Origin of the sequence: Dactylosporangium sp. NPDC006015 (genome assembly GCF_040614215.1) — a bacterium.
Classification (GTDB): domain Bacteria; phylum Actinomycetota; class Actinomycetes; order Mycobacteriales; family Micromonosporaceae; genus Dactylosporangium; species Dactylosporangium maewongense.
Map to the genome: position 1 here is coordinate 111,366 of NZ_JBEXUD010000015.1, position 54,876 is coordinate 166,241.

Sequence of the window (54,876 nt, forward strand, 5' to 3'; positions counted from 1 at the left end):
TCACACAGGAACCGCAGCACCACCACGATCCGTTGCCGCTCCGGCAGCCGGCGCAGCGCGTCGTGGACCAGCAGCCGCTCGTCGACCTGCCCGATCGCCGCCTCGACGGCGTGGTCGGGCGGCGTGTCCCGCAGGAACACCCGCGTCCACGGCCGGCGCTGATCGCTCAGGCACGCCCGGACCACCATCGAGTGCACGTACGCGTCGAGGTTGTCCACCTCGCCGCGCCGCGCCCAGCGCCGGTAGAGCGTCGTCAGCGCGTTCTGCACCGCGTCCTCGGCGCGGTCCCGGTCGCCCAGGACCAGCCACGCGACCCGGTGCAGGCGAGGCAGATGCGCCCGTACGTACTCGACGTACTCGTGCTCCTCGTCGACCCGCACCCGCGTCGTCCCCTCCGGTGGCCGCTGTTCCACCCCGGTAGACGCAAGCGGGCACGGCTGGGGTTTAGCCGACGGGGATCATAGTCCGGGCAGTGTCTGCTGATCGTCGTCGTAGACGGGCCAGCCGTCCGCGTCCCGGCGGACCCCTTCCGTCAGGCGGTGCGCCTGCCGGGTGCCGGCGTCGACGAGGTGCTCGACCGCCGCGCCGCGCATGACGAGCGCGTCGGCGACGAGCATGCGGTGGCAGTGCCACCACAGCGTCTCGGCGCACAGCACGGCCGGCAGCTCGGTCGCGGCCCGGGCGACGAGATCGTCGACGGCGGTGCGGAACGCCGGCGTGTCCATGTGGTCGGCGTACGCGGCGAACGCGGCGACGCGCAGGGCGGTGTGCCGGGAGCCCGGGCTGGAGCGCCGCCGGCCGCCGAGGGTCTCGCCCTGCCAGGTGTACCGCAGCCCGGCGCCGGTCACCGCCTCGGCGAGGGCCTCCCGCCCGTACTGCGGGTGCCGCCGGGACCCCGGGAACCTGCGCACGTCGACGAGCGTGCGCACGCCGGCCGCGACGAGGATGTCGAGCAGCGCCTCGACCGGCCGCGCGCCGTGCCCGACCGTCCAGACCCGTACTCCCCCGCCGTCCACCGGACGAACGCTACCCCGGCTCCGGACAGCGCAGCCCCGGCAGGCACGGCTTCAGAACGGGCGACCTCGGAACGGGCGACCTCAGGTTGGGCGGCCTCAGGACAAGCGGGCTTCAGGAGGAGGCGGCGGCGAAGGTGCCGTAGTGGACGACCTCGTCGAACGGGCGGCGGGCGGGGTTGCGGATCAGCTGGAGCGGCCGGTCGGCGGGGTAGCCGACGCCGATCAGATAGGCGACGGTGTGGGTGTCGGGCACGCCGAGGATCTCGCGGGCCTTCTCCTGGTCGCCGACCCCCGCGTGACCGGTGCCGATGCCCAGGTCCGCGGCGGCAAGGAGGATGGCGTAGGTCGCCTGGCCGAGGTCGTACCGGTCGGTGAGGCGGGTCCGCTCGTCCGGGGCTTCCGGCAGCACCAGGGCGATCGCGGCCGCCGCGTCGGCGACGTGCTGCGCGCCGGGCCAGACGGTCGCGAGCCTGGTCAGCTGTTCGCGGTCGGTGACGACGACGAAGTCCCAGTGCTGCCGGTTGGACGCGGACGGCGCCCGCCAGCCCGCCTCGACGATGCGCCGCAGGTCTTCCGCCCGCACCGGGTCCGGCCTGTACTTGCGGACGTTGCGCCGCGACCGCACCGCATCCCACGTCTCCATCGTCACAGCTCCATGCTGGTCAGGGCGCGCAGCCGCAGCTCCGACGCCATCTCGGCCCACACCGCCGCGTCAGGCACGGCGGGCGGGCAGGGCTCCGCCGGGAGACTTTCCGCTGAAGCCACGCCGAAACCGATCAGACGGTGGCCGAGCCGGATCACCCGGTTCGCGAGGTGGGTGACTACCGCGTGCCCCGTGAGCTGTCCTGCGAGTGCCATACGGGTCAGCGTAGCGAATCTCCTATCCAAACGATAGGATTACTTCCGTGGGGTTCCATGAGGTGGGGATCGTCGGTGCGGGGGTGCACGGCCTCAGCGCCGCGTATCACCTGGCCCGGCGGGGCGTGTCGACGGTCGTGTTCGAGCGCGGCACGCGGGCCGCTGGCCCGACCGGCCGGGCCAGCGGGGTGGTGCGGTCCTACTACACCAACCGGTTCCTGGCCGAGGTCGCCCGCGACAGCACGGCCGTGCTCGCCGACTTCGCCGACCAGGTCGGCGGCGAGAGCGGCTATGTGCGCACCGGCGGGCTGTACCTGCACGGCCCCGACGACCTCGCGGACGTCCTCCGCACCGGCGGCGACCACGAGATCCTGACCGACGACCTCGCGGCGCGCTTCAGCTACCTGAACCTCGACGGGACCGCGATCGGCGTGTGGGAGGAGCGCGCGGGGTACGCCGACCCGTACCGCACCGCTCTCGGGTACGCCGCCGCGGCCGTGCGACACGGCGCGACGCTGCTGGAGCACGCCGCCGTGCGGGTCGTCGACGAAGGCCCGCGGTCCGTCCGGGTCGCGCTCGCCGATCGGAGCCGGCACGAGGTCGGCCGGCTGCTCGTCGCGGCCGGTCCGTGGACCGGGCCGCTGCTTGCGCAGGTCGGCGTCACGCTGCCGCTGACCGCCGAGCGCCACGTCGTCGCCGGGCTGGCGCACCCGCCGGAGGCCGCCCCGCACGCGGTGCCGTACGTGCTGATCGACGTCCAGCACGGGTACTACTCCCGGCCGGCCGGCGCGCACCGCTTCCTGCTCGGCCCGCTCGCCCCGACCGCCGCCACCGACCCCGACGACTACTCCCCCGACGTGACCGGCGCCGAGTTCGCGTGGCTCGCCGCCCGCGCGGCGCGGCGGGCGCCGGTGCGGGCCCGGGCGGCGGCGGACCGCAGCTGGGCGTCCCTGTACGACGTCAGCCCCGACTGGCAGCCGGTCACCGGCCGGGTCACCGATCGCGTCCACGTCGACGCCGGCACCAGCGGGCACGGCTTCAAGCTCGCACCCGTGTGGGGCGACCACGTGGCCAGGCTGCTCACCGGCGACGCCGACCCGCGGCTCGAGCAGTTCTCACCCGACCGCTTCGCCGCCGGGTCGGCCCTCGCCGCCGGCTTCGGCGCCGCGCGCATCCTGGGCTGAGGCCGCCTCTGGTGCCGGCCGGCCGGCGGGTGCCGTCCTGCGGCACGTCTCGGCCTTTCCAGTGCCGTGACCGGCGTCGATGACGGTCGGGCCCGGCCGTTCGCTGAACTGATGGTCGGCGATCCGCTACCGTCGGAGACGGGCCGTGTCCATCGCGGTCGACCCCGACGGCGGGTCCCGCGTGACGTGGCCTACCGGACGTCGCGACTCGGTCGCACAATGTCAGGAGCAGCACGGTACGCCGCACGGCGAAGTCGGATCTGTCGGAAGCGCACGGAAAGCCACGGTTCGTGCGCAGCTCCTGGGGGTACCACAGCTGCGCGACGACACAGGGAGGAGCCCGGCAGATGAGCACACCACGGAGGCGAATCCCGCCGGCGACGTCGTGGAGCTGACCATCGCCCTGTCGTCCAGGGACGACGAGGACCTCGTCGAGCTGACGGGCATCCTCGACTACGCGTCGGTGCCGTACCTGCGGCACGTCGTGTTCGAGCTGCTGGACGACCACCGGCGCCAGATCGTCGTGGGTGTGTCCGGGCTCCGCCTGCTGGATGCCGCCTCGATCAAGCTGTTCCTGTACCTGCAGAGCCGCGCCGAGCAGCTCGGCGGCGACCTGCGGCTCGCGGAGGCCGGCGGCACCGTCCTGGCCACCCTCGAGGTCACCGGCGTCGCCAAGCAGCTGGGCGTCTACGACGAGCTGGCCTGGCCGGTACACCGGCGGCAACGGGAACCCGTCGACCTCGGCGGCATGCGCGTCGGTCATGGCGAGTGGCCGGCGAACGCGACCGAGCTGCTGATGCGGCTGCACGAGCTGGACCCCACCGACCCCGTCCGGCGCAGGGCCCGCGACGACGTCATCGAGCTGTGCCTGCCCGCCGCCCACCGTCTCGCGCGGCGCTACAGCGGCGGCGGCAGCCCGACCGCCGACCTGACGCAGGTCGCGGCGCTGGGCCTGGTCAAGGCCGTCGACGGCTTCAACCCCGCGCACGGGGTGGAGTTCGGCGCGTACGCGACGCCGACGGTCCTCGGCGAGATCAAGCGGTACTTCCGGGACCGCTCGAACGGCATCCGGATGCCCCGGCGGCTCCAGGAGCTGCGACTGTCGGTCAACAGGGTCAGCGACCAGCTGACCCAGTTGTGCGGGCACTGGCCGACCGTCGCCGACCTCGCCGCGCACCTCGGCGCCGACGAGGAGGAGATCGTCGAGATGATCGGCGCGTGCAACGGTCACCAGCCGCTGTCGCTGGACCTGCCCTCCGCCGGCATCGAGGACGACACGACGCTGATGGACATCGTCGGCGCCGAGGACCCGGCGTATGACCTGGTCGAGCACCGGGAGTCGCTGCGGGTGCTGGTGGCGCAGCTGCCGGAGCGCGAGCAGCGGATCCTGAGCCTGCGCTTCTACGGCAACCTGCCGCAGGGGCAGATCGCCGCGCTGGTCGGCCTGTCGCAGATGCACGTGTCGCGCCTGCTGCGCCAGTCCCTGTCGACCCTGCACCGCCGCCTGACCGAATAGTCCGCTACCCGCCGAGCGTGCACCACACGATCTTGCCGTCGGGGGTCGGGGTGGCGCCCCACGCGGTCGTGAACGCCTCGACGATCACCAGCCCGCGACCGCCGCTACCGGCCTCGGTCCCGGCCGCGCCGCCGAGGCGGGGCATCGCCGGGGAGTGGTCGCGCACCGCCAGGTGCAGCCGGCGCCGGTGCACCGACGCCAGTGCCGTGCGCGGACCCACACCGTGCTCCAGCGCGTTGACCACGAGCTCCATGACGACCAGCTCGGCGTGCTCGGCCAGCGCGCTCAGCCCCTCCCGCGCGCACAGCATCCGCACCACGTCCCGGGCGCCGGAGAGGGCATCCGGCCCCTCGGGGATCTCCCACCGCACCTGCACCGGCCGGCTCCGGCCCGCGGCGAGGGCCTCCGCCGCCGCCCGGTCCGCGGCGAGCGGCACGTGCCGGCCGATCGCGAGGTCCTCGAGCTCCCGGGCGAGCGCCGGCGACGCGGAGTGGTGCACGAGGTCGGCGCCCGGCCACGCGGCCGCCGCCCGGGCGAGCGGCACGAACGCGGTCAGCGCGATCGGCTCGGTGCCGGTGACGCCGGCCAGGTCGATGAGGACGGCGTCCGGCTCGGCGGCGAGCGTGCCCAGCACGCTGCGCCGCAGCTCCGGTGTGGTGTGCGGGTCGATGCGGCCCTTCACCGTCACATGTGCCAGCGGTGGCGAGAGCTCGACGCGGCAGACGAAAGCGGCGGTCGGCACCGACCCACTGTACGACCGCACGGGCGGCTGCGGCGAAGGACGCGGCGCCATCAACATCGGCGGATGGTGCGATGATGCGGGCGTGACGGACGGCGGTGGGTACCTGCTCGACAACCAGCAGCCGGAGGCGGGCGCCCGCTTCACCGCCCTGGAGGCGCTGTTCGACCCGTCCACGTTCCGCCACATCGACGCCCTGGGCATCCGGGCCGGCTGGCGGTGCTGGGAGGTCGGCGCCGGCGGCACGAGCGTGCCGGCCTGGTCCTCGTCCACGTCCCGCAGCGCGCCAGCGCTCTCGCCGCGATGATGGCGTCGGTACGGCCCGGCGGCTGGCTCCTGATCGAGGAGGCGGACCCGTCGTTGCAGCCCCTCGTCTGCCCCGACGAGCACGCCCCGCCGCAGCGCCTCGCGAACAAGCTCAAGCACGACTTCCGCACGCTCATGGCCGCCCGCGGCGTCGACCTCGCCTACGGGCGCACCCTGCCGCGCCTGCTGCGCGAGGCGGGCCTCGTCGACGTCGCCGCCGACGCGTACTTCCCCGTCACCGGGCCCGCCTGCGCCGCTCTGGAGCACGCCACCACCCGCCAGATCCGCGCGTCCCTGACCAGGGCCGGCCTCGCCACCGACGCCGAGATCGACCAGCACCTCGCCAACATCGAGGCCGGCCTCCTCGACCTCGCCACCTCCCCCATGATCTCCGCCTGGGGCCGCGTCCCGTCGTGACGCGGCCCCGAGACAAGCACAGGACAGGCACGGTCACGGCTGGAACCGCCAGGTCTGGTTGGACTGGCTGGTGCCGCAGAACCAGATGATCAGCTGTGTGCCGTTCGCGGTCCCCCAGGCGTCCGCGTCCAGGCACTTGCCCGACTGCGGGGTTGCGTAGGTTGCCGTTCACGAGCTGCCACAGCTGGCCGCCGGCGGTGTCGCAGGTCCACAGCTGCACCTTGGTGCCCTCGGCCGTGCCGTTGCCGGTGATGTCCAGACACTTGCCGGTGCGCGCGTTGACCAGCTGCTGCCCGCGCCAGGTCCAGCGGACCTCCGGTCCGCTGTGGCAGTCCCACAGCTGGATCTTCGTGCCGTCGGTGTCGCGGCCGCCGGAGACGTCGACGCAGCGGTTCGAGCCCGCTCCGACGATCATCTGGCCGGTGCCCGGCGGCGGTTTACGCAAACCCATCACGAGCACGCCCTTCCTGGCGGGGTCAGGTCGCATTCAAGGTAATGAGTACCCTCGGGAGAGCGGGACCGGTTTCGAAGGGCGGTCCGACGCTGCCCGAGGAGGTCAGCGACGGACGTGGACGGTCGCTCGTCAGGCGGTGAAGCAGATGACGAGGGCGTAGACCATGACGCTCAAGACGACGAACAGCATGGCGGCCCTGCCGATGTCGACCGACGTGTGGTGCCCGGCATACACCCGCTGGAGCGCCCTGAAGCAGGCGTACGCCGCCCACAGCGCCCAGACGAAGAGCATGACGATGATGAATTTCTGCGTCGCGTCGATGTTGACCGCTCCCTGATTGTTCGGCCGGGATCCTGCCGTCCAGGGTGACCAGGTGCGAGTGCAGGACGCATGCATTCCGTCGGCAGCGCCCCGCTGCGGCGGTGGACGTGAAGTCCTGCCGGTCAGTGGGAGCGGAGCAGGCGGCCCGCGCCGGGGAGCTGGTCGGGGAGGCCGTGGGAGCGCAGGGCGTGCCAGAGGGTGGCGGCGTTGATGGCGATGACCGGCTTGCCGAGCTCCTCCTCCAGGGTGTCGGCGAGGGCGACGAACGACAGGTTGGTGCCGACCTGCACGATCGCGTCGACGTCCGGGGCGTCGAGCTCGGCGACGACGGCGCGGAGGCGTGCGGAGGGGACGCGGGCGATGTCCGTCGCGGTCGGGCAGCGCAGGCCCGTGATGGCGGCGACGTCGAACCCCGCCTCGGTGAAGAACCGGCCGACTTCGCGGTCGGCGATCGGCTGGTACGGCGAGAACACCGCGATCCGGTGGCAGCCGAGCTCCCGCAGGGCGGCGCGGCACGAGCCGGCGCCGGTGGTGACCGGGAGGCCGGTGCGGGCACGCAGGCGGTCCTCGAACGCGGCGTTGCCCTCCACGCCGCCCCAGAACGTCTCGGCGGACATGCCCATGACCATGCGGTCGGGCTCGGCGGTGAGGGCGTCGCGCACGGCGGTGTCGATGGAAGCGCGGATCTGGACCAGCAGCGCCTCGAAGCCGGCGTCGTCGCCCATCGCGGGGTTCGGGATGTGCATGGAGCCGGCGCGGAACGCCACCCCCGGCACCCGGGCGCTCCAGTAGTCGTGCTCGACGACGGTGTTGGTGCTGGGGACGATGATGCCGAAGACGGCGCGCGGCCCGACGGCGTTGGTCATGCGCTCAACTCCTGACAGACGACGGAGACCATGCGGTGTGCCCGCGCGCGGGCGGCGGGGCGGTCCAGCAGCAGCGCGTCGAGCAGGAGCGGCGAGACGATCGCGGCGACCGCGTCCTCGCGGTCCTTCACCGGGGCGCCCGCGGCGCGCAGCACGGTGTGGAACGGCGCCAGGAGGTCGGTGACGTACCGCTGGCGCAGCGGCACCGCCGCCGGGTCGGAGGCGGCGGCAACGACGAGGGCCTGCAGGAACGCGCCGACGGGCCGGTCGCGGAGCCGGTCGCACAGCTGGTCGACGGCGGCGTGCAGGTCCTGCGCCGGCTCGCCGGTCGGCGCGCCGGGCGGCAGCGGCGCGACGTCGATCAGCGCGGCGAGCACCGCGCCGGGCGTGGGCCAGTGCCGGTAGATGGTCGACCGGGACACGCCGGTGACCTGGTGCAGCCGCTGCGCGGTCAGCGCCGCCGCACCCTCGGCCAGCAGCAGCTCCAGGGCCGCGGTCAGCACGACGGTCTCGGTGTCGGAGGTGGGGCCGGCGGGTCGGCCAGGTCGGGTCACGAGCGTTGACGGTACACCTTGTACGCGAAACTATTAAGCGATACATTCCGCACCGGAAACTGCTGCCGAGCCTGGAGGCACCCATGCGCCCGCACGTGGAGATCGTCGACGAGCGTGACCTGATCTGGCACCTCGCCGAGTTCCAGCACGCCACCGGCACCGCCGAGCAGCGCAACCTCAGCTACGACGAGGAGGACGGGTCGGCCTCGCTGAAGGTCCGCTTCACCGGCGACTGGTCGCGGCCGGCCGGCGTACACGACGCGGACACCGAATGGTTCGTGCTGTCCGGCGAGGTCGTCATCGGCGACACCGTCCTCGGGCCGGAGGGCTACTGGACCGCGCCCGCCGGTGTGTGGACCCCGCCGGTCAAGGCGGCGGCCGGCACGGAGATCCTGCTGTTCCGCGAGTACGGCGACTGGCACTTCCACCCTGAGACCAAGGACCGTGAAACCGTGCGGCCCGACCAGAAGCTCGTCGTGCTCGACAGCGCCCGGATGCCGTGGATCGACGTCAAGGACGGCTCCCCGATGCGCTTCGACCTCGGCGGCACGCCGGTGCCGGGCCTGTTCATCAAGCTGCTGCACCGCGACGAGAAGACCGGCTTCTACACCCGGCTCATCAAGGCCAAGCCCGGCTGGCGGGAGGTGCCGCTCGCACACCACCCGTGCTCCGAGGAGGCGTACTGCCTCGACGGCGGCTTCGACTACAACTTCGGCAAGATGTGGCCCGGCACGTACTTCTGGCGCCCGCCGCTGATCCGCCACGGCGACTTCACCGCCGACGCCGAGGCCGGCTGCACGTGGATCGTGCGCTCCGACGCGGACCTCGTCGACTGGTATACCGACAACGCCCGCGTGCAGATGCACGGCGACGCCACCAACTGGGGCGAGGGCTTCCCGCACAGCGCCGCGCCGCGGTTCATCGAGCCGGTCCGCTCCCGCAGCATCGGCCGCTGGAGCGACCCCACGCACCAGTGACGCAGCCGACACCCGCTCCCGCGGCGGTGCGTATGTATGGTGATGAGTGCAGCTGGTTCGGCCGGTCCCCCGGGACCGGCCGTGGCAACAGGGAATCCGGTGCGAATCCGGGACTGCCCCGCAGCGGTGAGTGGGAACGACCGCCGTCATTGAGCACTGGGCCGCGAGGCCTGGGAAGCGACGGCCAGTAGGCGACCCTGGACGACATCCAGGGTCACGCCCGCGAGTCCGAAGACCTGCCAGCGCACCGCGCGCCGCCCGGCGTGCGGTGGTCGGAGGCCGCGCGGGACGGCCGACGCCATCGACCGGCCCACGCGGCGCGCCGCCGCGCGGCCGGTGGCGTCCCCCCGTGCCAGTCCGGCCGTCGTGACTGTGCACCGAGGGGACACATGAGCACCACATTCGGGCTGAGCACCGTGCTCGGCTACCCGCGCATCGGCGGGAACCGCGAGCTGAAGCGGGCCGTCGAGGCCTACTGGGCCGGCACCATCGACGAGGACACCCTGGAGCGCACGGCGGCGACGCTGCGCGCCGACGTGTGGCAGACGCTGCGCAACGCCCGCCTCGCGGCGATCCCGTCGAACACGTTCTCCTACTACGACCACGTCCTCGACACCGCCGTCGCGGTCGGGGCGACACCCACGCGGTTCACCGCGCTCGGGCTGTCGAAGCTCGACACGTACTTCGCCATGGCCCGCGGCGTGGACGCCGAGCCGGCGCTCGAACTGACGAAGTGGTTCGGCACCAACTACCACTACCTGGTGCCCGAGATCGGACCCGACACCGTCTTCGCCGCCGACCCGGCCAAGGCGCTGCGGGAGCACGCCGAGGCCCGCGCCCTGGGCCTCGAGACCCGGCCGGTGCTGGTCGGACCGGCCACGTTCCTGCTGCTGGCCAAGGGCGACGACCCGTTCGCCCGGCTCGACGACCTGGTCGGCGTCTACGCCGAGATCCTCGCCGCCCTCGCGGATGCGGGTGTCTCGTGGGTGCAGCTGGACGAGCCCGCCTACGCCACCGACCGCGGCCCGGACGAGATCGACGCGCTGCGCCGCGCCTACTCCCGGCTCGGCGCGCTCAGGGCCCGGCCGAAACTCTTCGTCGCCACGTACTTCGGCGAGATCGGCGACGCCCTGCCGGCCCTGCTGGACACGCCGGTCGAGGCGATCGGCCTCGATCTCGTCGCCGGCCCCGGCAACCTCGACCGGCTCGCGGCCGCCGGACCCCTGGGCGGCAGGACGATCGTCGCGGGGCTCGTCGACGGCCACAACGTCTGGCGCACCGACCTGCGCGCCGCGGTCGCCGCCGGGGCGGTCGTCGCCGGCCTGGCCGACCACGTGGCGGTGTCCACGTCCTGCTCGCTGCTGCACGTGCCGGTGGACCTGTCCGTCGAGACCCGCCTCGACCCGGGCCTGCACGAGCGGCTCGCGTTCGCGCGGCAGAAGGTCGACGAGGTCGTGCTCCTCGGCCGCGCGCTGCGCGACGGCACGGCCCACCTGCCCGCGCCGCTGCCCCCGCCCCCGGCGGCGTGGCGGCACGACGAGGTGCGCGCCCGGCTCGCCGCCCTCACCGCCGCCGACCGGCGGCGCGGCGACTCCACCGCCCGCGCCGCCCGCCAGCAGGAACTGCTCGGGCTGCCCGACCTGCCGACGACCACGATCGGCTCGTTTCCGCAGACCGCCGAGCTGCGCGGGGCCCGCGCCGCGCTGGCCGCCGGCACCCTCGACGACGAGGGCTACACCGCGCTGATGCGGGCCGAGGTCCGGCGGGTCGTCCGGCTGCAGGAGGACCTCGGCCTGGACGTGCTCGTGCACGGCGAGCCGGAGCGCAACGACATGGTGCAGTACTTCGCCGAGCAGCTGTCCGGGTTCGCCGCCACCGAGCACGGCTGGGTGCAGTCGTACGGCTCCCGCTGCGTCCGCCCGCCGATCCTGCACGGCGACGTGGCCCGCAGGGCGCCGATGACGGTCGGGTGGGCCACGTTCGCCCAGTCGCTGACCACCCGGCCCGTCAAGGGGATGCTCACCGGCCCGGTCACCGTCCTCGCATGGTCGTTCGTCCGCACTGACCAGCCGCTCGCCGCCACCGCCGACCAGGTCGCGCTCGCCCTGCGCGACGAGTGCCGGGACCTCGAGGCCGCCGGGATCCGGGTGATCCAGGTGGACGAGCCGGCGCTGCGCGAGACGCTGCCGCTGCGCCGGGCGGCGCAGGGGGCGTACCTGGACTGGGCGGTCGGCGCGTTCCGGCTCGCGACCAGCGGCGTCGCCGACGACACGCAGATCCACACCCACCTGTGCTACTCCGAGTTCGGCGACGTCATCACCGCGATCGACGCCCTCGACGCCGACGTCACCAGCATCGAGGCGTCCCGGTCGAAGATGGAGGTCCTCGGCGACCTCGCCGCCGCCGGGTACCGGCGCGGCGTCGGACCCGGGGTGTGGGACATCCACTCGCCGCGGGTGCCGTCGCGCGAGGAGATGGCCGAGGCACTGCGCCACGCGGTCGCGGCCGTCCCGGCCCGGCGGCTGTGGGTCAACCCCGACTGCGGCCTGAAGACCCGCGGCTACGCCGAGGTCGAGGCGTCCCTGCGGCATCTCGTCGCGGCCGCCGCCGAGGTCCGCGCCGGCTGATCTCTGGAGCCGTGGCACGTGCCGGCGCCTCACGTCGGGGTCGGCACGTGCCGTTGGCGTTTGCGGCCTGTGTACAGCGAAGCCCGGCGCGCTGCACGCCTGTCGTCCCCGGTTGGCGTCAGCACATGTTGACGATTTCCGCGTCGTCAGCTTATGCTGACGGTATGACCGTGATCGACGAGCTCGGTCGCGCCGCGCACGACAGCGACCACGACGTCGCACTGCGGGCCGTCGCCCGCCTGCGCCGCCTGACCGAGCAGCTGGAGGCCGAGCGGGTCGCCGCCGCCCGCCGGGACGGATGGTCGTGGCAGGACATCGCGCTGCGGCTCGGCGTCACCAAGCAGACCGTGCACCGCAAGCACCGCGGCACCGGCGACGACTGATGCGCCGCTGCCACCGTCGACCGCGAACGCCGGTCGCCGCCACTGATCGCCATCACCGATCGCATCGTCGTCGCGAGGAGGACTGATGTTCCGCGGTAGCCATCCCGACCTGTGCCGGACCGTGGGCTGCGCCGTGCTGCGGGCCCGCGAGCTCGGCCACCCCCGCACCGGCAGCGAGCACCTGCTGCTCGCGCTCACCACCGGCACCGACGAGGTCGCCGCGGTGCTCGCCCGGCACGGCGCGACCGAGCCCGCGATCCTCGACGCCGCGTGCCGGGCCGCGCCGCTGGGCGCCGGCGTCGCCGACGACCGCCAGGTCCTCGCGTCGCTCGGGCTCGACATCGACCGGCTCCTCGAGGGTGTCACCCCGACGGCCCTCGACCGGGTCACCTGGCGGGAGCCGCTGCTGCCCCTCGGCGCCGCGAAGGCGCGGCGGTGGTCCGCGCAGAAGCGGCCGCCGATGGGGCTCGACGCGCAGGCGGCCTTCGAGGCGTCGCTCCGGCTCGCCCTCGCCCGCCGCGAGCGGGACCACCGCACGGAGCATCTCGCGTTCGCGCTCACCGCGCTCGACCCCGGCGCCGCCTGGACGCTCGACACCGCCGGCGTGGACATCGCCGGGCTCCTCGCCGACCTCGGCCGGTCCTTCCCGCCGCCGCGGCGCAACCTGATCCTCCGCGCGGACCGCCGCCTGTGGCACCGTTCGCGCCACAACGACCTCGTCGCCCGGTACCAGCGAACCACCGGCCGCACGGCCACCTCACCCGGCGCCCTCCCCGCCGTCATTGCCGGCCAAACGATGTAACGACACGGTCCGGCCTCACTGCTTACAGGGTGAGGGCGGTGGCGGGTGGCCGGATGACGTTTGGGCAAATTGCCCCCTACGGGGAGGGGTTTCACTATGTCGATGCGCAAGGGCGCCAACCTGCCGGTACAGGCGCCGGCGGTCCGCGCGGTCGTGGGATGGCGGTCCGGCGCCGGCGTGCCCGACGCCGGCGGTTCGGCGCTGCTGCTGGTCAACGGCAAGGTCCGGGACGACAACGACTTCGTGTTCTACAACCAGCCGGCGCACCCGGCCGGGGCGGTCCGGCACGAGGGGAAGGCGACCGCGGGGAACCAGGTCACCGACACGGTGTTCGTGGACCTGGGCCGGGTGGAGCCGTCGATCGTCGCACCTGCGGCTCCCGCCGCGCCGGTGCGGTTGACGAAGGTGACACTGACCAGGCAGGCGCCGACGGTGTCGCTCACCAAGCAGGGCGGCCGGTCCGGGTCGCTGCGGGTCAACCTCAACTGGAGCATGCGCTCCCTCGGCAAGCGCGGCCTCTTCGGCAAGCAGAAGACCGCCCACCCGCCCGACCTGGACCTCGACCTGTGCTGCCTGTACGAACACGTCGACGGCCGCAAGGGCATCGTCCACCCGATCGGCGGCAGCTTCGGCGCGCTGGACCGCCCGCCGTACATCATGCTCAACGGCGACGACCGCACCGGCGCCAACGAGGCGGGCGAGAACCTCGTCATCAACCTCGACCACACCGACAAGTTCCGCCGGATTCTCATCTTCGCGAGCATCTACGCCGGCGCCACCTCGTTCGCCGGCTTCGACGCCGTCGCCACCCTCTTCCCCCAGCACGGCGCCCCGATCGAGATGCGCCTCGACGAGTGCACCGTCATGGCGCGGGCCGCCGCCCTGTTCCTCATCGAGAACATCAACGGCGAACTCGTCGTCCGCCGCGAGTCCCGCTACATCGTCCAGGCCCCCGGCCAGTACCGAAACGACGCCGTCGACGCCGCCTACAACTGGGGCATCAAGTGGGTGACCGTCCCGGGCAAGAGCTGACCACCCCGCCCCGCGACGACCGTCCGCAGCCGCCGCCGCAGCCGCCGCGAGCTCCCAGGCAACGCCGCCAGCCGCAGCACCTCGGCCTCGGTGAGCTCGTGCCGGCCCGCCAGCGTCAACGCCGCCACGTACGGCCGGACCTCCGCCGCCTCGAGCAGCCTTGCGACATGGTGCAGGACGCGCAGCAGCACGCCACGGTCGGCATTGGGATGCCCGGCGACAACGCGCAGCAGATCGTTGAACTGCCACCAGTCGTAGTCGCCGTCCAGCACGCGCACCAGCGTGCCGGCAGCGGCCTGCGGTCGCCGCGCCACCGCCATCCGGACGAACGAATACCCGCTACCCGCGAGCGCGTCGAGCCCGGCTTGGTCGAGCCGGAGGTCCTGCGCCGCCCGGAGGTAGTCCGCCGGAGACCGCGCCCCGGCGGGCAGCAGCGACTCGAGCTTCACCCAGCCATCGTCCCACCACGCCGTTGCGGAAGGCATGACCGCCGCTGGCTGCGGGGTCAATCGAAGCGGCACCGAGTCGGTCGTGACAGGCGTGGCACCGCCGGCTGCGGGGGTCAGCCGAAGCGACGCCGAGTCGGTCGCAGCAGGCGTGGCCGCCGCTGGCTGCGGGGTCAATCGAAGCGCTGCCAAGCCGCCGCGGCAGGCATGGCCGTCGCTGGCTGCGGGATCAACCGAAGCGGCGCCGAGCTCGGCGCGGCAGGCGTCCGCCGATGGCGTGAGTCGTTACGCGTCGGGTTCGGGTAATGCGCGGCGCAGGGCGTCGGCCGGGGTCAGGGTGCGGCCTTCGGCGTAGGCGTCGTCGAAGGCCGGGCGTCCCAGCGTGGTCGCGAGGTCGCGGTGCAGGTCCTCGTCGGCCGGCTTCGACGGGCGTAGGTGGGGGCCGGACGACTCGCGCTGGCGATACGCGGCGCCGAGCAGGATGGCGGCGGGCCGGGGCTGGTCCTGCGCGGCGGCGAGTGCGGCGAGTGCCTCGAGGGACTGCACGAGCACCACCGACTGGCCGGCGACCAGGACCGCCTCGGCGCAGCCCCGCAGCAGCTCGCCGGCGCGGGGCAGGTCGCCGGTGCGCCTGGCGTGCTCGCCGAGGACGAACAGCGCCCGTCCCGCGCAGCGGCGGTCGCCGAGCCTGCGCAGCGCCGGCAGCACGTCGTGCATGAGGTCGGCGGCGCGAGCGGTGGAGCCGCGGACGAACGCCCACTGGGCGAGGCCGACGTCGGCGTGGACGATGTCGGCCTCGCTGCCGGCGGCCTCGGCCATCGCCCGGCTCTGCGTCAGCCAGGCGTGGATGTCGTCGTCGGCGACGCCGGCCGCCATGGCCCGCTGCGCCATCATGAACAGGGTGTTGGCCGCATACACGTGGTCGCCGGCGTGGCGGAACAGGGTGACGCTGTCGCGGCCCCACTGCAGGGCCTCGCTCAGTGCCCGCGATGCCAGCACGAGACCTTGCATCGTGAGCGCCCGGTCCCACCCCCGGTCCTCGGGGAAACCGTCGAGGGCCTCGCGCAGCGCGGGGTGGCTCAGCTCCGGCCGGATCCAGGTCGAGCACATGCCGACCGCGCGGGCGGCGGTCGCCCGTGTCAGCGGGTCGTGGCCGGTGGCGAGCCGCCGCGCCCGCTCGGCGAGGTCGAAGGCGGTGCCGGCGTCGCTGGGGTGCAGCACGGCGCTGGCCGCGGCGAGCCCGGCGACCGCCGCCGGTGTCGCGGGCGGCTTGCCGGCGGCCAGGGTCCGCTGGATCCACTCCTGCGCCTCGCGGCGCTGCCCGGCCAGGTCCCAGAACCGTTCCAGGGCCGCGATCCAGCGCCAGGCCGACTCGGTGTCGCCGGTGTCCACACTGTACGAGAACGCGGCGCGCACATTCGGCTGCTCCGTCGAGACGCGCAGGAACCACGCCCGCTGCTCGGCGTGCCTGAGCCCCTCGGCGGCGCGCTCGCCGAAGGCGAGGAAGTGCGCGGCGTGGCGGCGGCGCGCGCCGGGTTCGGCGTCGCCGGCGCAGAGGCGCTCCGCGGCATAGGACCGGATCGTCTCCAGCAGCCGATACCGGCGCGGCTGCCCGCCGGCAGTGGACACGAGCGACTTGTCGACGAGCGCCGGCAGCACTCTGACCGCCGCCCGCGCGTCGCCGTGGACCGCCTGCACGGCGTCGAAGTCGAAGTCGGCGGGGAACGCGCCGAGCCGGTCGAACAGGGCGCGCTCGTCGGCGTCGAGCAGCTCGTAGCTCCAGTCGATGGCGCTGCGCAGGGTCCGGTGCCGCGGACCGGCGGTGCGGGCACCCGCGGAGAGCAGGTCGAAGCGCTGGTCGAGGTGCTCGACGAGCTCGGCCGGCCCGAACGTGCGCAGCCGCGACGCGGCCAGCTCGATCGCGAGCGGCAGGCCGTCGACCCGCCGGCAGAGGGCGGCGACGGCGGGGGCGACGCCGTCGGTCAGGGCGAACCCCGGCGCGGCGGTCGCGGCCCGGTCCACGAACAGCCGCACCGCCGCGCTGCCCGCGATGTCCGCCGCGTCCGGGGAGGCCGGCACATCGAGGGGGTCCACCTGGTAGGTGACCTCGCCGGGCACGCCGAGGGGCTCGCGGCTGGTGGCGAGGACTCGCAACGGCCCGCCGGCGCGCAGCAGCGTGGCGACGACGTCGGCGGCGGCCGCCACGACGTGCTCACAGTTGTCGACGAGCAGCAGACCCGGCAGGCCGGCGGCGGCGTCGCCGAGGATGTCGGTCAGGGACCAGCCCGGCTCCGGCACGACACCCAACGCCCGCGCGACGACGTCACCGACAAGATCCGGGGTGACCGGCGCCAGGTCCGCGAGCCACACCGCACCACCCACGCCACCCGCGCCACCCGCACCACCCGCGCGACCCGCGCCACCCGCGCCACCCGCACCGCCCACGCCACCCGCACCGCCCACGCCAGCCGCGCCGCCCACGCCGCCCGCGTCGGCCGTGACGCCCGTGGCGACACGGAACGCCAGCCGGGTCTTGCCGACCCCACCCGGCCCGGTCAGCGTGACGAGCCGGTGCTCGCGCAGCAGCACCCCGACCTCGCCGGCCTCCCGGTCCCGGCCGACGAGGCTGGTCAGCGGCGCGGGCAGGGCCGGCGTGGAGCGGGCCGGACGGCGCAGCGCGGCACCGGCCTCGACCAGCGCCGCCCGGTCGGCGACGCCGAGCTTGCGCAGCAGCGCCGCGACGTGGCTCTCCACGGTCCGCACCGACAGGTGCAGCCGCTCGGCGATCTCCCGGTTGCGCAGCCGCTCCCCGACCGCGCGCAGCACCTCCGCCTCGCGATCGGTGACGCCGGCCGCCCGGCCCTGCCCCTCGACGCTCATGCCCGCATTCTCCCCGGCAGGTCTGACAAAAACTCCGTAGGAGGTTCCGTGCAACGTACGGATGACCCGGCGGGGCCCATCGGCGAAGCTGATGCGGTCAGTACACCACCGGACAGGAGCAGCATGGACACCGCAGGCTTTCTCGCGACCCCCGAGCCGACCGCCGAGGCGCAGCGCCTATTCGACGACGACGTCGCCGAGCTCGGGTACGTGATGAACAACTCGCGCCTGTGGGCGTACCAGCCGGAGACGCTGTCGGGGCTGTTCGAGCTGCTCCGGAACGCGAACGCCGGCGACCGGCTCAGCCTGCGGCAGCGCGGCATCCTCGTCACCGCCTGCGCGTCGGCGTTCGGCGACTCGTACTGCGCGCTCGCCTGGGGCGGCAAGCTGGCCGGGCTCAGCGAACCGGAGACCGCCGCCGGGGTGCTCACCGGCAGCGACGCCGGCCTGAGCTCCGAGGAGCGGGCGATGGCCGGCTGGGCCCGCAAGGTCGCCCGCGACCCGAACGGCACCACCGAGGCGGACGTCCAGGTGCTGCGCGACGCCGGCTTCAGCGACCCGCAGATCTTCACGATGACGGTGTTCGTGGCGCTGCGGCTGGCGTTCTCGACGGTCAACGACGCGCTCGGCGCCCGCCCGGACCAGGCGCTGCACGCCTCGACCCCGGCCGCCGTGCGCGACGCGGTGACCTTCGGCCGTCCCGTCGCCTCGTAACGGGCGCAGTCATGGCCTCGACGCGCGACGACTCCAGCCGCAACGGCGTGGACGTCACCGCCCTCTCCGCCACCGCCGACGCGGTCCGGGGCAACCCGGCCGCGGCCGCGTTCCAGTTCCGGGCCCACAACGAGTGGATCAGCGGCACCCACAACCGCGGCACGATCCACGACTACTCCGGCGGCGGCGAGGAGCGCACGCACGAGCGCACGTTCCAGTTCGACGCCGACCACCCGGCCGTCCTCGCCGGCCGCGACAACGGCCCGGCCGGCCCGGAGCTCGTCCTGCACGCGCTCGCGTCCTGCCTCACCGCCGGCCTGGCGACCGCCGCCGCGGCCCGCGGCATCCGCCTCACCGAGGTCCGCTCGACCGTCACCGGCGACCTCGACCTCAACGGCGTCCTCGGCCTCGACCCGGCCGTCCGCAACGGCTTCGGCCAGATCACCGTCCGCTTCACCGTCACGGGCGACGCCCCCGCCGACCAGCTGCGCGACCTGGTCGAGCACTCCCGGGCCCGCTCGGCCGTCCTCGACGTCCTCACCAACGTGGTCCCGGTCACGATCGAGGTCGCAACCGTTTGAACCGGCCAACGCGTCCACTCAGCCACAGAGGCCCCACACCGACAGGAACCCCCCACATGTGCGCATCACCGTTGGTCCCGGACGCGACGCCCCGCCACTGGGCAGGCCCGTCCTGACGCCGGTAAGGACATAAGCTCTGCGGCGTGTACTTCGTGCGCCGGTGGCGGGACGAGTCGCCGCTCAGCAAGCAGGTGATCAGGGTCGCGGACGCGACGGTGCTGGAGTGGTTCCGGCGCGGCTGGGACCAGGAGGACCCGGACGGCTGGGTCGGCGACGAGCTCGACGGCGGGGTCTACGGGCTCGAGTCCATCTTCGCGGAGGCGCGGGAGCTGCACCTGCCCCGCCCCGACACAATCGACGAGCTCCGCGGGCTGCTCGACGAGCACCTCTGGGTCGAGGGCGACGACGACGGCACCTTCATCCGGCTCGACGAGCACACGTTGCGGGTGCGCACCGACGACGACGAGGTCGACCTGGCCTACTACTTCATCGAGGACGTGGCCGCGGCGCCGGACCGGGTCGCGTTCCTGCTGTGGGACGGGTGGCCGCTGCCCGCGGGAGCGTCGGACGGGGCCTTCGACCACGACGTGCCGGTGCAGACCGTGCGGCCCGCGGGTGCCGGACCGGACTGCGTCTACTCGGTCCGCACCTGCTGGCAGCACCCTGGCACCGGGACGAACCTTGACCTGGCGGGCGCGGTGGCGTTCCCCGGGCTGACGCTGCCGGAGCTCGCCGGGCACCTGCGCGACGCCGCCGATCCGGAGGCACTGGGCTGGCCGCACGACGCGCGGCTGCTGCGCGCCCTCGTCGGGCCGCAGGACGGCGACATCGGGCCGGCGATGGAGCGGTTCGCGCGGCTCGGCGGCTACGACCCCGAGCCGGCCGGGATCGACACCGTGGCGGAGCACGACCTGATCCACCAGCGGGTGCTCAAGGACCTGACGGCCGAGCCGCTCGCCGGGACGCGGGTCAGCCTGGAGCCGCACATCGCGCAGGTCGCCCGGCACATCGACAGCTTCTTCGGCTTCGACCAGTGGTTCGTCTTCGACACCCGCTGGGCGGCGGCGCACCCCGACCTGGCCCGCTCGCTGCTGCGGTACGCCGCCCACTGGGACCCGTTCGACGGATGAAGTCGGATAGCGACGGATAGCGACGGATAAAGGCGGCGGTCAGGCGACCCAGGAGGGCACGATCTGGGCGAGCCTGGCCGGGTCGGTCAGCGTCGAGATCCTGGTGACGACGCCGCTGGTGACGGTGAAGGCCATGACCGTCACCGGGCGGCCGCCGACCGTGACCAGGACGCCGGGAACGCCGTCGATGAGCGCGGGATGGACCACGGCGTCGGGGCGGGCGAACGTCGTGGCCTGGGTGGCGACGGCGGTAGCGCCGCGGATGAGAGTGCCGGCCGCGCGCAGCTCGATGTCGGGGGCGAGGACGGTCAGGAGCGCGGCGACGTCGCCCCGCCCGGCGGCGGCGAGGAACGCGTCGATGACCTGACGGGCGGCGGCCTGGTCGGCGGCTGAGGGGCGGCCGAGACGCACGCGGGACCGGGCGCGGCTGGCGAGCATCTTCGTGGCGGCGGTGCTGCGCCCGAGGACGCCGGCGATCGCGTCGAACGGCACCTCGAACACGTCGTGCAGCACGAACGACACCCGCTCCGCCGGCGTGAGCGCGTCCATCACGACGTACAGCGCGAGACCCACCGACTCGGCGAGCAGCACTTCCCGCGAGGGGTCCGCGTCGTCGGAGAGGGAGCCGACGAGCAGCTCCAGCGGCTCTTCGCCGCGCCGGCCACGGACCCGCAACGTGTCCAGGCAGATCCGCGAGGTGACCGTGGTGAGCCAGCCGCGCAGGTCGTCGATGCCTTCGGACCCGGTCCGGGCCAGCCGCAACCACGCCTCCTGCACGGCGTCGTCCGCGTCGGCGTGGCTGCCGAGGATGCGGTACGCGACGGCGTGCAGATACGGACGGTGAGCATCGAACTCGTCGGTCACGGCGTTCCCCCAATGCGGTGTCACCATCACGACGTCCACGGGACCGCAAAGGTAACGCGTTACCTTCCGGCCGCGGCGGACGTCGCAATGGCATGACGACACCACGAATCCAGAACACCGCGACCCAGCCCGACATCACCGCCGCGATCCAGCACCTGTACAAGCAGGTGTACGCGGGAGGCGTACCGCGGCAGACGCTCGAACTGGTGCACCTGCGGGCGAGCCAGATCAACGGCTGCAGCGCCTGCGTGGACGCCGGGGGTGTGAGCGGCGCCAAGGCCGGCATCGGCACCGACAAGCTGCTCGCCGTCGCCGCCTGGTACGAGCACCCGACGTTCGACGACGCCGAACGGGCCGCGCTCGCGCTCACCGAGGCCGCGACCCGGCTCGCCGACCGGCCGGGCGCGGTCACCGACGAGATCTGGGCCGAGGCCGCGAAGCACTACGACGAGCGGCAGCTGGGCGCGCTCGTGCTGATGGTCGCGGTCACGAACTTCTTCAACCGCATCAACACCACCCTTCGGGTGCCCGCGGGCACCCGTTGGGAGTGACGGCGGGTCACACGTCGCGCGACGGCTCCGGCTCGGGCTGCTGCTCGTGCCGGGGCCCGGCGACCAGCTCGCCGGCGACCGCCTCGGCGTCCTCGATGTCGGCCTCGACCTGCGGCTGGCTGACCCACAGGGCGCGCATCTGCTGCTGCATGAACGAGGTGAGGCGCGACCGGTACTCGTGGTCGAAGCGCTCCAGGGCCTCGATCTGCTGCTGCAGGGCCTGCCGCTTGGCGGTCAGGCCACCGACGACGTCCTCGTAGATCTGCTCGGCGCGCTGCTTGATCTCGTGGGCGCTGGCGCGGGCCTGCTGGATGATCTTGTCCGAGCGGTCCTGCGCCTCGGCCAGGACGTCGGAGGCGTTCTGCTCCGTCTCGGCGGCGAACTGCTCCGCCGACTGGGCGATGCTGTCGGCCTGCGCCCGCGCGTCGGCGATGATCTTCTCGGCCTCGGCGCGCAGCGCGTCGGCGCGCGCCTGGGCCTTCTGCACGATCTGCCCGGCCTCGGCGTGGGCGCCGGCGCGGATCTGCTCCGCCTCGCGCTTCGCGCCGTCGAGGTGCTCCTCGGCGGTGCGCTGCGCCATCGTCAGCACCTGCAGCGCCTGGTGCTGGGCGTTGATGGAGTTCATGTCGGGGCGGGGCGCCTGCTGCTCCGCGGTGTTGTTCAGCTGCGCGTGACCGTTCGCGAGCCGATCGTCAAACGGTCGCATCCCGTGCTGCGTCATGGTCCCTGCCCTCCTCGATGGCGATTCCGCACTCCGGCCGCGAACCGGCCGCGAGCGGGGGCGGGTGCAGAATGCCACGCGGACAGTACCCGAGATGCCGCCGGAAGTCAGCACCCGCGGCTACCGACGGTTGCCGCCGCCTCCGGTACCGTTGACCCGATCATCGGGGAGTGTGCATGCGGTATCTCGCGCTCGGCGCGCTCGAGGTCCTGGCCGCCGACGGGGAGCGCCTCGACCTCGGCAGCCAGCGGCAGCGCACGGTGCTGGCCGCGTTGCTGCTGGACGCCGACAAGGCCGTGCGGCTCGAGCGGCTCGTCGAGGCGCTCTACGGCGAGGAGCCGCCGTCGACGGCACGGGTGCAGGTGCAGATCTGCGTGTCAGCGCTGCGGCGCCTGCTCGCTACGCACGGTGACCCTGACGCGATCGTGACGCAGGCACAGGGGTACCGGCTGCGCATCGGCGACGGCGAGCTGGACCTGTGGCGGTTCGAGGAGGAGCTGCGCCAGGCGCGGCAGGCACGCTCCGTGAACCGCGCCACAGAGGCCGTCGCGGGCTACCGGGCGGCGGCGGCGCTGTGGCGCGGCCCCGCGTTCGACGGCATCGACAGCCGGCTCATCCAGTCCGCCGCGGCGCGGCTCACCGACCGCAGATACACCGCGGTCGAGGAGTGCGTGGAGCTGGAGCTCGGCCTCGGCCGGCACCGGGAGCTGGTCGACGAGCTCGCGAGCCAGGTCGCGGAGCAGCCGCTGCGCACGAGGCTGCGCGGGCAGCTGATGCTGGCGCTGCACCGGTCAGGGCGCGCTCCGGAGGCCCTCGAGACGTATCGGGCGGCCCGGCGGTACTTCGCCGACGAGCTGGGCCTGGAGCCCGGGGAGGAGCTGCGCCGGCTCGAGCACGCGATCCTGACCGACGACCCGCGGCTGGCCCTGCCGGAGCGGGCGGCGGTCGCGCCGGCACCGGCGGCGCCGCACCTGCTGCCGACGGACATCGCCGACTTCACCGGCCGCAGCACCCAGCTCGACGCGATCGAGCGGCAGCTGACCCTCGCCGCGCAGGACGCGTCCCGCTTCGCGGTGCCGGTCGTGGTGATGCCCGGCAAGCCCGGCGTCGGCAAGACCACCCTCGCGGTGCACGCCGCGCACCGGCTCGCCGCCCGCTACCCCGACGGCCAGCTCTTCGCCGACCTGCACGGCCGGCACAGCGAGCAGGTCAGCGCGATGCAGGTGCTCGAACGGTTCCTGCGGGCGCTGGGCGTGCCCGGCACGCAGATCCCGACGACGCTGGACGAGTGCGCGGAGCGCTACCGCGCGCTGCTGTCCAACCGGCGGATGCTCGTCGTGCTCGACAACGCCAGCAGCGAGAGCCAGGTCCGCCCGCTGGTGCCGGGCTCGTCGCGGTCGGCGGTGATGGTCACCAGCCGCGGGCGGCTCGCCGGGCTGCCGGGCGCGGTGCACGTGGACATCGACGTGTTCGACGCCGCCCACTCGGTGCAACTGCTGTCCCGGGTCGTCGGCGCCGACCGGATCGAGGCCGAGTCGGACTCGACGGCCGAGCTCGCCGAGCTGTGCGGGCACCTGCCGCTGGCGCTGCGGATCGCCGGCGCCCGGCTCGCCGCCCGTCCACATTGGAGCGTGGACCAGCTGCTGCGCCGGCTCGCGGTCGAGACCCGCCGCCTCGACGAGCTCGCGCACAGCGGGATGGGCGTGCGGGCCAGCATCGCCCTCACGTACGACCATCTCGGCCGCGACGCCCAGCGGCTGCTGCGCCTGCTGACGGTCCCGGACGTCCCGCACTTCTCCGGGTGGACCGCGGCGGCGCTGCTCGACATGCCGCTGCCGGACGCGCAGGACCTCCTCGACGAGCTCGCCGACGCGCAGCTGGTCGAGACCGGCGGGTCGAGCCGCGGGGAGGCCACACAGTACCGGCTGCACGACCTGATCCGGGTCTTCGCCCGCGAGCGGCTCACCCCGGACGACGGCGAGACCGGGGCACTGGAGCGCTACCTGGGTGCGCTGCTGTTCCTCGCCGGTGAGGCGCACATCGCCATGTACGGCGGCGACTTCCTACGGGTGCGCTCGCCCGCGTCGCTGTTCCCGCTGCCGGTGCGGACCAGCCCGCCGCTGGAATGGTTCGAGCGCGAACGTCCGGTCATCGTCGCGGCGGTGCGGCACGCGGCCCGGGCCGGTCTCGTCGAGCACGGCTGGGGGCTGGCGATGACCGCGGTCACCCTGTTCGAGTCCCGCAACTACCTCGGCGACTGGCGCGAGACGCACCGGGTCGCCCTGGAGGCGGCCACCGCGGCCGGCGACGTGCGGGGGCAGGCGGCGATGCGGTACTCGGTCGGCTCGCTGCTCATGTTCGAGCAGCGCTTCGACGACGCCCTGGAGTCCTTCGACACGGCCTGTGCGCTGTTCGACCAGGTCGGCCACGACCAGGGGGTGGCGCTGGTCGAGGGCCACGTCGCCTTCATCGACCGGGTCTTCGGCCGGCAGGACGAGGCCACCGACCGCTACACGCGGGCCCTCGACACGTTCCGCCGGATCGGGGATCCGGCCGCCGCCGCATACGTGCTGCACGGCCTCGCCCACATCAAGCTCGAGCTCGGCGACATCGAGGCCGCCCGGGCGATCCTGCCGGAGGCCCTCGACGACACCCGCCGCGCCGGCAGCCGCCGGGTCGAGGCGCAGGTGCTGTACCGGCTCGGCCAGCTGCACCTGCAGGCCGGGGAGCCGCAGGCCGCGGCGTACGTCTTCGCGCAGACCCTCACCGTCGTGCGGTCGCTCGGCGACGGGGTCGGCGAGGCGTACGCGCTGCACGGCACCGGCCAGGCGGCCGTCCGGATGGGCGACCTCGCCGGCGCCGGTGCGGCGCTGCGGGAGGCGCTCCGGCTGGCGCGGGAGGCCGGCGACCGCATCGTGGAGGCGCGGGTGCTGGTGGCGCGCGCCGAGCTGGCGACGGCGGCCGGCGACCCCGGGCTCGCCGCGGCCGAGCTGCGGGCGGCGCTGGAGCTGCTGCGGGTCGTCCGGTCACCCCGGCTGGAGGCGCAGGTGCGGTCCCGGCTGGCGGAGCTCGACGCGGGATAAGCGCGCGATGCCGCCCCGATAAGCGGCGCCCGCAGCATCGGATCGTCGAGGTCGGACGGTTCGATTCGAGGGAGATCGCCGTGTACGCCATCCGGATCAGCGGGCTCGTCAAGCGGCACGTCGTCGCGGGGTTCGACCTGTCGGTGCCACCCGGCGCGCTGGTCGCGGTGCTCGGCCCGCCCGGCGCCGGCAAGTCCGCACTGGTCGAGATCGTCCTCGGCCTGACCGGCCCGGACGCCGGCGAGGTGAGCATCCACGGCCGGGCGCCGCGCGACGCGGTCCGCGCCGGGCGGGTCGGCGCGATGCTGCAGCACGGCACCCTGCTCGACGACTGCGGCGTGCACGAGACGGTCGCGATGATCGCCGCGCTGCACCGGTCCTCCAGGCCTGTAACCGAGGCGCTGGACCTCGCCGGCGTGCGGGCCCTCGCCGGGCGCCGCTGCGGGACGCTGTCCCCCGGCGAGCGGCGGCAGGTCCGGTACGCGCTGGCGCTCGCCGGCTGCCCGGACGTCGTGGTGCTCGACGAGCCGCCCGCGTTCGAGGGCTTCCACGAGTCGCTGCGCGTCCTCGGCCGGCGCGGCACGGCCGTCCTGGTCACCGCCCGGTCCCTGCCCGATGCCGTCTTCGACCGGGTCGTCGCGCTGCCGGCCGCCGCGATCGCGTAGGGGGACCGCATGCTCGGATATCTCGCGCTGGAGACCCGGCGGGCCCTGCGCTGCCGCCGCTACCTGCTGCTGGCCGTCGCGCTGCCGGCGGTGCTGTTCCTCGGCTACCGGCTGGCCGTGCCGTTCGACGGCGACGCCTACCTGGTGCCGACCCTGGCCGCGCTCGGCGCGTACATCGCCGCGACCCTGCCGACCGCGCGGATCGCGCTGGAGCGCGCCGGCGGCTGGCAGCGGCAGCTCAGCCTCACGCCGCTGACCCCGGGTGCGTACCTGACCGCGAAGGCGCTCACCGCGGTGCTGGTGTCGGCCACGCCGATCGCGGTGGTGTGCCTGCTCGCCCGGTTCGTCGACCAGGTCGACCTGGCCGCGGGCGCGTGGACCCGGATCGTCGCCGGGATCTGGCTGGCGACGCTGCCGTTCGCCCTGCTGGGGCTGGTGCTCGGCCAGCTCGTCGCGGCCCGCGACCAGCCCGTCGTCGCCGGCGGGGCGCTCACCGTCGGCGCGCTGCTCGGCGGGCTGCTCGTGCCCCTGGCGCTGTTCCCGGGCTGGCTGGTCGACGTGGCGAAGGCGCTGCCGACGTACTGGCTCGGCGAGGTCGCGCGGAGCACCGTCGACCAGCACACCGACGCCCGCGACGCCGCCATGGTCCTCGCCGCCTGGACCGTCGAGGCCGCCGCGGTCCTCGCCGTGCACCAGTGGCGGACCCGGCGCCGGCGTCCGTGAGCGGCGACAGCGTGACGACAGCGGTCGGACCGCGCCGCCCGGTCGGCTTCCCGATGACGGGATCAGCCGCGGAGCCAGTCGCGGAGGCGGGACATGGCGTTCCTGGGTTGCGGGGGTGGCGGGGGCAGGGAGCGGCGCAGCTCCTCCTCGGTCGCGGGGCGGGCGTCGAGGACGGCCTGGCGCAGCAGGGCCTTGTCGACCCTGAGGCCGCCCATGGCGTACACGTGGACGTGGCCGCGCGCGATCACGTAGCCGTGCGTGTCGTCGGTGCGGCGGTAGAGCAGGCCGCCGGGCTCCGCGGTGCAGGTGGCCGCGCCGCAGGTGTTCTCCGACAGGTCGGCGAAGACGTCGATCACGACGCTCTGCGGTGAGGCGGCGGGGTCGGCGGGTTCGAGCCGGACGCCGGGCGGGATGCCCTGCTTGCGTGGGATGTAGCCGGGCGACGACGCGAAGAAGACGCCCTCCTCGCCCTCGGAGCTGAGCGCGGTCAGCTCCGCCGGGGACGCCGGGTGGACCGTCGCGGCGGCGGCGCGCAGCACCTGGCGGTCCACGACGAGCGGGCCGGCCACCACGACGAGCGACTGGCCGGAGGTGACCTGGTAGCCGTGCTCCGCGACGCCGCGGCGGTAGACCCAGCCGTCCGGCTCGGCAGTGCACTCGGCGATCCGGAGGCTCGAGTCGTACGCGGTCTCGCCGCACGGGCTGGGATCGGTCACCGCGTACTGCCGGGCGTACGCGAGGACGGTGATCCAGCGCGGCTGCGGGATCGCCGCGGGGTCGGTGGGCGTGAACGTCCGGGTGCCGACGACCCCGCCGAACGAGGGGTCGGTGGGACGGTAGCCGGGGACGCTGACGACGTACGGCGGATCGTGGGGCAGCTCAGCGGCGGGCGGAAGGGCCGGCGAGGACCGGGCCAGGGCGACGAGTCCGGCCGCGACGAGCGCCACCAGGGTCCCGGCCGCGGTCAGCCGGGCCGGCCAGCCGCGCAGCAGTACACCGGCGACCAGGGCGAACGGGATGCCGCTGCACAGCTGGGTGAGCGCACCGTCGCGGCTCACGCCGAGCCCGGCCTCGTCGGTCAGCGCCCATCCGAACCCCCACAGCGCCACACCGAACCCCAGCACGAGCAGCACCCACCACACCTGCCGCCCGGTCGTCCCGCCGAGCACCGACGCCGCCGCGGTCGCTCTCACGATCAGCCACAGCACGAGCAGGAAGACGCCGGCGACCACGATGCCGCCCCCGACGAGGCCTGCCGGGCTGTGGGCGAACGCGGCGGCGACCACGACCCCGACCGCGGCGGGCAGCCCGGCCGAGCCCAGCAGCCAGACCCCGGCGAGCTGCCCGACCACGAGCGCGTGCCGCTTCCCCATGCCGACCAGCTTCGCGGCTCGAACGGCACAGGCCATCCGTCGCGGTACTCAACCGCGCTTGAGTACCGGTCGCGGCACGGCTGGCGTCGATAGGATGGCGGGCGTGACGAGGTGGGTGACCAGGGTCGAGACCGCGGCCGACGAGCCGGCCGTGCGGGCGGTCAACCTGGCCGCGTTCCCGACGGCGGAGGAGGCCGACCTCGTCGACGCGCTGCGCGCGGACCCGGCCTGGATCGACGGCCTGTCCGTCGTCGCGGCCGGGGAGGACGGTGAAGCGGTCGGGTATGCGCTGCTGACCCGGTGCCACATCGGCGGGAAGCCGGCGCTCGCCCTCGCGCCGTGCTCGGTCCTGCCTCGGGTGCAGCGGCAGGGAGCGGGCTCGGCGGCGATCCGGGCGGCGCTCGACGCGGCGCGCGCCATGGGCGAGCAGACCGTCGTTGTTCTGGGGCACGCGGAGTACTACCCGCGGTTCGGGTTCGGCCGGGCGTCGCAGTTCGGCATCCGCGCCCCGTTCGACGTGCCCGACGAGGCGCTGATGGCGATGGCGCTGCGGGACGGGGTCGAGGTCCCCTCCGGCACGATCGCCTACGCCCCGCCGTTCGGGGTCTGAGCCCGCGTAGCTTTCACGGCCGTCGATACTCACCCGCCAGGGGTGGTTGGACGGGGTGGGCGCGGGTAGGCGTACGCGGTATGACGGTGGGGGGCACCAGGGAGCGCACGTTCTTCGGGCAGCCGCGGGTGCTCGCGAACCTGTTCGGGGTCGAGCTGTGGGAGCGGTTCTCGTTCTACGGCATGCAGGGCATCCTGCTCATCTACCTGTACTACTCGGCGGCCGACGGCGGGCTCGGCATCGACCGGGCGACCGCCACCAGCATCGTCGGCGCGTACGGCGGCGCCGTCTACCTGTCCACCATCCTCGGCGGGTGGGCGTCGGACCGGTTGTTCGGGCCGGAACGGGTCCTGTTCGGCAGCGCCGTGCTCGTCATGGCCGGGCACCTCGCCCTCGCCCTGATCCCGGGGCTGGCCGGGGTGAGCGTGGGCCTGGTGCTGATCGCGGTCGGCTCGGGTGGGGTGAAGGCCAACGCGACGTCGCTGGTGGGGTCGCTGTACGCCGCGGACGACCCGCGCCGGGACGCCGGGTTCTCGCTGTTCTACCTGGGCGTCAACCTGGGCGCGCTGGCCGGGCCGCTGCTGACGGGGCTGCTGCAGGAGAACGTCGGCTTCCACTACGGCTTCGGGCTGGCGGCCGCGGGCATGGCGGTGGGGCTCGTCCAGTACACCATGGGACGGCGCGACCTGAAGGACACCGCGCGCGAGGTGCCCAACCCGCTGCCCGCCGCACGGCGGTGGCTCGTCGCCGCGGTCGCCGTCGCGGGGCTGGCCGCGGTCGGGGCCGTCGTGGTCAGCGGGCTGCTGCCGGCGGACCGGCTCGCGACGGCCGTCGTGGTCGTCAGCGCCGTCGCCGCGGCCACCTACTTCGTCGTCATCCTCACCAGCCGCGCCGTCACCGCCGTCGAGCGCCGCCGCATGCTCGGGTTCATCCCGATGTTCCTGGCCAGCGCGGTGTTCTGGTCGCTCTACCAGCAGCAGTTCACCGTCGTGACGATCTACTCCGACCGGCGGCTGGACCGCACGATCCTCGGGTGGGAGATGCCCGTCTCGTGGGTCCAGGCGATCAACCCGGTGTTCATCATCGTGCTGTCCGGCGCGTTCGCGGCACTCTGGACGCGGCTCGGCGACCGGCAGCCGTCGACCCCGGCCAAGTTCGCCGCCGGCACCGCCGTGATGGGGCTGGCGTTCCTGCTGTTCCTGCCGCTCGCCGGCGGCGGGCCCAACAGCGCGCCGCTGCTCGCCCTCGCCGGGATCCTGCTGGTGTTCACGATCGCGGAGCTGCTGCTGTCGCCGGTCGGGCTGTCGCTGTCCACCAAGGTCGCGCCGGTGGCGTTCCGCACCCAGACCGTCGCGCTGTTCTTCCTGTCCGTGGCGCTCGGCACCGCCATGTCCGGGGTCCTCGCCCGCTACTACGACGAGGCGCACGAGACCTGGTACTTCGGAGCGCTCGGCGCCACCGCCCTGCTCTTCGGCGCCGTCCTCGCCGCCCTCACCCCCACGATCCGCCGCCTGCTGTCCGGCGTCCACTGACCTCGCCACGGCGCGGCCGAACACGCGGCTGGCGGTGGCGGTCATGCTCGGCCTGGCGACCGGCGCGTGCACCGGCGGCGACCCCGAACCCGCGCCGGCGCCGGCGCCGTCATCGTGGCGACGGAGGTCCGCCGGTACCTGCCGTCCGCCCCGACGTAGCAGACCCCGGCGCCGCGTTCACGAGCAGTTCCCGAAGGCGTCCGGTGACGTCGGTGTCGCGGTAGGTCGCCCACCACCGCGCCGCGTCCATCAGGTCGCCGACGGCCGACGCATCGTCGCGCAGGCACTCCCGCGCCCGCTCGTCGAACGACGGGTCCACCAGCGCGTACAGCAGCAGCTGCCACCGATCGCGCCCGATCGCCTCGGCGAACGACGCTCCGTCGAGGAACGCGAGACCGGCCGCCGCCGCGCGCATGCCGGACGCCGACAGCCGCCGCAGCGCCGGACCGCCGACCATCAGCAGCGCCCGCTCCAGCGTCGGGCCGGGGTCCACGCCGACCTGCAGCCACACCCACTCGGTGACCGCGATCAGGTCGTGCACCGCGCCGTCGCGCGCCGTGGCGTCCTCGGCGAGCAGGTCGAGGCCGTCGAACGCGCCGGCCCGCATCGCGAGCCCGACCAGCGCGAGCCGGGCCTCCGCGTCCGACGGGTCGCGGTCGAGGCACGCGCGGGCGTGGTCGTGCACCTTGAACCACGTGGTCCGGTGGTTGGTCCGCGACCAGAACGGGTCGTCGCGGGGCACCGCGTCGACCCGCGACCACATGCCCCGCAGCGCGTCGTTCACGCGGGCGATGAGGGCGTCGTCCTCGAACACCCCGCCCGCCCGCACCAGGTCGTCGCCGGTCATGTGGCAATTGTCGCGCCACGGACTACGGTGAGGTGCATGCGGTGGGCTGTCGCGGGCACGATCGGCATCATCCTGGCGACGGCTGCCTGCGGCCACGGCGAGACGCCCGACCCCGGGCCGCGTCCGTTGTGGACGGTGCAGGTCGAGACCGGGGCGCAGGACGTGGCGGTCGTCGGGGACCTCGCGGTCGTCATCGGCGACCAGACGCTGCTCGGGCTGGACAGGCAGACCGGGCGAGAGCTGTGGCGGCGGGACAAGGCCGCCCACGTGGCCGTCGTCGCGGGCGACCGGGTCGTCCTTCAGGAGGCGGACGCGGCGGCGCTGACCCATCGCGTGTTCGTGCTCGACGCCGCGACCGGGACTCCGGTCTGGGGCACGCCGCCGTCGCTGTGGCGGCCCGTCGTCTACGCCGACGCTGTCTACAGTGGAGACTGCCCGGCCGGTGGGGTGGTGTGCACGCTGGTGGCGCTCGGCATGCGCGACGGGCGGGAGCTGTGGCGGCTGCCGAAGGCGACCGGCAACGTGGGCGCCGACACGATCGGGCGGCGGGGGCCGTTCGCGCCGCAGGCCGGTCCGCGGCTGCTGCTCACCGGGGCACCCCAAGGCGGCCTGACCCTGCTCGACCCGGCGACCGGTGTGGCGTCGGCGGCGTCTGTACCGCGGGAGCGGGGCTGGTTCGCGCTCGCCGCAGGGGACCTGATCGTCACCACGGACCACGACCCGCCCGGTGGCGACCCGAACTGCACGGTCGCCGTCACCTCGTACAGTGGCGACACCGGGAAAAAGACGACCTCCGGTGCCGTCTACAGCGGACGCGAACGCGGCGGCGAGTGCCAGCGGGCGTTCGGCGACCGCCACGCGGGGGCGGTCCTCATCGGCGCCGGCACGAGGATCGCGGCCACGACCGCCGACGACGCCGTCCAGGTGTACGACCTCGCGACCGGCCGCACCGTCTGGCGCTCCGACGAGCGGGGCGTGCCGCTGGAGAGCGACGGCACGACGCTGCTGGTGCGTGACACCGCCGACGAGGGCGGCTTCCGGCTGCTGGACTTCCAGACCGGAGCGGTGCGCTGGAAGGCGCCGGACAGCGGCCTGCCGGGGCTGTCGGCGAGCTGGGACTGCGCGCTCACCGCGGGGCTCGTCGCCGTGCAGGGCGCGGTCGGCGAGAAGCCGTTCGTGCGGGTGTACGCGGCGCGCTCCGGCGAGGACCGCGGCCGGTTCGGCAGCTGGCTCGCCGGGCTCGGCGACGACTGGGTCGCCACGACCCGCGGCGCGGGCCCGAACCGTCTGGCGCTGGAGATGTTCCGTGTGACGCCCTGATCGTCACACCGGTTTTCGGGCGGGAACCGTTCAGGTGCAGCGCGGTTGCGCCGATGGTCACTGCGTCACAGGGAAGCGACGCACCACAGGAGGCCACGGATGAACCGCACCACGATCACGCTCGTCGGACTCGCCGCCGCTGCCGGGCTGGGCAGCCTTCTCGCGTCCTCCCCCGCGCACGCCGGCACCACGGCCACCGTCTACGCCAGCGCCGGCGTCATCTACACCGTCGACCACGGCAAGACGGTCCGCCTCACCGAGGACGAGGTCAACTCGCAGCCGAGCCTCTCCCCCGACGGCAAGCGCATCGCGTACGTGCACAACAACACCGTCTGGGTGATGCGCGTCAACGGCGCGGGCAAGCACCAGGTGAGCGACCGCACCGGGACCGCACCCGCGTGGACACCGGACAGCACCCGCGTCACGTACACCGCGACGTCCTGCACCGGGGCTCCCGGCACGTTCCGCGTCGGGCTGGCGGGCGGCACGACGTCCGTGCCGGTCTCGCCCGCCGTGTGCCGCGACCAGGCGCCGCCGCAGGTCGGCTTCATCACCGACGTGCCCGGCGACCAGCCCGCCTGACGCTACTGCTTGCTCAGCACGCAGTAGATCGGGTCGCTCGGCCGGGTCAGGTAGTACTCGAGATCCTCGAAGTCGCCCCAGGTCCGCTCCGCGTGGGCGCTGAACTCCAAGTCGCCCTTGTTCGCGAACTCCACCTCTTGATCGTGGTCCTTGGTCGCGGCGACGATCTTCCACGTGAACTCGCCGTCTGCCTTGGTCTCGACGCCGTCGGAGTCCTCACGGTACGGCAGCTGCTTGACGGTGGCGGTGCCGTCGGCGCGGATGCTGATCGTGCCGTCGCAGTCGCTGGACCAGTCGCCGATCACGTCCTGCTCGGTGAACGCGGCCCGGTTCCCGCCGAAGATCTCGTCGAAGACCACGGCCGGCCCCTCGCAGCAGCCGCAGCCGAGCAGCAGGGGCAGGATGACCAACGCAGCGGCGATTCGCCTCGCCCGGGCCTGTAACGCCATGCGCTGATCATGCGCCGGGCACCCCCGTCCGGAAAGATCCCTGGCGATGTGTCAACGCACACAGCCATTACGATCGCCTGCGTACGGAGGGGTGGGTGACACGGATGACAGGTTCGGGCACGGTACTGGCGGGGCGCTACGAGATCGGGCAGCACATCGCCTCCGGCGGCATGGGCGACGTGTGGCAGGGGCACGACCGCGTGCTCGGCCGCACGGTCGCGGTCAAGCTGCTGCGGGCACCCACCGGCGACCCGTCGTTCATCGACCGGTTCCGGACCGAGGCGCGCACCATGGCCACGATCAGCCACCCCGGCGTCGTCGACGTGTACGACTTCGGCGACGACCCCACCGCCAGCGTGTACCTGGTCATGAAGTACATCGAAGGCGAGTCCCTGGCCCGCACCCTGGACCGCTCGCCGCGCCTGTCCGCCGAGACCACGATGCGGCTGGTCGCCGAGGCCGCGCTCGCGCTGCACGCGGCCCACGAGAAGGGCGTGACGCACCGCGACGTCAAGCCCGCGAACCTGCTGATCCGCCCCGACGGCAGCACCGTCCTCACCGACTTCGGCATCGCCCGCTCCGCCACCAGCACCCACGAGACGTCGATGGGGCTGCTGCTGGGCACCGCGTCGTACATCGCGCCGGAACGCGCGGCCGGCGAGCCGGCGACCGCCCAGTCGGACATCTACTCCCTCGGCGTCGTCGCGTACCGCTGCCTCGCGGGCGACCTGCCGTTCACCGGCGAGAGCATGCTGCAGATCGCGCTGCGCCACGCCCACGACGAGCCGCCGCCCCTGCCGTCTGACGTGCCGCCCGCGGTCCGCTCGGTGGTCGCGCGGGCGATGGCCAAGAACCCCGCGGACCGGTGGCCCTCGGGTGCCGCCCTCGCCGCCGCCGCGCGGGAGGCGCTGACCGCGGAGCCGACCCGGCCCCTGACCGCCGCACCCGGCCGCGGCCGCCGACGGGTCATCGTGGCCGCCGCCGGTGCGGTGCTGCTGCTGGCCGCGGCCGCCGCCACCGTCGCGCTGCTGCCCGGCGGCGACCCTCAGACCCCCGCGCACGCCGCCGGCACCACCGAGCCGGGTCCGGCCACCGCCGGCGGCGCCGCCGGCCTCACCGGAGCCCCCGGCTCCCCGGCCGCGTCCGCCACCCGCGGCCCGTCGACGGCGGTCCCCACCCCGCCGTCGCCACCGCCCAGCAGGGTCTCGGTCGCCGGTGCACCCGCAGTGCCGTCGAAGCTGACAGCGACCCCGATCAGCAGCACCACGATCCGCCTCCGCTGGACGGACGCCTCCAGCAACGAGACCGGCTTCAGCGTCCTCAACGGCGCCGCCTCCCGCGACACCGCCGCCAACGCGACCGCCCTCGACTGGGACGGCCTGGCCCCGGACACGTACATGTGCTTCAAGGTGCGCGCGTTCAACGCCGCGGGCCCGTCCGCCTACCACCCGGCCGGCCAGCAGGACTGGGTCTGCGCCACCAGCCTCGCCGGCCAGGGCCCCGCCGCGCCCTCGAACCTGACCGCCACCCCGACCGGCCCGACCGTCATCCGTCTACAGTGGACGGACAATTCCTCCGACGAGACCGGCTTCACCGTCATCGACGGCAGCAGGTCCCGCACCACCGGCGCCAACTCGACGTCACTGACCTGGGACGGCCTCGCCCCCGGCACGTACATGTGCTTCAAGGTCCGCTCGTCCAACGCTTCGGGCGTCTCGCCGTACTCTCCGCCCGGCCAGCAGGACTGGGCCTGCACCACCACCCCCACCGCCTAAGGGTCCGAGGCCGGCGGCCGAGATGACCCCTGCCGCCGGTCCCGACACCCCCTTACCAAAGGTGCGCGCGTCTGCCTCGTTTCAGATGGACGTGGCGTGCACACTTCCGTGCGGCTCCACCACGCGTTCGCATGCCTCACCGGCGAGCCCGGACAGATCGACGCCATGACGCCGCCCGGTACCCGAACATCCCCGGCACCACATCCGGCCGTGGGCATCGGGACGGGTGCCGTGGCCGCCGCATGCGCGGCAGTACAGCGGCGCCACACCACCTTGCGTAATCGCCATGTCGCCTTTGAAGTAGCGCCTCGAACCGAGAGGCCCGCACCCAAATAGCGACAATCAGGCACCAGACAACCAAGGACTATTCATCAACAGGATGCGCATCAAGCCACTGACGTGATGCCAGCCGGTCGCGCGGGTCAGCATAGCTGGCGGAGGTCAGCGACTCGGCGAACCGTCGAAGTACGTGTGAGCACTCCGGCTGCTTGACAACCAACAGCTCAACAGAGCATTGCCCTGTTGTGCCGCACGAGATTACAGATCCATCCAAAGACAGAGCGACGAATTCCGGGCGACCCGCCCCACTTCCGAGCAAACTCGCGGCACCTCTACCTGCAATATCCCAGGACTCCTCAAGCCTGACCTGGATCCAGGAAGAGATGCCTTCTTCTTCCCCAGGCAGGCCGAGCAAGAATCGACCATCCCCCTCCGAGAAGAGGCCAGCTTCAGAAGAAAGCTGATGCCAACCAGCGTTGGCCTTCTGCGTCAGCTGTGGATCCCCACGGTCCAGAACGACATCAGTGCGGCGATCGCCAGGCGGACAACTTGCAGCCTGAGCTACAACGATCGGGGGAATCAACCCCTCGGGCTGCTCGTCGGCCCTCTCGGTGACAAGCAGCCCCGCAGCCGCGAGATCCCTCTTAACAGTAGAGCTGATCACTGCTGGATCACTGCCCCGTAAGTGCGCCAGGCAAGTTTGCCCATGGATATGGAAATACCTGATTGTAGTTGTGGTGAAGAATGTAGCCAACGGACTCATCGGAGTTCATCAGCACTCGCGTGAGTGCGCCAGGCCCTCCCACACCAGTGTACACAGTGGCCCCTACCCATACCTCATAGGCTCGAGGCGTGCTGTCACGAAGCTTGTACGAGTCAGGCAACCCCTTGGAAATCCGCTGAGAGATGGCCCCACCCTCAATCGCATCTACGGTTTTATGAACTTCCTGCGAAGTGTTCTAGTACGCCCGGTTTGCCGCGCCCTCGCTTAACAGCGTCGGGCGAGTAATTCGCATCAGGCGTCCACGTGCTGGGAGTGCAGTTGTGGACCAGGACCGGGGCATCGCCTGCGACCACGTGCGGCTGGCGCTGGGGCCGGCGACGACCGGGCAACTGGCCGACCTGTTTCCGGTCAGCCGGCCGGCGGTGTCGCAGCACCTGCGGGTGCTGATCGACGCCGGGCTGGTGCGGGCCGAGACGCGTGGGCGGCACCGGTGGCACGAGTTGCTGACCGGGCCGCTCGACACGATCGGCGGCTGGGCCCGGGAGTTGGCCGGCCGGCACGCGCGCGCACCAGCACTGCGACCCGAGGAGCCCACATGACCCAGCCCGTTACCTACGTCGAGATCAACAGCCCGGACCTCGCCGCCACGAACGCGTTCATGGAAGTGGCGTTCGGGTGGCGGGCGCAGCCGTTCGCCGCGGCCGACTACCTCGTCGCGCCGCACGGGGACGGGGCCGGGGTCGACACGGGGTTGCTCGCCTCCCGGGACGGGCAGCCGCGCACGGTGCCGGTGATCCGGGTCGACGACCTGCCGAAGACCCTCGAGGTGGTCCGCGCCAACGGGGGCACGGTCGTGGTCGAGCCGTTCACCCTGCCGGGTCTCGGTCACGGCTGCTACATCACCGATCCGGCCGGTGTGCTGCTCGGCCTGCACGCCTACGATGCGGACGCCTGAGCCGGCGGCGGTGGATAGGGTGGCGGCATGACGACGATCGAGGCGGGGCTGCGGCGGGTGACGGAGCTGGCCGGGCGGGAGCACTGGCTGGCCGTGCTGGTGACGATCAGGCCGGACGGTGAGCCGTCGACGTCGGTCGTCAACGCCGGCGTCCTGCCGCACCCGGCCACCGGTGAGCCGGTCGTCGCGCTGGTTTCCCGTGGTGACACCGCCAAGCTTCGAAACCTGGCCGGTCACCCGCGGGCGACGCTCGTCTTCCGTGCCGGCTGGGAGTGGATCTCGGTGGCCGGGACCGCCGAGGTCGTCGGGCCCGAGGCCGGCGCCGAGCCGCTCAGGCTGTTGCTGCGCGACGTCTACCACGCCGCCGGTGGCGTCCACCCCGACCTCGACGAGTACGACCGGGCGATGCTGGAGGACCGGCGCGTCGCCGTCCTGGTCCGCCCCGAACGGTTCGCCACCAACCCCTGACGGGCGGCGGCCCCGGCGCAGGCCAGGACCGCCGCTGGGCTGCGATCAGGTCATCGTCATGTACAGCCGTTCGCCGGCGCGCTCGTAGCCGACGCGGGTGTAGACGCGCCAGGAGTCCTCGCCGGAGGCCTCGAGCCAGGCGAGGTCCACACCGGACGCGAAGAGGCGGGCCGTCACGTCGGCGGTGATGGCACCGGCGAGGCCGCGGCGGCGGTGCGGGGTACACACGGCGATCCCGGCGACCTCGCTCACCCCGTCGGCGGGTGGGACCGCCTGGCCGCCGCCCGCGCACTCGTCGCCGGTGACGGCCATGACGGCGACGCCACCGGCGGCCTGCAGGCGGCGGACCCGGGCCACGTCCGCCGGGGACGCGACGGGCTCCGCGCCGAAGGCGGCGTTCTGCGCACCGATCAGCGCCGCGAGCAGCTCGTCGGTGTCCGGTGTCCGCAGCTGGTACGGGTCGGGCACGGCAGGCGTCCGCAGCGTCGACGGGCGGCAGCACAGGTACGTGTGCCGCGCCTCGACCACGAAACCGGCGGCGAGCAGCAGCCCTTCCAGCGACGGGGCGCAGCCGGTGACGTACTCCAACCGGGGCGTGCGGTCGGCGGCCCGGAACGCCGCGACCAGGTCGGCGACGTCGCCGGCGGTGATCGGGGCGTCAGGGCGCGGGGTGGCGTAGTTGATGCTCGGGCTCGCCGTCGTCGGGTCGACCCCGATCACGAACGGCCCGACCCACACGGGTGCGGGGCGGTTGGAGAGGTTGACGACGACGGACTGCTGGATGCGGGCATCCAAGGACACGGTGATACCTCAAGACGTGAGAAGACCAACGATGGGCGAACAAGACATGGGGCCGCCCAACGCATGCGTCGTCACATCGACGCTCAGGCGGCCGCTCGGCCTACCCGGATCACAGGCTTCAGTCCCTCATGCACCAATGTCCACACCGTCTGCGTGGCCGGCTGCCACGTTCCCCCATCCCGGGGCCCGCTGTCAAGCGACGTCGTACAGCAGGTGGGTGACGCGGTCGCCCTGCACGATGCGGGACGGGTTGCCGAGGGTGATGGGGTCGCCGGTGCCGGCGCCGCCGAAGAACGGGCGGCCCGAGCCGAACACGACCGGCACCACGTGCAGCACGATCTGGTCGATCAGGCCGAGGCGCAGCGCCTGCCCGCCGATCTGCCCGGCCGCGACGTCGACGATCCGGTCGGGGCCGGCCAGCTCCTGGGCCTGCTCGATCGCGGCCGCGACGCCGCCGGTCACGAACGTGAACGGTGCGGTGTCCGCGTGCTTCCAGCCTGTCGGTGGCGTGTGGGTGACGACGAAGACGTGCTCGCCGGCCGGTGGGACGCCGCCCCACCCGTCCGTCAGGTCGAACAGTCGCCGCCCGATCACGACCGCGCCGATGTTCGGGTACACGGACTGGACGAAGTACTTCGACGCCAGGGTGGTGCGGCACGGCTCGTCCTGCCGTGGCGACCACCGCCACTCGGCGTCGCCGTTGCCGAACCAGTCGAACAGCGGCCCGACGGTGTCGTCGTCGCGGGCGATGAACCCGTCCAGCGACACCACCGCGCCCATCTTCACGCGTCCCATGCCTGCACCCCTTCTGCCGGGTCGTCACTGACGTTATCGTCACCTGACAGAAAACGCTGGGCGGCTCGCACGTACTCGGGCACGCCGTACGCGATGTCCTCCAGCGCCGCGCACCGGGCGAAGAACACGACCCGCTCGCCGAACGCGGGGTCGGTGGGGCCGCCGTAGGCGTCCAGCACCGCGGCGAGGAAGCCGGCGCCGAAGTCGCGGTAGAGCCGGGCGAAGTCCAGCGCCGGATCGGTGACGGCCGCGTCGGTCCAGTCGATGACCCCGGTGACCGTGCCGTCCCGCTCCAGGATGTGCTCGGCGCCCAGGTCGGCGTGCACCAGGACCCTGCGGGGCGCCGGCGCCGGGACCTCCGCGTGCAGCCGGTCCAGCAGCTCGGGCGGGCCGTCGAGGTCCTCGAGCCACTCGGCCGGGTCGGCGTCCTCGACCGGCACCAGGCCGTGCACCTCGGTCGGCTCGATCGCGTGCAGCTCCCGCAGGAACCGGCCCATCGGTCCAGCCAGCGCGGCGGGCGCCGGACGGCCCAGCAGCGGGCGGCCGGGCAGCAGCGGATAGGCCAGCACACCCGCCTCCGCGTCGGCGAACCGCACCGCCGGCACAGGCAGCGACACCCGGCCGGCCAGCGCGTCGAGCAGCGCCGCCTCACGTCGTACCGTGGCAGCCTCCGCAACCCGGAGAACCAGGCCGCCGGCGAGGAACGCCGTGTTGTCCAGGCCCCGGCCGAGCTCGGTGACCGCGACGTCGGCCAGCTCGGGAACGTGTGCCCGCAGGGCTCGCAGAGCGCGTTCTCGCATACCGGGCTCCAATCGGGTCGGCCGGGTTGGTTAATCTTGGACAGTGTCCCGTGCCGCAGCTCTCGCGATCGCGGTGGTCCTGATGCTGGGCGGGTGCTCCGCACAGGCGCTGCCCGCACCGGCGCCCGCGCCGTCCGACGACCCATTGGCGGTGGTCGAGGAGCGCACGGCGCTGCTGTCCCGCGACGGCCCCTACCGGGACCCGGACCAGGCCGAGCGGGCACAGGGGCGGGCCGCCGCGCGGCTGCTGCTGGCGGGTTCCGACGACATCACCGACCTCGACGGTGCCTTCGGCCGGCTGGGGTACGACTCCTCCCACAGCGTCGACGCCGCGACCGGACGCCGCTACAGCATGTTCTCCATGAGCGTGACCTACGGGCCGGCCTGGGGTCTCGTCCTCGCCGACCGGTCCGCGCCGCTGCGCTACGTCATCGAGGTGCCGCACCCCGGCTTCGACACCAACACCGACAAGCTCGGCGTCGCCCTCTACCGCCTGGTCCCCGGCAGCGTCCTGCTCATGGCCGGCGCCCACCGCATGGCCGGCAACGGCGCCGCGGACGTCGCCCACAACGACATGTCGATGTTCCACGTCCTGGCGACGGAGCTGGCCCGCGGCGGCCTGAGCCAGGTCCAGCTGCACGGCTTCGCCGACAAGAACCTTCCCGACGCGCAGGCCGTCGTGTCGACCGGCGCGGGCCGCGTCTCCCCCCTCGCCCGCGACGTTGCCTCCAGCCTTCAGGAGGCGGGCGTCATCGTCTGCCGCGCCTGGGCCGCCACCTGCGGCCGGCTCGAAGGCACCACCAACGTCCAGGGCAAGGCCGCCGACGACATCGGCGCGCAGTTCCTGCACATCGAGCTCGGCTGGGTCATCCGCGGCAACCCTGAACGCCTCGACGCCGTCGCCCACGCCATCGCCAGGCGCCTGCCCCCGGGCTGACCCGGGCCGACTCTGGGCCGACTCTGGGCCGACTCTGGGCCGACTCTGGGCGCCCTGCCGTCCCGCCGGATCGGGCGGACCCGGCACCGCCACGCAGCCGTTCAGCCGGTTCCGCGGCTCGATCCGGTGGCTCGGGCCGGCACGTTCAGCGCCCGGCGCAGGCCACCGTCCAATCACTCGGACCCCCGTCCGGGTCTGGACGGCACCGGCCGCCCATCCGAATGACTGTCGTCAATGCCCGACCGCTGCGGCCTCCGCCTGTTCGTCGGTGGTCCGGCGGCCGCGACCGGCGATACGGTCCGCTGCAACGCTCGACGTAAGGAGACGCAGCGCATGACCTCGACGGCGACGAACACCCGCGCCCCTCGACTCGAGCATGACGTCCGCGCGGACCATGACGGCAGGAGCGTGGCCCGGATCGCCTGGACCCTCGCCGCGTCGTTCGCGGCCGTGGCGGCGCTGCTGGGCTCCGACGGCCTGCTGCTGACCGACCGCCCGACGGCGACACCTCCGCTGCTGGGGGCCGCGTTCTTCGTCCTGGCCGCGGTGATCACGCCCGTCACGATCTTCGCGATGCGACGCTCCCGCCTCCGCCGGGAGCGCAAGAGCCAGGCCGAGTTCGACCGCCTCGACGCCGCGACCGACGAGATCGACGACCACGCGCTGGGCAAGCTGGTGTCGTTCAACTTCCGTCTCATGGACCGGTTCATCAACGTCGCGCTCGGCCAGGCCCGCATGTCCTACATCTTCTGCGCGGTGGCCGCGTCCGCGTCGCTGTTCGTGCTGCTCGCCGGCACCAGCGCGATCCTGGCCTCGGCCAGCACCGACGTCCGGGTGACCGTCGGCGTCCTGACCGCCGCGGGTGTCACATTGGGCAGCTTCCTGTGCGCCACGTTCATGCGGTCGTTCGCCATGACGTCCAGGCAGATGAGCTACTACTACGGCCAGCCGCTGGTGCACTGCTACCTCCTGCACGCCGAGTGGCTGGCCGAACGGGCCGTGGAGGGCCTCGACAAGGCGAGCGCCGCGCGCATCCAGGAGCACCTGATCCACGCCACCCTCGGCGCGAGCAAGAACGCGCAGATGCACCTCCTGGACCTGCAGTTCCACGGCCCGAAGCGCCGCCCGAACGAGCAGGACCAGGCCGCCGACCAGGCCTAGCGACCGCGACCCGTCGGGGATACGGTCCTGCGGTGCGCTTCCGGCTGGCGGCGTACGCCGTGTGCCTCGAGCGTGACCGGCTCCTGCTGGCCCGTTACGTCTCCCCCGCGACGGGCGCGACGCTGTGGACGCTCCCTGGCGGCAGGGTGGAGCACGCCGAGGACCCGTTCGAAACGGTGATCCGGGAGCTGGCCGAGGAGACCGGCTGCGACGGCGTGGTCGAGCGCCTGCTGGGTGTGGATTCGAGGGTGGTCCCGGCCGCCGAGGCACGGCTGGGGACCGAGCACCACAACGTCGGCGTCTTCTATCGGGTCCGCATCACCGGTGGTGCGCTCCGGCCCGAGCCGAACGGCGAGACCGCCGAGTCGGTCTGGCATCCGGTGCCCGACGTCGCGGGGCTGTGCCGGTCGTCCCTGGTCGACGTCGGGCTCGCCCTGGCGCAGACTCTTCCCGCGACCGGGCACGTCGCCGCGGTCACCGTCGGCGGCCTGATCCGGCACTGAGCCCGGCGCACGCTCAGGCGTTCATGCCGCCCTTGTACTGGCGCTCGTTCCGCGTTTGTACTGCGCGTGGTCCGCGCGCTCCGGCCCGCGCCCGCGCAACGGTCGGGCACGGGCCGGGGACACAGGCGGCGGGCGGTGCGGAGGCCGGCAGGGTCAGAGGCGGCGGGCGGTGCGGAGGCCGGCGGCGAAGTGGCCGGTGCCGTCCAGGGTGGCCTCGCCGCCGGAGTCGCCCATGGTGGGGCCGTTGGCGCCGACGCGGCTGGAGATGAACCGGTAATGGCCGCGGTCGTCGATGCCGACGTAGATGCCGGAGTGCTCGATGTGGGTCGGCCGGTCGGCGCCGTCCGCGTCGATCTCGGGTGAGCCGTAGAAGAAGACCAGGTCGCCGGGGAGCAGGCGGTCCAGCTGCTGCGGGCGCTTGCCGGTGTTGGGGATGACGACGGTGCCGGGGCCGACGTCGGCGATGGCGTAGGCGCGGCGCGGCAGCCCCGGGCCCTGCGTGTTGGTGCCGCGCAGCGGGAAGCCCATACGGTAGCCGTACACCATGCGGATGAAACCGGAGCAGTCGAGGCTGTGCAGGCGGTCCGGCGACGGCTTCTCCTTGACCCCGTCGGGGAAGTCCCAGGGGACGCCGAGGTAGTCGTAGAAGTCGGAGTTCTCGGCGCGGCCGTCGCGGTCGCTGCTCGACAGCGGCCCGAAGGCGGCGTCGCCGGCGATCTGCAGGCCGTTGTCGCCCTTCCGCGGGGCGGCGCCGTAGGTGTACTGCATGGCAATGGCGAGCACGTCGGGATTCGGATCCGCGAGTGCGGTGGCGAGCCAGCCGGCGAACCAGGACTGCTGCTCGGCGCCGGCCTGCCACGGCTGGGGCGCCAGCCGGACGTAGACGTCGTGGGTGATCTTCGCGTTGGTGAAGCGTGGCTCGGTGAACGTCCTCGCCTTGCCGGTCAGGTGGGCGGTGCGGGCGCCGTCGGTGAGGACCGCGACGCGCGCGCCGTCGGGGCGCAGGACCTCGGTGCCGGGCGGGTCGGTCAGCCGCCGGTACGTGTACCCCGACGACGACACGGTGGTGGCGCCCGCCGTGCCGAGGCTGATCTCGACGGGGTCGGGCTGGGCGAGGCGGATGGCGCTGTAGCCGATGGCCGTGAGGCCGACGACGAGCAGCAGCGCGGCCGTGACGAACGTCGTCGCGCTGCGCAGCGTGAGCCCAGTCGTGTTCACGCCGTCACCTCCGCTGCGCTCCGGCGCCGGCCTGAACCAAAACCTGCGCCCATGATGAGCAGCCCTCCGCTACGCTCCGGCCCGCTCATGCCGTCACCACCACTGCGCTCCGGGCCGCTCATGTGACCGGCACGAGCCCGGCGACGATGCCGCTGAAGGTCACGCCGAACGTGATCCCGGTGACGATCGTCGTGGCGAGGAGGGTCGCCGGCGGCGGCTGGCGCACCAGCTGGTAGGCGATGAGGCCGGGGGCGACGAAGCCGAGCGTCTGGTGGGCGAACAGCAGCGGCAGGTCCCGCTGCACGATGACGAACAGCGTCAGCTGCAGCAGCACGCTGAGCAGCAGGATGGCGGCGAAGAGCCGCTTGCCGTACAGGATGACGACCTTCTGCAGGAGCTTGGTGAGGTAGTAGGTGACAACGGTCATCACCACCACGATCGCGGCCTGCAGCGGATCCTCGATGAGCGCGAGGGCGATCCAGCCGGGCGTGATCATGCCGCCGGGCGACAGGTTGGTCGTCAGGTAACACAGCAGCGCGAACACCAGCCCGATCCCCAGGCAGGCGGTGGCGAGTTGAGCGCTGAGCTCCCCTCCGAAGATCATCGGCTGGTCCTTCTCTGAGCCGGGACGCGGGTCCCCACGGTCATGTTGGTGCGCAGCATCGGCGGCAGCGGGGCGTGCAGCTCGTCGGGCGCCCAGCTGGGCAGGCCGGCCAGCTCGTGCAGAAGCACCTCGCCCTGGCCGTGGATGTTGCCGACGGCGACGATCGAGGAGTCGAAGTCGGTGGCGGCGACGACCCCGTCGAGCAGCCGGTCGGGGTCGAGCCTCCCGCCGAGGTCCACGACCCGGTCCTGGAGGTCGGCCGGGATCGTCGAGCGGGCGCTGCGGGTCGGCTCGCCGATGATCACGATCCGGTCGGGCCGGACGTCGCCGCAGAGCGCGCCCATCTGGCCGTTGCGCTCGACCCGGTCCGGCCGGCAGTTGATGACCATGGTCATCGGCCGGGAGATGAGGTGCTGCCGCTCCAGCTGCTGGATGTTCATCAGCGTCGACTCGGGGTCGTTGGCGGCGAACACGTTGGCGAAGCGGATCAGCTTGTCGCCAGCGGTGACCCGCACGACCGACAGCACGCCGGGGTCCGGCGGCGCGTCGATCATGCCGGCGAGGGCGCTGCGCCGGTCCACGCCGAGCAGCCCGGCGACGGCGATCGCGATGGCCACGTTCTCCTTGAACGTGATCCAGCCGAAGTCGGCCATCTCCCGGTCGGTCACCGAGTCGGGGTCGACGGCGATGAGCCGGCAGTTGCGCTTGTCGGCCTCCTGCTGCAGGATCGCGAGCCGGTCGCGCTCGGCGGTGACGCACACGCCGCCGACGGGCATCGACTTGCTCAGCGACCGGGCGACGTCGTCGAGGGTCGGCCCCATCTCGGCCAGGTGGTCCTCGCGCACGTTGCACAGCACGCCGATGGTGGAGCGGATGAGCTTGCTCTGGTTGATCTCCTGCAGGGCCGGCATCACGGCCATGCACTCGATGACCAGGGCGTCCGGGTGGTAGGCGGCGGCCCGCCGCACGATGCCGATCTGCTCCACGACGTTGGCGATGCCGAACTTGCGGTGGACCGGCTCCTCGCTGGCGTCGGGGAAGATGAACCGGGCGGCGGTGCCGGTGGTCTTGGCCACGACGAGCAGCCCGCCGCCGCGCAGCGCACCGGCGCACAGCCGGGTGATCGAGCTCTTGCCGCGGATGCCGTTGACGAGCACCCGGTGCGGGATCCTGCGCAGGTTGCGGTCGTGGTTGCGCTGCTCGACGATCCCGGCGACGAGCAGCGCGACGCAGCACAGGGCGTAGACGACGTAGAGATACAGCACGCTCAGACCTTCGTGGTCCGGCCGGCGCCGCGCTGGCTGGGGAAGCGCGGGTGGACTGCGGTGAAGTCGTCCTCGGAGCCGCGCAGCCGGATCGCGCCGCCGAAGCGGGCGGAGCCGGTGTGCCGGACCTGGCGGCAGATCTCCAGGCACATCGCGATCGCGCCGACGTCGTCGTGCCGCTGCGGCGGGATCGGCTCGTCGAACTCGCCGGTGCGGATGCGGTCCGCGGTCACGGCGAGGCGGCGCAGCGGCCGCACGAAGATGAAGTACTGCCACACGAACGCGAGCGCGACGATGCCGGTGACGGCGCCGGCCATCAGCAGCGTCCACCGGTTCATGATCACTTGCGGCAGCTGGAGCGAGACGGGGTTGCGCTCGATCACGACGACCCATTCCAGGTGTACGACTGACGGGGGGCTGGTCAGCGCGGTGGCGACCTGCAACGACGGCTGCCCGCCGGCGCTGCGCTGGCCGCGGACGGTGCCGCCGGCCATGGCCTCGATCGCGACGGCGCGGGCCGCGTCGCCCTCCAGCGGCTGCATCGCCCGGTAGCCCGACGAGTCCAGGATCGTGCGCAGCTGCGAGTCGACGACCCGCGCCCGCCCGTCGACCCGGCGCATCACGCCGAGCAGGTAGTCGATGTCGAACTCGCCGACGACCCCATAGCCGTCGTCCTTGGCGATGCGGAACGCGTAGATGACCGGCAACCGGCTGACCGACCGGTCGATGCGGATCCCGGCCTCCCCGGGCAGCGGCTGCGGGGTGCGCAGCGACTCCCGGCCCGCCGAGCTGACCACGGCGCCGTTGCGGTCCACCAGGTACATGCCGCGGAACCGGTACTCGTCGGCCAGCCCCTGCTTGAGGATCGGCCCGAACTTGCCGGGCTCGGTGCGCGCGTTGGCGAGGCTGATCCGCGACACGGTCTGCAGGCCGCTGTCCAGCGCGTTGCCGAACACGCCGCTGACCGCCTCGGCGCGGCTCTCCTCGTCGAAGAACAGCTGGTCGGGCACCGGCGGCCGGGGCGCCTGCAACGCGGTGGCCGTCGCGGCTGCCGGCCACGCCAGGGCGACCAGGGCGGCGACGGCGAGGCCCTGCACGGTGCTCAGCCGCCACCGCGCGCCGCGCAGCCCGCCGCCGCTGAACACCGCGAGGGCCTGCGCGATCCGGAACGTCTCCCTGGTGCGCAGCGGCTGCCGGACAGGTGTCACCGCGCCGCACGCGTCGGACTTGGCCTGCCGCAGCAGCGCCTGGATCGGCGCGGGCAGGAACGCGCGCATGAGCAGGAACGCCAGCAGCGACACGCCGAGCAGCGACAGCCCGAGGAGCAGGCCATAGCCGACGGAGGTGCCGCGGCTGACCGGCGCGACGACGACGGACGCCACAACGACGCCGGTGTCGCCGATCGCGGCGGAGGAGACGACCAGCTGCCGGTCGGGCCACTCTGTGACCTTGATCGCACGGCTGCGGCTGCCCCGCGCCCCGGCCAGGCCCTCGAAGAGCTTCGGCAGGTGCGTCTCGCCGACGGCGCTGACGCCCTGGATGAGGGCCGGCCGGCCGTCTGGAGTGACGATGAAGACGCCGTGCTGGGCGCCCGGGTTGAGCCGCAGGTTGCGCATCAGCAGCGGATAGAGCACGGCGACGCTGCGCTGGGCGTCGAGCGCGGCGATGCGGACGAGGGCCGGCCCGTCGGTGGTGGAGACCGCGACGGTGGTGTCGGCGGGCAGCGGCGTCGGCAGCTGGTCGAGCGGGACCGGCGTGCCGGACGCGGCCTGTGACTGGCGGGTCGCGGTCTGTAGGAGGGCGGCGCCGGTCCAGGTCTCCCGGTTGCCGATGAGCTTCGCCAGCACGTCGGCGTCGGCGGGCAGCGGTGGCTTGCGCACGTCGGCGAGGACCCGGTCCAGGTCGTCCGCGGCCCGGGCGGAGCCGACGCTCATGCCGCGGGCGACGGTCGCGACCAGCTCGCGCTGCGAGTCGTGCACGGCCTTCGGCACGCCGCTGCGATCGTAGACGGCGAAGCCGAGCACGGCGGCCGCGGCGACGATCATCGTCACGCACAGGTAAACCAGTGATGGCGCACTGGAGCCGGCCGGGAACGCCGCCGCGGGCAGCTGCTGCTCAAGAGCCCGCCGGCGCCACGCGATGAGCTGGGCGGGAGGCGCGTCCGCCGCCGGTGGGGCATCGTCATACACGGATATATCGCCCCCCTTCCCTGCGTTTGCGACTCTCTCGCCCGAATCGCCGGTGACTATAACCCAGGGCTACGACAGTCCGTCACATTGATCAACTGGTTCGGGGCGCGGGCGCCGTGCCGCGGACGATCAGACCGGCCTCGTCCGCCCCGCGGGTCAGCAGATGCCCCTGGATCCGCTCGACGGCGGCCTCGTAGATCCGGCGGCGGGCGGCCGGAAGGCCCGGGTCGGCCAACGCCCGTTCCAGGTCGATCACCCGAATGTCCGGGTTCAGGTCGACGAACGTCGGGATCGCCTCGACCGCGGCGACCGTCCATCGCTTCGCCTCACTCGAAGGAGTGAACGTGACACGGACCATCACGCCCTCCCGGTTGTCGTTGATCGGCTCCTCGTGGCGGGCGATCTGGTTGCCCATGCCGTACACGATCCATTTGCCGGAAATGCGCTCGACCGGCTGCACCACGTGCGCGTGGTGGCCGAACACGACGTCGACGTTGCGCAGCGCGGCGACCGCCCGGGCCCAGGTCTGCTGGTCGACGTCGGGCTCGTGGACGTACTCGGTGCCCCAGTGCAGGCTGACCACGACGATCTCGGCGCCGGCGGTGCGGGCCGCGGCGGCGTCCGCCTCGATCTTCTTCGGATCGATGAGGTTCGCGACCCACTCCTGCCCGGCCGGCCGGTTCAGGCCGTTGAAGTACTTCGCGTAGCTCAGGTGAGCGATCTTGACGCCCTTGACGGTGTACAGCTGGGGCCGCTTCGCCTCGTCCGCGCTGCGGGCGGTGCCGGCGTGCCCGAGCTGCGCCTGGTCGAACGCGTCGAGGGTGCGTTTGACGCCGTCGAAGCCCTGGTCGATGCTGTGGTTCGAGCCGGTCGAACAGCCCTCGTAGCCGACGGCCTTGATCGCCCGCACCACCTCCTGCGGCACGCTGAAGCGCGGGAAGCCCGTGTAGGGCCCGCCCGGCGGCGCGACCGGCGTCTCCATGTGGCACAGGGCCAGGTCGGACGCCTCGATGGAGTCCTTGACCCCGGCGAGCATCGGCGCGTAGTCCATCGTGCCGCCGCCGTCCTGCTTCGCCTGGTTCCACAGGTCGGGATGCAGCAGGATGTCACCGGCGCCGATCACCGACACGGACCGTCCCGCGACCGCTACGGGCGAGCCGAGCGGCCGGGGCGTCCCGGTCTCCGGCTCGGTTTCCGGCGCCCACGGGCCGATCCGGTAGACAGCGAAGACCGCGGCCGCCACGACGATGACGGTGCCGAGCATGCCCCACTTCGGCCGGAGTGATCGCGTCTTCTGCACCGCGCAAGGCTAAACACCCCCGTGCCGGCGGCCGGGCGGTGGGGTCGGCAGTCGCCGCGCCCTCACAGGAGTGACGTCGCCGGCACGAAGGTGTAGCCCAGCTGCTGGATGCCGTCGACGAGCTCCGGCAGGTACTGCAGGCCGAGGAACGGGTGGTAGAAGAAGCTCGCCACGTTGTCGCGGACGACGAGCTGGCGGCGCGCGGAGGCGATCAGGTCCGCGGCGAGCCGCACGCCGTGCTGGTTGAACCGCTGGGTGGCGACGTTGCCGAGCGTCTCGGGGATGACCGGCGTCCCGTAGGCGTCCTGCACCGGGTACGGGAAGTACTGGCTGACCGACCGGTTGCCGGCCGGCGTACCGGACAGGACGCCAGAGAAGTACAGGACCTGCTCGTAGCGGGCCCGGATGCCCGGCGCCGAGGCGATCGCCCGGTAGTCGGCGGCGCTCGCCGTGTAGTGCGGGAACTCCCAGATGTCCGGCACCGGCAGGCCCGCTGCGGTCCACTCCTGGCGGGCCGCGGTGAGCCGGCCGAGCGCCCACTCCGGCGAGTCGTCCTGGACGGGGCCGTCCAGCTGGACCACGCCGGCGTCGTCGACGTGGGCGCGGTAGAACTCGTAGTCCTCGGCGCTGACACCGTACGGGTTGCGGACCCCGGCGAGGCCGTGCGTGTAGCCGTGCATGATGAGCGTGCCGCCGTGCTCGCTCATGTACCGCAGCGCGTCGACGACCGCGGGCGTGCCGCTCAGCGTCCGGTGTACGGGCACGCCGCCGGAGTACACGCCGGCCCAGTCGTCGTACACCGTGAACACCGCCACCGCGAACGGGATCTTGCGGGCCGACAGGAAGTCGGCGATGGCCCGCAGCTGCGCCGGGTCGGAGTGCGGGCCGACGTCCTCGATGCGCACCAGCGCCCGGTGCCGGTCCGGCGCCTGCGGGTCGAGCAGCCCGTACAGCAGGTCGGCGAGGACCAGGTACCGGTCGTCGAACGTCACGTAGGTCAGCGGTACTTCCGTCAGGTACGTGAGCGCGCCTACCCGTACCGCGTAAGGGGCTTCCGTACCGTCCGGCAGGACGGTGCCGGCGAGCGTCGTCGCCTTGGCGTCCGGTGCTACGCCGATGCGGACCATGGCGCCGGCGGCGGGGTTGCGGGTGAGCTCCGTCCCGCGGTACCGGACGGCCGACACGGCGGTCTCGTCGATGGTCGCCGAGTTGAGACCCGTGCCCCCGTACTTGCCGATGAGCTGCCAGATGTTCGCGCCCATCCACAGTACGGGCGCGCCGCCGGCGACGTCGGCGAGGAACGCGTCGGGCAGCGGCTCGTCGTACGTCGACCCGATGTAGATCGTCAGCCGGTGCCGTGCCGCGCTGCCCTTCGCGTACCTGGTGACCGGCGCCGCCTCCCACTTCCCGAAGTGGGACGCGAGGTTGCCGGCCTGGACGGCGTACAGCTCGCCGAGGTCACCGTAGGGCCCGGTGGTGTCGTACAGGACGAGCACACCGGACGGTGGCGGCCCTGACGGTGTCCCGGCCGGCGGCTTCGGCTCGGTGCCGCACCCGGCGAGCAGCACGCTCGACACGACGATCGCGACCACCGTGCCCCGCAAGCCCACCGTCCTGACGGTAGTGGCCTGCCCCGCGGCCCCGCGCCGATTCGCCCGGATCCCGGGAGATCGCGGGGCTCACGACAGCGGCGGGCGCACCCGGAACGCGCTGTCGGCGCGGAACGCGGCGCTGCCGTCCGCCTGGTCGACCCACAGCTCGTAACCCTGCCGGTGCACGAAGTGGCCGCGGTAGTTGGCGGACTCCAGGAACACCTCGCCGGCGTCGGTGACGGTCGCGCAGAACGTGGCGTCGCCGCGGAACACGAAGCTGCCCTCGTCGTGGCTCAGCCGGAGCCGCCACGACTGGTGGCGCAGGTACTGCCCGTTCGCCGACCGGAACGAGAAGCACGCCGCGTCGGACAGGCCGGGCACGGCTTCGAACGTCGCCGGGCCGGTCGCGGTGACGAGGGTGCCCAGCTGGTCGGTCGTGCCGAGGTACCGCCCGGGGACGGCGCCGGACTCCAGGGACACCGGTCCGAGGCGCAGCGCGGCGGGCGGCGCGGATTCCGGCGGGGGTGTCCGGGACGGCGCGGCCACCGCCGGGGGCGGGGTGTCGGCACGGCCGGGCCAGGCCACCGTGGCGACGGCGGCGCCGGCCAGGACCGTCAAGGCGGCCGCGACCTTCGCGACCGGGACGCCCGGCAGCCACCCGGCCGCGGCGGGCGTCCCGGCCACGACGGCGGGCGGCATGGCGCCAACCGCACCTGGGCCGAGAAGGGCGCCCGTACCTACGGCAGGAGCGGCGCCCGTACCCGTGCCGGAAGCGGCGCCCGTACCCGCACCCGGGGCGGCACCCGGGGTGGCGGCAGGAATGGCGATGTCGCCCGTACCCGGCGGTACGGGCGAACAGGCGGCGGACGTGGCGGTCGACGCGGTGGTGGGCAGGCCGTGGGCGGCGAGCGCGGCGGCGAGGGTCACCGGCACGGGCAGCAGCGCGAGCCCGGTCAGCAGCCGCTCGGTGTCCACAAGGTCCTCGGCGGCGCCCGCGCACGTGGCGCAGGACCGGGTGTGCCGGCCGATCCGCTTGCGCCACAACGGGCCAGGGATGCCGTCCCAGTCGGCGACGACGGTGCTCAGCCAGGGGCACCGCGGCCGGGCGTCGAGCGCGGCGACCAGCGCGCGGGCCTGCTCCAGACGCCGGCGCAGGCGCTGCACCCGCACCGCGGCGTGCGCGACGCTCACACCGATCGCGGCGGCGAGCTCGGCGCGGCTCAGCTCCTCGCCGACCTCCAGCCACCAGAGCGACCACAGCAGCCGGTCGTCGGGGTCGAGCCACGCCACCGCCTGCCCTGCCTGCCGGCGCTGCGCCGCCAGGTCCAGCCGCAGCACGGTGAGGTCCTCGAAGTCCCCGGCGTCGGGCGCGCCGGCGACGTCGTCCAGCGCCGCCCGCCGCCCGGCGGCGACCCGGTCCCCGTGCAGGAACGTGGCGGCCTGCCGCACGGCGATCGCCGCGATCCACGCCCGGAAGCTCTCCGGCTCCCGCACCGACGGCAGCTGCCGCAGCGCCCGCACCATCGTGTCCTGCACGACGTCGTCCACGGCGGCCGGATGCCCGGCGAGCGCCCGCCGCACGATCGAGTACACCAGCGGCAGATGGCCGGCGACGAGCCCGTCGAGCGCCCGGTCGTCACCGCCCTGAGCCGCGACGACCAGCGCCGCCCTCCTCCTGCCCGCCCTGCCCATCAGCCTCACCGATGCCCGTCCAGTCAGGCGACCAGCATGCCAGCGCCACCCCGCCCACGCCACGGCAGCACACCACAGCCGCACGCCGCGGCCCTTGCCCGCCCGGTGCCGCCGGGTCGCCGGGGCGCCGGGGCGCCGGGCCCGGACTCAGGCGAGGTCCGCCGAGGCGCCGAGAGGAATGCGGGCGTACGCGGTGCCCGCGGTCTCGTCGAGCCACTCGTCGAACTGGGACTGGCCGATCTCGCTGAGGTTCACGTCGTGGATCGGGAACGCGCGGGCCGGGCGGACCTCACGGGCGAACGTGATGACCTCGCCGAGCTTGACCCACGGCCCGGACGCGGGCACGAGCAGGGTGTCGACCGGCTCGGTGGGCACGAACAGCGAGTCGCCGGGGTGGTAGACGCCGTCGACGATGTACCCGACGTTGGCGCAGCCGGGCAGCCCGTCGATGATCTCGGCGTGCCGGCCGCCGACGACGCGGACGGCGAAGCCCGCCGCGGTGAACGAGTCGCCGACCTCCACGGGGACCGCCCCGAGCGACGGTGCGAGCGCCGGATGGGTGTAGACGGTGACGTCCGGGTGGGCGGCGAGGGCGGCCGCGTCCACATGGTCGGCGTGCTCGTGCGTGACGAGCACGGCCGTCGCGCCGGACAGGCACGCCGGATCGGAGTAGACGCCGGGGTCGATCACCAGGACCTGGTCGCCGGACTCGAGGCGGACGCAGGCGTGGCCGTACTTGGTGAGCCGCATCAGCGCAATCTACCGACGCGCGCCGGCCTGGCCGTGGCGGGTCAGCGCCTGGCCGCCGCCTCGCGGCGGATCCACCGCAGGAGCCCGGGGTTCGACTCGGTGGTGACGACGCTGACCGCGGTGCGCAGGAACCGGTCGTCGTCGAGCAGCGCGAGCATGCTCGCGGCCAGGTCCTCGCGGGCGGTGTACATGCCGTCGGCGAACCCCTCGACCATCGTGTACGCCGTGGGCGCCGGCAGGTGGAACAGGCCGCTGGGCCGCACGGCCGTCCAGTCGACGTCGCCGGCGCGCAGCAGCTCCTCCATCCGCCGCATGTCGTCGTACAGCGTCCTGCCGAGGACCCGCGTCACGTACGGCAGCATGACCCGGTTGAACAGGAACCCGCCGCCGGAGTACGGGCGCGGGTCGACGCCGGCGGAGGTGACCACGACCACGCGCCGCACCCCGTGCCGCCGCATCGCGGCGACGATGTTTGCCGCGCCGCGCGAGTACACGCTGACCGGCTGCTTCCCGGCCCGTACCCCCAGCGCCGACAGCACCGCGTCCCGGCCCGCGACGGCGGCGTCGACGGCCCGCTCGTCGAGGACGTCGGCGGCGATCACGTCGAGCCGCTCGTGCCGCAGCGGGAACTCGTCGGGCCGCCGCACGACCGCGGCGACGTGATGCCCCGCGGTGAGCGCCTGCCCGACCAGTACCCGCCCGGTCGCCCCGTTGGCGCCGAATACCGCCAGGCGCCTCGACACCCGCATGATGACCCTCCGCTCGCTCGGTCTACGACACCCGAGACGAGACGGCCCGCCAGCCTGTGACACAAGGCTTCACGCGGGCGGCGGCAACCGCAGGTGCTGACGGGTCGTCCCGGCGTGGGTGCGCAGCATCCGCAGCGCGGCCGCGTGGTCCTGTACGGCTACCGCCCCGGTGTCATCGAGTTGCCGGCCCGTGGGGCGGTCGGGCACGATTGCGGGTCGGCGGGGACGGACGGGGGTCGTGATGCGGGAGTTTCTGCGGGTGGAGGATCTGCGTGGCCTGGTGGCGGCGCAGTTCGGGTCCGATCGGCGCCTGGTGGCGCTGGACCGGGTGACCGGCGGGTCCAAGAAGGGCGTGTACCGGCTCCGGCTCGACGACGGCCTCGCCGTGATCCTGTACGTCTGGGCCGCCGGCGAGAACTACTGGCCGCCGTCGCCGTCGGCCGTGCCGGACGACCCGTTCACCGACGCGTCGGGCGCCGAGCTGTTCGCCGCCGCGCACGCGGCGCTCACCGGCGCCGGGGTCAGGGTGCCGCACCTGCTCGTGCTCGACCGGTCCTGCGACCACCTGGACGCGGACCTGGCCCTCATCGAAGACGTCGGCGAGGTGCGCCTCGAGACGCTGCTGCGGGACGACCGGGCGGCCGCCGCGGCGCCGCTGGAAGCCCTCGGCGACGCCCTGCGCCGCATGCACACGACGACGTCCTCCTGGTACGGGCGGCTGCTCGGCCCGACCGGATCCGGGCAGCGACCGGCCGAGGACGTCATCGTCGACCGGGCCCTGGCACACCTCGACGCCGCCACGGCGCTCGACGGGCGGCTCTCCTCGCACCGGGACCGGATCGCGGCCCACGTGCGGGCGCTGCGCGGCGCGGTGACGGCGCGGCAGTCGTACACGCTGATCCACGGCGAACTCGGGCCAGACCACGTCTTCGTCACTCCCGCGGGCGAGCCCGTCGTCATCGACATCGAGGGACTCACGTTCTTCGACGTCGAGTGGGAGCACGCGTTCCTGCGGCTGCGCTTCGGCGACGACTACCCCGCGCTGCGCCCCGTCGAGCTCGACCCGCGGCGGTTGCGCCTGTACGAGTACGCGCAGACCCTCTCGCTCGTGGAAGGCCCGCTGCGGATCGCCGCCACCGACTTCCCGGGCCGGGACTTCATGCTGGACCTCGCCGAACGCAACATCGTCAAGGCCC

General features: G+C 73.4%; 56 protein-coding genes, 2 pseudogenes and 1 riboswitch (2 of these 59 running past the window's edge). Of the genes and pseudogenes, 28 read left to right on the forward strand and 30 right to left on the reverse strand.

Features of this window, described 5'->3' with window-relative positions; all coding sequences use genetic code 11:
- The 4 genes from ABZ321_RS26580 to ABZ321_RS26595 all read right to left on the reverse strand — a co-directional run.
- Window positions 1–413: the 5' portion of a SigE family RNA polymerase sigma factor gene (locus ABZ321_RS26580; RefSeq protein ID WP_354895876.1), read on the reverse strand. It extends 148 nt beyond the left edge of the window; 413 of the gene's 561 nt are visible here — the first part of the coding sequence; the start codon lies at window positions 411–413; its stop codon lies off the left edge, out of view.
- Window positions 414–458: 45 nt separating this feature from the next.
- On the reverse strand, window positions 459–1,016 hold the full coding sequence (locus tag ABZ321_RS26585; RefSeq protein WP_354895879.1) for a DUF488 domain-containing protein: 558 nt from the start codon (window positions 1,014–1,016) through the stop codon (window positions 459–461).
- Between the two features lie 112 nt (window positions 1,017–1,128).
- A complete protein-coding gene (locus ABZ321_RS26590) occupies window positions 1,129–1,659 on the reverse strand; it encodes a nitroreductase family protein (protein ID WP_354895882.1) in 531 nt (176 codons plus the stop codon).
- Between the two features lie 2 nt (window positions 1,660–1,661).
- On the reverse strand, window positions 1,662–1,874 hold the full coding sequence (locus ABZ321_RS26595; RefSeq protein ID WP_344505545.1) for a hypothetical protein: 213 nt from the start codon (window positions 1,872–1,874) through the stop codon (window positions 1,662–1,664).
- Window positions 1,875–1,921: 47 nt separating this feature from the next.
- Here ABZ321_RS26595 and ABZ321_RS26600 point away from each other — a divergent pair, with 47 nt between their 5' ends.
- Together ABZ321_RS26600 and ABZ321_RS26605 are read left to right on the forward strand one after the other, a co-directional pair.
- Window positions 1,922–3,058: an FAD-dependent oxidoreductase gene (locus ABZ321_RS26600; RefSeq protein ID WP_354895885.1), complete on the forward strand. Its 1,137-nt coding sequence runs from the start codon at window positions 1,922–1,924 to the stop codon at window positions 3,056–3,058.
- Window positions 3,059–3,443: 385 nt separating this feature from the next.
- On the forward strand, window positions 3,444–4,574 hold the full coding sequence (locus tag ABZ321_RS26605; protein WP_354895888.1) for a SigB/SigF/SigG family RNA polymerase sigma factor: 1,131 nt from the start codon (window positions 3,444–3,446) through the stop codon (window positions 4,572–4,574).
- Between the two features lie 4 nt (window positions 4,575–4,578).
- On the opposite strand, the gene ABZ321_RS26610 is transcribed toward ABZ321_RS26605, so the two are convergent.
- Window positions 4,579–5,316, reverse strand: coding sequence for an ATP-binding protein (locus tag ABZ321_RS26610; RefSeq protein ID WP_354895891.1), 738 nt, complete (start codon window positions 5,314–5,316; stop codon window positions 4,579–4,581).
- Window positions 5,317–5,398: 82 nt separating this feature from the next.
- Between ABZ321_RS26610 and ABZ321_RS26615 the strand changes: the two genes are divergently transcribed.
- Entirely contained in the window at window positions 5,399–5,620 is a 222-nt protein-coding gene (locus ABZ321_RS26615; protein ID WP_354895894.1) for a hypothetical protein, read from the forward strand.
- Window positions 5,617–6,036 (forward strand): hypothetical protein, encoded by a 420-nt coding sequence (locus tag ABZ321_RS26620; RefSeq protein WP_354895896.1) that lies wholly within the window; start codon window positions 5,617–5,619, stop codon window positions 6,034–6,036. The genes ABZ321_RS26615 and ABZ321_RS26620 overlap by 4 nt, the downstream gene beginning before the upstream one ends.
- Window positions 6,037–6,069: 33 nt before the next feature.
- Here ABZ321_RS26620 and ABZ321_RS26625 read toward each other — a convergent pair.
- The 5 genes and pseudogenes from ABZ321_RS26625 to ABZ321_RS26645 form a co-directional block, all read right to left on the reverse strand.
- A pseudogene (locus tag ABZ321_RS26625) lies at window positions 6,070–6,171 on the reverse strand (hypothetical protein); the annotation flags it as partial.
- A 13-nt stretch (window positions 6,172–6,184) separates the two neighbouring features.
- Window positions 6,185–6,523 (reverse strand): annotated as a pseudogene (locus ABZ321_RS26630) (RICIN domain-containing protein); the annotation flags it as partial.
- Window positions 6,524–6,619: 96 nt separating this feature from the next.
- Complete coding sequence (locus ABZ321_RS26635) at window positions 6,620–6,781, reverse strand: hypothetical protein (protein ID WP_354895899.1); 162 nt, start codon at window positions 6,779–6,781, stop codon at window positions 6,620–6,622.
- A 152-nt stretch (window positions 6,782–6,933) separates the two neighbouring features.
- Window positions 6,934–7,677 carry an arylmalonate decarboxylase gene (locus ABZ321_RS26640; protein WP_354895902.1) on the reverse strand — a complete coding sequence of 248 codons (744 nt, stop codon included), beginning with the start codon at window positions 7,675–7,677 and terminating at the stop codon, window positions 6,934–6,936.
- On the reverse strand, window positions 7,674–8,231 hold the full coding sequence (locus tag ABZ321_RS26645) for a TetR/AcrR family transcriptional regulator C-terminal ligand-binding domain-containing protein (protein ID WP_354895905.1): 558 nt from the start codon (window positions 8,229–8,231) through the stop codon (window positions 7,674–7,676). The genes ABZ321_RS26640 and ABZ321_RS26645 overlap by 4 nt, the downstream gene beginning before the upstream one ends.
- An 83-nt stretch (window positions 8,232–8,314) precedes the next feature.
- Here ABZ321_RS26645 and ABZ321_RS26650 point away from each other — a divergent pair, with 83 nt between their 5' ends.
- The 5 genes from ABZ321_RS26650 to ABZ321_RS26670 all read left to right on the forward strand — a co-directional run bounded on the left by ABZ321_RS26650 (window position 8,315) and on the right by ABZ321_RS26670 (window position 14,052).
- Window positions 8,315–9,208, forward strand: coding sequence for a DUF4437 domain-containing protein (locus ABZ321_RS26650; RefSeq protein ID WP_354895907.1), 894 nt, complete (start codon window positions 8,315–8,317; stop codon window positions 9,206–9,208).
- A gap of 36 nt (window positions 9,209–9,244) precedes the next feature.
- Window positions 9,245–9,467, forward strand: a riboswitch (cobalamin riboswitch).
- 130 nt (window positions 9,468–9,597) lie between these two features.
- The gene (gene metE, locus ABZ321_RS26655; protein ID WP_354895910.1) at window positions 9,598–11,835 is read left to right on the forward strand and encodes a 5-methyltetrahydropteroyltriglutamate--homocysteine S-methyltransferase; all 2,238 of its coding nucleotides are present in this window, start codon (window positions 9,598–9,600) and stop codon (window positions 11,833–11,835) included.
- 164 nt (window positions 11,836–11,999) lie between these two features.
- Window positions 12,000–12,218: a helix-turn-helix domain-containing protein gene (locus tag ABZ321_RS26660; RefSeq protein WP_344505561.1), complete on the forward strand. Its 219-nt coding sequence runs from the start codon at window positions 12,000–12,002 to the stop codon at window positions 12,216–12,218.
- An 85-nt stretch (window positions 12,219–12,303) separates the two neighbouring features.
- A complete protein-coding gene (locus tag ABZ321_RS26665; protein WP_354895913.1) occupies window positions 12,304–13,020 on the forward strand; it encodes a Clp protease N-terminal domain-containing protein in 717 nt (238 codons plus the stop codon).
- 96 nt (window positions 13,021–13,116) lie between these two features.
- Complete coding sequence (locus ABZ321_RS26670; protein ID WP_354895916.1) at window positions 13,117–14,052, forward strand: TerD family protein; 936 nt, start codon at window positions 13,117–13,119, stop codon at window positions 14,050–14,052.
- Here ABZ321_RS26670 and ABZ321_RS26675 read toward each other — a convergent pair.
- Together ABZ321_RS26675 and ABZ321_RS26680 are read right to left on the reverse strand one after the other, a co-directional pair.
- Window positions 14,007–14,501, reverse strand: coding sequence for a hypothetical protein (locus tag ABZ321_RS26675; RefSeq protein ID WP_344505565.1), 495 nt, complete (start codon window positions 14,499–14,501; stop codon window positions 14,007–14,009). The two genes, ABZ321_RS26670 and ABZ321_RS26675, sit on opposite strands and share 46 nt — an antisense overlap.
- 282 nt (window positions 14,502–14,783) lie before the next feature.
- Window positions 14,784–17,378, reverse strand: a complete 2,595-nt coding sequence (locus tag ABZ321_RS26680) for a LuxR C-terminal-related transcriptional regulator (RefSeq protein WP_354895921.1) — start codon at window positions 17,376–17,378, stop codon at window positions 14,784–14,786.
- A 123-nt stretch (window positions 17,379–17,501) separates the two neighbouring features.
- Between ABZ321_RS26680 and ABZ321_RS26685 the strand changes: the two genes are divergently transcribed.
- The 3 genes from ABZ321_RS26685 (at window position 17,502) to ABZ321_RS26695 (ending at window position 19,803) form a co-directional block, all read left to right on the forward strand.
- Window positions 17,502–18,092 (forward strand): hypothetical protein, encoded by a 591-nt coding sequence (locus ABZ321_RS26685; RefSeq protein ID WP_344505569.1) that lies wholly within the window; start codon window positions 17,502–17,504, stop codon window positions 18,090–18,092.
- A gap of 11 nt (window positions 18,093–18,103) precedes the next feature.
- On the forward strand, window positions 18,104–18,673 hold the full coding sequence (locus ABZ321_RS26690; protein ID WP_354895924.1) for an OsmC family protein: 570 nt from the start codon (window positions 18,104–18,106) through the stop codon (window positions 18,671–18,673).
- A 143-nt stretch (window positions 18,674–18,816) separates the two neighbouring features.
- Window positions 18,817–19,803, forward strand: a complete 987-nt coding sequence (locus ABZ321_RS26695) for a hypothetical protein (RefSeq protein WP_354895926.1) — start codon at window positions 18,817–18,819, stop codon at window positions 19,801–19,803.
- A gap of 39 nt (window positions 19,804–19,842) precedes the next feature.
- Here the strand turns inward: ABZ321_RS26695 and ABZ321_RS26700 are convergent, their stop codons facing one another.
- Window positions 19,843–20,667 carry a sigma-70 family RNA polymerase sigma factor gene (locus ABZ321_RS26700; protein WP_354895929.1) on the reverse strand — a complete coding sequence of 275 codons (825 nt, stop codon included), beginning with the start codon at window positions 20,665–20,667 and terminating at the stop codon, window positions 19,843–19,845.
- A 92-nt stretch (window positions 20,668–20,759) separates the two neighbouring features.
- Between ABZ321_RS26700 and ABZ321_RS26705 the strand changes: the two genes are divergently transcribed.
- Window positions 20,760–21,218, forward strand: a complete 459-nt coding sequence (locus ABZ321_RS26705; RefSeq protein ID WP_354895932.1) for a carboxymuconolactone decarboxylase family protein — start codon at window positions 20,760–20,762, stop codon at window positions 21,216–21,218.
- 7 nt (window positions 21,219–21,225) lie between these two features.
- Here ABZ321_RS26705 and ABZ321_RS26710 read toward each other — a convergent pair whose 3' ends face one another.
- Window positions 21,226–21,924 carry a hypothetical protein gene (locus ABZ321_RS26710; RefSeq protein ID WP_344505575.1) on the reverse strand — a complete coding sequence of 233 codons (699 nt, stop codon included), beginning with the start codon at window positions 21,922–21,924 and terminating at the stop codon, window positions 21,226–21,228.
- Between the two features lie 191 nt (window positions 21,925–22,115).
- Here ABZ321_RS26710 and ABZ321_RS26715 point away from each other — a divergent pair, with 191 nt between their 5' ends.
- From ABZ321_RS26715 to ABZ321_RS26725, 3 genes are all read left to right on the forward strand, one after another.
- Window positions 22,116–25,022, forward strand: coding sequence for a BTAD domain-containing putative transcriptional regulator (locus tag ABZ321_RS26715; RefSeq protein ID WP_354895935.1), 2,907 nt, complete (start codon window positions 22,116–22,118; stop codon window positions 25,020–25,022).
- An 80-nt stretch (window positions 25,023–25,102) separates the two neighbouring features.
- Window positions 25,103–25,687: an ATP-binding cassette domain-containing protein gene (locus ABZ321_RS26720; RefSeq protein ID WP_354895938.1), complete on the forward strand. Its 585-nt coding sequence runs from the start codon at window positions 25,103–25,105 to the stop codon at window positions 25,685–25,687.
- A gap of 9 nt (window positions 25,688–25,696) precedes the next feature.
- A complete protein-coding gene (locus tag ABZ321_RS26725; protein ID WP_354895941.1) occupies window positions 25,697–26,410 on the forward strand; it encodes an ABC transporter permease in 714 nt (237 codons plus the stop codon).
- 62 nt (window positions 26,411–26,472) lie between these two features.
- Here the strand turns inward: ABZ321_RS26725 and ABZ321_RS26730 are convergent, their stop codons facing one another.
- Complete coding sequence (locus ABZ321_RS26730; protein ID WP_354895944.1) at window positions 26,473–27,783, reverse strand: hypothetical protein; 1,311 nt, start codon at window positions 27,781–27,783, stop codon at window positions 26,473–26,475.
- Window positions 27,784–27,886: 103 nt separating this feature from the next.
- On the opposite strand from ABZ321_RS26730, the gene ABZ321_RS26735 reads away from it, so the two are divergent.
- Both ABZ321_RS26735 and ABZ321_RS26740 read left to right on the forward strand, forming a co-directional pair.
- Window positions 27,887–28,393, forward strand: coding sequence for an N-acetyltransferase (locus ABZ321_RS26735; RefSeq protein WP_354895947.1), 507 nt, complete (start codon window positions 27,887–27,889; stop codon window positions 28,391–28,393).
- A gap of 80 nt (window positions 28,394–28,473) precedes the next feature.
- Window positions 28,474–29,925, forward strand: coding sequence for a peptide MFS transporter (locus ABZ321_RS26740; protein ID WP_354895950.1), 1,452 nt, complete (start codon window positions 28,474–28,476; stop codon window positions 29,923–29,925).
- Window positions 29,926–30,034: 109 nt separating this feature from the next.
- Here ABZ321_RS26740 and ABZ321_RS26745 read toward each other — a convergent pair whose 3' ends face one another.
- Window positions 30,035–30,772: a hypothetical protein gene (locus ABZ321_RS26745; protein WP_354895953.1), complete on the reverse strand. Its 738-nt coding sequence runs from the start codon at window positions 30,770–30,772 to the stop codon at window positions 30,035–30,037.
- A 36-nt stretch (window positions 30,773–30,808) separates the two neighbouring features.
- Here ABZ321_RS26745 and ABZ321_RS26750 point away from each other — a divergent pair, with 36 nt between their 5' ends.
- Window positions 30,809–32,092: a PQQ-binding-like beta-propeller repeat protein gene (locus ABZ321_RS26750; protein WP_354895956.1), complete on the forward strand. Its 1,284-nt coding sequence runs from the start codon at window positions 30,809–30,811 to the stop codon at window positions 32,090–32,092.
- A gap of 99 nt (window positions 32,093–32,191) precedes the next feature.
- Complete coding sequence (locus ABZ321_RS26755) at window positions 32,192–32,674, forward strand: DPP IV N-terminal domain-containing protein (protein WP_354895959.1); 483 nt, start codon at window positions 32,192–32,194, stop codon at window positions 32,672–32,674.
- A gap of 2 nt (window positions 32,675–32,676) precedes the next feature.
- Here the strand turns inward: ABZ321_RS26755 and ABZ321_RS26760 are convergent, their stop codons facing one another.
- Window positions 32,677–33,123: a hypothetical protein gene (locus ABZ321_RS26760; RefSeq protein ID WP_354895962.1), complete on the reverse strand. Its 447-nt coding sequence runs from the start codon at window positions 33,121–33,123 to the stop codon at window positions 32,677–32,679.
- 104 nt (window positions 33,124–33,227) lie between these two features.
- Between ABZ321_RS26760 and ABZ321_RS26765 the strand changes: the two genes are divergently transcribed.
- The gene (locus tag ABZ321_RS26765) at window positions 33,228–34,898 is read left to right on the forward strand and encodes a protein kinase (protein ID WP_354896117.1); all 1,671 of its coding nucleotides are present in this window, start codon (window positions 33,228–33,230) and stop codon (window positions 34,896–34,898) included.
- A gap of 364 nt (window positions 34,899–35,262) precedes the next feature.
- Here the strand turns inward: ABZ321_RS26765 and ABZ321_RS26770 are convergent, their stop codons facing one another.
- On the reverse strand, window positions 35,263–35,931 hold the full coding sequence (locus tag ABZ321_RS26770; protein ID WP_354895965.1) for a hypothetical protein: 669 nt from the start codon (window positions 35,929–35,931) through the stop codon (window positions 35,263–35,265).
- Between the two features lie 290 nt (window positions 35,932–36,221).
- Here ABZ321_RS26770 and ABZ321_RS26775 point away from each other — a divergent pair, with 290 nt between their 5' ends.
- Genes ABZ321_RS26775 through ABZ321_RS26785 form a run of 3 tightly spaced genes read left to right on the forward strand, consistent with a single transcriptional unit; the run spans window position 36,222 to window position 37,324 of the window.
- Entirely contained in the window at window positions 36,222–36,500 is a 279-nt protein-coding gene (locus ABZ321_RS26775; RefSeq protein WP_354895968.1) for an ArsR family transcriptional regulator, read from the forward strand.
- On the forward strand, window positions 36,497–36,856 hold the full coding sequence (locus ABZ321_RS26780) for a VOC family protein (RefSeq protein WP_354895971.1): 360 nt from the start codon (window positions 36,497–36,499) through the stop codon (window positions 36,854–36,856). Before ABZ321_RS26775 ends, ABZ321_RS26780 begins: the two co-directional genes overlap by 4 nt.
- Before the next feature lie 27 nt (window positions 36,857–36,883).
- Window positions 36,884–37,324: a TIGR03618 family F420-dependent PPOX class oxidoreductase gene (locus ABZ321_RS26785; protein WP_354895974.1), complete on the forward strand. Its 441-nt coding sequence runs from the start codon at window positions 36,884–36,886 to the stop codon at window positions 37,322–37,324.
- A 45-nt stretch (window positions 37,325–37,369) separates the two neighbouring features.
- On the opposite strand, the gene ABZ321_RS26790 is transcribed toward ABZ321_RS26785, so the two are convergent.
- From ABZ321_RS26790 to ABZ321_RS26800, 3 genes are all read right to left on the reverse strand, one after another.
- Complete coding sequence (locus ABZ321_RS26790; protein ID WP_354895977.1) at window positions 37,370–38,125, reverse strand: GNAT family N-acetyltransferase; 756 nt, start codon at window positions 38,123–38,125, stop codon at window positions 37,370–37,372.
- A gap of 192 nt (window positions 38,126–38,317) precedes the next feature.
- Window positions 38,318–38,920, reverse strand: coding sequence for a dihydrofolate reductase family protein (locus tag ABZ321_RS26795; protein ID WP_354895980.1), 603 nt, complete (start codon window positions 38,918–38,920; stop codon window positions 38,318–38,320).
- The gene (locus ABZ321_RS26800) at window positions 38,908–39,720 is read right to left on the reverse strand and encodes a phosphotransferase (protein ID WP_354895983.1); all 813 of its coding nucleotides are present in this window, start codon (window positions 39,718–39,720) and stop codon (window positions 38,908–38,910) included. The genes ABZ321_RS26795 and ABZ321_RS26800 overlap by 13 nt, the downstream gene beginning before the upstream one ends.
- 43 nt (window positions 39,721–39,763) lie before the next feature.
- On the opposite strand from ABZ321_RS26800, the gene ABZ321_RS26805 reads away from it, so the two are divergent.
- The 3 genes from ABZ321_RS26805 (at window position 39,764) to ABZ321_RS26815 (ending at window position 42,321) form a co-directional block, all read left to right on the forward strand.
- Window positions 39,764–40,657, forward strand: coding sequence for a hypothetical protein (locus tag ABZ321_RS26805; protein ID WP_344505605.1), 894 nt, complete (start codon window positions 39,764–39,766; stop codon window positions 40,655–40,657).
- A 333-nt stretch (window positions 40,658–40,990) separates the two neighbouring features.
- Window positions 40,991–41,818, forward strand: a complete 828-nt coding sequence (locus tag ABZ321_RS26810) for a hypothetical protein (RefSeq protein ID WP_354895987.1) — start codon at window positions 40,991–40,993, stop codon at window positions 41,816–41,818.
- 32 nt (window positions 41,819–41,850) lie between these two features.
- The gene (locus ABZ321_RS26815; protein ID WP_354895990.1) at window positions 41,851–42,321 is read left to right on the forward strand and encodes an NUDIX domain-containing protein; all 471 of its coding nucleotides are present in this window, start codon (window positions 41,851–41,853) and stop codon (window positions 42,319–42,321) included.
- Between the two features lie 153 nt (window positions 42,322–42,474).
- On the opposite strand, the gene ABZ321_RS26820 is transcribed toward ABZ321_RS26815, so the two are convergent.
- The 9 genes from ABZ321_RS26820 to ABZ321_RS26860 all read right to left on the reverse strand — a co-directional run bounded on the left by ABZ321_RS26820 (window position 42,475) and on the right by ABZ321_RS26860 (window position 53,680).
- On the reverse strand, window positions 42,475–43,539 hold the full coding sequence (locus ABZ321_RS26820; RefSeq protein ID WP_344505611.1) for an NlpC/P60 family protein: 1,065 nt from the start codon (window positions 43,537–43,539) through the stop codon (window positions 42,475–42,477).
- A 118-nt stretch (window positions 43,540–43,657) separates the two neighbouring features.
- Complete coding sequence (locus tag ABZ321_RS26825) at window positions 43,658–44,143, reverse strand: poly-gamma-glutamate biosynthesis protein PgsC/CapC (RefSeq protein ID WP_344505613.1); 486 nt, start codon at window positions 44,141–44,143, stop codon at window positions 43,658–43,660.
- Complete coding sequence (gene pgsB / locus ABZ321_RS26830; protein ID WP_344505615.1) at window positions 44,140–45,408, reverse strand: poly-gamma-glutamate synthase PgsB; 1,269 nt, start codon at window positions 45,406–45,408, stop codon at window positions 44,140–44,142. Before pgsB ends, ABZ321_RS26825 begins: the two co-directional genes overlap by 4 nt.
- Window positions 45,409–45,410: 2 nt before the next feature.
- Complete coding sequence (locus ABZ321_RS26835; protein ID WP_354895995.1) at window positions 45,411–47,597, reverse strand: HAMP domain-containing protein; 2,187 nt, start codon at window positions 47,595–47,597, stop codon at window positions 45,411–45,413.
- Between the two features lie 91 nt (window positions 47,598–47,688).
- A complete protein-coding gene (locus tag ABZ321_RS26840) occupies window positions 47,689–48,897 on the reverse strand; it encodes a CapA family protein (protein ID WP_344505619.1) in 1,209 nt (402 codons plus the stop codon).
- A 62-nt stretch (window positions 48,898–48,959) separates the two neighbouring features.
- Window positions 48,960–50,507 carry a polysaccharide deacetylase family protein gene (locus ABZ321_RS26845; RefSeq protein WP_354895998.1) on the reverse strand — a complete coding sequence of 516 codons (1,548 nt, stop codon included), beginning with the start codon at window positions 50,505–50,507 and terminating at the stop codon, window positions 48,960–48,962.
- 69 nt (window positions 50,508–50,576) lie between these two features.
- Window positions 50,577–52,181, reverse strand: a complete 1,605-nt coding sequence (locus ABZ321_RS26850) for a sigma-70 family RNA polymerase sigma factor (protein WP_354896001.1) — start codon at window positions 52,179–52,181, stop codon at window positions 50,577–50,579.
- Window positions 52,182–52,328: 147 nt separating this feature from the next.
- Window positions 52,329–52,931: an MBL fold metallo-hydrolase gene (locus ABZ321_RS26855; RefSeq protein WP_354896004.1), complete on the reverse strand. Its 603-nt coding sequence runs from the start codon at window positions 52,929–52,931 to the stop codon at window positions 52,329–52,331.
- A gap of 41 nt (window positions 52,932–52,972) precedes the next feature.
- Entirely contained in the window at window positions 52,973–53,680 is a 708-nt protein-coding gene (locus ABZ321_RS26860) for an NAD(P)H-binding protein (RefSeq protein ID WP_354896007.1), read from the reverse strand.
- Between the two features lie 238 nt (window positions 53,681–53,918).
- On the opposite strand from ABZ321_RS26860, the gene ABZ321_RS26865 reads away from it, so the two are divergent.
- Window positions 53,919–54,876, forward strand: the 5' portion of a protein-coding gene (locus tag ABZ321_RS26865; RefSeq protein ID WP_344505627.1) for an aminoglycoside phosphotransferase. The gene runs 17 nt beyond the window's last position; only the first 958 of its 975 coding nucleotides appear in the window; it begins with the start codon at window positions 53,919–53,921; its stop codon lies off the right edge, out of view.

What these genes read in the sequence shown, in the direction of transcription:
- ABZ321_RS26640 (WP_354895902.1), bottom strand. Translation starts at nt 7,677, where the DNA reads ATGACCAACGCCGTCGGGCCGCGCGCCGTCTTCGGCATCATCGTCCCC.
- ABZ321_RS26825 (WP_344505613.1), bottom strand. Translation starts at nt 44,143, where the DNA reads ATGATCTTCGGAGGGGAGCTCAGCGCTCAACTCGCCACCGCCTGCCTG.
- ABZ321_RS26730 (WP_354895944.1), bottom strand. Translation starts at nt 27,783, where the DNA reads ATGGGGAAGCGGCACGCGCTCGTGGTCGGGCAGCTCGCCGGGGTCTGG.
- ABZ321_RS26795 (WP_354895980.1), bottom strand. Translation starts at nt 38,920, where the DNA reads ATGGGACGCGTGAAGATGGGCGCGGTGGTGTCGCTGGACGGGTTCATC.
- ABZ321_RS26685 (WP_344505569.1), top strand. Translation starts at nt 17,502, where the DNA reads ATGGACACCGCAGGCTTTCTCGCGACCCCCGAGCCGACCGCCGAGGCG.
- ABZ321_RS26595 (WP_344505545.1), bottom strand. Translation starts at nt 1,874, where the DNA reads ATGGCACTCGCAGGACAGCTCACGGGGCACGCGGTAGTCACCCACCTC.
- ABZ321_RS26670 (WP_354895916.1), top strand. Translation starts at nt 13,117, where the DNA reads ATGTCGATGCGCAAGGGCGCCAACCTGCCGGTACAGGCGCCGGCGGTC.
- ABZ321_RS26765 (WP_354896117.1), top strand. Translation starts at nt 33,228, where the DNA reads ATGACAGGTTCGGGCACGGTACTGGCGGGGCGCTACGAGATCGGGCAG.
- ABZ321_RS26760 (WP_354895962.1), bottom strand. Translation starts at nt 33,123, where the DNA reads ATGGCGTTACAGGCCCGGGCGAGGCGAATCGCCGCTGCGTTGGTCATC.
- ABZ321_RS26680 (WP_354895921.1), bottom strand. Translation starts at nt 17,378, where the DNA reads ATGAGCGTCGAGGGGCAGGGCCGGGCGGCCGGCGTCACCGATCGCGAG.
- ABZ321_RS26620 (WP_354895896.1), top strand. Translation starts at nt 5,617, where the DNA reads ATGATGGCGTCGGTACGGCCCGGCGGCTGGCTCCTGATCGAGGAGGCG.
- ABZ321_RS26705 (WP_354895932.1), top strand. Translation starts at nt 20,760, where the DNA reads ATGACGACACCACGAATCCAGAACACCGCGACCCAGCCCGACATCACC.
- ABZ321_RS26590 (WP_354895882.1), bottom strand. Translation starts at nt 1,659, where the DNA reads ATGGAGACGTGGGATGCGGTGCGGTCGCGGCGCAACGTCCGCAAGTAC.
- ABZ321_RS26635 (WP_354895899.1), bottom strand. Translation starts at nt 6,781, where the DNA reads ATGCTCTTCGTCTGGGCGCTGTGGGCGGCGTACGCCTGCTTCAGGGCG.
- ABZ321_RS26650 (WP_354895907.1), top strand. Translation starts at nt 8,315, where the DNA reads ATGCGCCCGCACGTGGAGATCGTCGACGAGCGTGACCTGATCTGGCAC.
- ABZ321_RS26665 (WP_354895913.1), top strand. Translation starts at nt 12,304, where the DNA reads ATGTTCCGCGGTAGCCATCCCGACCTGTGCCGGACCGTGGGCTGCGCC.
- ABZ321_RS26850 (WP_354896001.1), bottom strand. Translation starts at nt 52,181, where the DNA reads ATGGGCAGGGCGGGCAGGAGGAGGGCGGCGCTGGTCGTCGCGGCTCAG.
- metE (WP_354895910.1), top strand. Translation starts at nt 9,598, where the DNA reads ATGAGCACCACATTCGGGCTGAGCACCGTGCTCGGCTACCCGCGCATC.
- ABZ321_RS26800 (WP_354895983.1), bottom strand. Translation starts at nt 39,720, where the DNA reads ATGCGAGAACGCGCTCTGCGAGCCCTGCGGGCACACGTTCCCGAGCTG.
- ABZ321_RS26755 (WP_354895959.1), top strand. Translation starts at nt 32,192, where the DNA reads ATGAACCGCACCACGATCACGCTCGTCGGACTCGCCGCCGCTGCCGGG.
- ABZ321_RS26725 (WP_354895941.1), top strand. Translation starts at nt 25,697, where the DNA reads ATGCTCGGATATCTCGCGCTGGAGACCCGGCGGGCCCTGCGCTGCCGC.
- ABZ321_RS26690 (WP_354895924.1), top strand. Translation starts at nt 18,104, where the DNA reads ATGGCCTCGACGCGCGACGACTCCAGCCGCAACGGCGTGGACGTCACC.
- ABZ321_RS26810 (WP_354895987.1), top strand. Translation starts at nt 40,991, where the DNA reads ATGACCTCGACGGCGACGAACACCCGCGCCCCTCGACTCGAGCATGAC.
- ABZ321_RS26750 (WP_354895956.1), top strand. Translation starts at nt 30,809, where the DNA reads ATGCGGTGGGCTGTCGCGGGCACGATCGGCATCATCCTGGCGACGGCT.
- ABZ321_RS26860 (WP_354896007.1), bottom strand. Translation starts at nt 53,680, where the DNA reads ATGCGGGTGTCGAGGCGCCTGGCGGTATTCGGCGCCAACGGGGCGACC.
- ABZ321_RS26660 (WP_344505561.1), top strand. Translation starts at nt 12,000, where the DNA reads ATGACCGTGATCGACGAGCTCGGTCGCGCCGCGCACGACAGCGACCAC.
- ABZ321_RS26780 (WP_354895971.1), top strand. Translation starts at nt 36,497, where the DNA reads ATGACCCAGCCCGTTACCTACGTCGAGATCAACAGCCCGGACCTCGCC.
- ABZ321_RS26745 (WP_354895953.1), bottom strand. Translation starts at nt 30,772, where the DNA reads ATGACCGGCGACGACCTGGTGCGGGCGGGCGGGGTGTTCGAGGACGAC.
- ABZ321_RS26715 (WP_354895935.1), top strand. Translation starts at nt 22,116, where the DNA reads ATGCGGTATCTCGCGCTCGGCGCGCTCGAGGTCCTGGCCGCCGACGGG.
- ABZ321_RS26710 (WP_344505575.1), bottom strand. Translation starts at nt 21,924, where the DNA reads ATGCGACCGTTTGACGATCGGCTCGCGAACGGTCACGCGCAGCTGAAC.
- ABZ321_RS26855 (WP_354896004.1), bottom strand. Translation starts at nt 52,931, where the DNA reads ATGCGGCTCACCAAGTACGGCCACGCCTGCGTCCGCCTCGAGTCCGGC.
- ABZ321_RS26740 (WP_354895950.1), top strand. Translation starts at nt 28,474, where the DNA reads ATGACGGTGGGGGGCACCAGGGAGCGCACGTTCTTCGGGCAGCCGCGG.
- ABZ321_RS26785 (WP_354895974.1), top strand. Translation starts at nt 36,884, where the DNA reads ATGACGACGATCGAGGCGGGGCTGCGGCGGGTGACGGAGCTGGCCGGG.